The sequence below is a fragment of the Proteiniphilum sp. genome (genome assembly GCF_034331125.1).
In the GTDB taxonomy this organism is placed as follows: domain Bacteria; phylum Bacteroidota; class Bacteroidia; order Bacteroidales; family Dysgonomonadaceae; genus Proteiniphilum; species Proteiniphilum saccharofermentans.
Map to the genome: position 1 here is coordinate 1 of NZ_JAXQGC010000035.1, position 57671 is coordinate 57671.

37 protein-coding genes and 1 tRNA gene (1 of these 38 running past the window's edge) are annotated in these 57671 nt (G+C 44.4%); 18 read left to right on the forward strand and 20 right to left on the reverse strand.

From position 1 onward, the window contains the following. The first annotated feature begins 67 nt into the window (after positions 1 to 67). The 7 genes from U2P89_RS07485 to U2P89_RS07515 all read left to right on the forward strand — a co-directional run bounded on the left by U2P89_RS07485 (position 68) and on the right by U2P89_RS07515 (position 16670). On the forward strand, positions 68 to 1726 hold the full coding sequence (locus tag U2P89_RS07485) for a ribulokinase (RefSeq protein ID WP_313381040.1): 1659 nt from the start codon (positions 68 to 70) through the stop codon (positions 1724 to 1726). A 40-nt stretch (positions 1727 to 1766) separates the two neighbouring features. After that, entirely contained in the window at positions 1767 to 3512 is a 1746-nt protein-coding gene (locus tag U2P89_RS07490; protein ID WP_076929206.1) for a sodium:solute symporter, read from the forward strand. A gap of 356 nt (positions 3513 to 3868) precedes the next feature. Then, the gene (locus U2P89_RS07495; RefSeq protein WP_322191094.1) at positions 3869 to 6469 is read left to right on the forward strand and encodes an alpha-L-arabinofuranosidase C-terminal domain-containing protein; all 2601 of its coding nucleotides are present in this window, start codon (positions 3869 to 3871) and stop codon (positions 6467 to 6469) included. Positions 6470 to 6658: 189 nt separating this feature from the next. Beyond that, a complete protein-coding gene (locus U2P89_RS07500; RefSeq protein ID WP_416188625.1) occupies positions 6659 to 7714 on the forward strand; it encodes a glycoside hydrolase family 43 protein in 1056 nt (351 codons plus the stop codon). 164 nt (positions 7715 to 7878) lie between these two features. Beyond that, on the forward strand, positions 7879 to 12072 hold the full coding sequence (locus tag U2P89_RS07505) for a beta-L-arabinofuranosidase domain-containing protein (RefSeq protein ID WP_322191095.1): 4194 nt from the start codon (positions 7879 to 7881) through the stop codon (positions 12070 to 12072). A 110-nt stretch (positions 12073 to 12182) separates the two neighbouring features. Continuing rightward, the gene (locus U2P89_RS07510; RefSeq protein ID WP_322191096.1) at positions 12183 to 14525 is read left to right on the forward strand and encodes a beta-galactosidase; all 2343 of its coding nucleotides are present in this window, start codon (positions 12183 to 12185) and stop codon (positions 14523 to 14525) included. A 183-nt stretch (positions 14526 to 14708) separates the two neighbouring features. Beyond that, entirely contained in the window at positions 14709 to 16670 is a 1962-nt protein-coding gene (locus tag U2P89_RS07515) for an alpha-L-arabinofuranosidase C-terminal domain-containing protein (RefSeq protein ID WP_091906253.1), read from the forward strand. Between the two features lie 118 nt (positions 16671 to 16788). Here U2P89_RS07515 and U2P89_RS07520 read toward each other — a convergent pair whose 3' ends face one another. The 4 genes from U2P89_RS07520 to U2P89_RS07535 form a co-directional block, all read right to left on the reverse strand. Further along, complete coding sequence (locus U2P89_RS07520; RefSeq protein ID WP_322191097.1) at positions 16789 to 18030, reverse strand: NADP-dependent isocitrate dehydrogenase; 1242 nt, start codon at positions 18028 to 18030, stop codon at positions 16789 to 16791. A 4-nt stretch (positions 18031 to 18034) separates the two neighbouring features. Further along, a complete protein-coding gene (locus tag U2P89_RS07525) occupies positions 18035 to 19390 on the reverse strand; it encodes a citrate synthase (RefSeq protein ID WP_322191098.1) in 1356 nt (451 codons plus the stop codon). A 228-nt stretch (positions 19391 to 19618) separates the two neighbouring features. Continuing rightward, entirely contained in the window at positions 19619 to 20878 is a 1260-nt protein-coding gene (icd, locus tag U2P89_RS07530) for an NADP-dependent isocitrate dehydrogenase (protein ID WP_322191099.1), read from the reverse strand. A gap of 8 nt (positions 20879 to 20886) precedes the next feature. After that, entirely contained in the window at positions 20887 to 23139 is a 2253-nt protein-coding gene (locus tag U2P89_RS07535) for an aconitate hydratase (RefSeq protein ID WP_322191100.1), read from the reverse strand. Positions 23140 to 23462: 323 nt separating this feature from the next. On the opposite strand from U2P89_RS07535, the gene U2P89_RS07540 reads away from it, so the two are divergent. The 8 genes from U2P89_RS07540 (at position 23463) to U2P89_RS07575 (ending at position 30726) form a co-directional block, all read left to right on the forward strand. After that, positions 23463 to 23879 (forward strand): SoxR reducing system RseC family protein, encoded by a 417-nt coding sequence (locus U2P89_RS07540; protein WP_076929190.1) that lies wholly within the window; start codon positions 23463 to 23465, stop codon positions 23877 to 23879. 103 nt (positions 23880 to 23982) lie between these two features. Next, positions 23983 to 24846 carry a Fe-S cluster domain-containing protein gene (locus U2P89_RS07545; RefSeq protein ID WP_076929188.1) on the forward strand — a complete coding sequence of 288 codons (864 nt, stop codon included), beginning with the start codon at positions 23983 to 23985 and terminating at the stop codon, positions 24844 to 24846. 18 nt (positions 24847 to 24864) lie between these two features. Further along, entirely contained in the window at positions 24865 to 26202 is a 1338-nt protein-coding gene (gene rsxC / locus U2P89_RS07550; RefSeq protein WP_322191101.1) for an electron transport complex subunit RsxC, read from the forward strand. Between the two features lie 13 nt (positions 26203 to 26215). Further along, positions 26216 to 27181 (forward strand): RnfABCDGE type electron transport complex subunit D, encoded by a 966-nt coding sequence (locus U2P89_RS07555; protein ID WP_313381030.1) that lies wholly within the window; start codon positions 26216 to 26218, stop codon positions 27179 to 27181. Then, positions 27174 to 27779 carry an RnfABCDGE type electron transport complex subunit G gene (locus U2P89_RS07560; RefSeq protein ID WP_322191102.1) on the forward strand — a complete coding sequence of 202 codons (606 nt, stop codon included), beginning with the start codon at positions 27174 to 27176 and terminating at the stop codon, positions 27777 to 27779. The genes U2P89_RS07555 and U2P89_RS07560 overlap by 8 nt, the downstream gene beginning before the upstream one ends. After that, positions 27772 to 28383 (forward strand): electron transport complex subunit E, encoded by a 612-nt coding sequence (locus U2P89_RS07565; protein ID WP_322191138.1) that lies wholly within the window; start codon positions 27772 to 27774, stop codon positions 28381 to 28383. Before U2P89_RS07560 ends, U2P89_RS07565 begins: the two co-directional genes overlap by 8 nt. Before the next feature lie 74 nt (positions 28384 to 28457). Then, positions 28458 to 29042 carry an electron transport complex subunit RsxA gene (gene rsxA / locus U2P89_RS07570; protein ID WP_322191103.1) on the forward strand — a complete coding sequence of 195 codons (585 nt, stop codon included), beginning with the start codon at positions 28458 to 28460 and terminating at the stop codon, positions 29040 to 29042. A gap of 265 nt (positions 29043 to 29307) precedes the next feature. Next, on the forward strand, positions 29308 to 30726 hold the full coding sequence (locus tag U2P89_RS07575) for a DUF6600 domain-containing protein (protein WP_322191104.1): 1419 nt from the start codon (positions 29308 to 29310) through the stop codon (positions 30724 to 30726). Positions 30727 to 30854: 128 nt separating this feature from the next. Here U2P89_RS07575 and U2P89_RS07580 read toward each other — a convergent pair whose 3' ends face one another. From U2P89_RS07580 to U2P89_RS07625, 10 genes are all read right to left on the reverse strand, one after another. Further along, on the reverse strand, positions 30855 to 31598 hold the full coding sequence (locus U2P89_RS07580; protein WP_322191105.1) for an RraA family protein: 744 nt from the start codon (positions 31596 to 31598) through the stop codon (positions 30855 to 30857). Between the two features lie 41 nt (positions 31599 to 31639). Further along, on the reverse strand, positions 31640 to 32407 hold the full coding sequence (locus U2P89_RS07585; RefSeq protein ID WP_322191106.1) for an SDR family oxidoreductase: 768 nt from the start codon (positions 32405 to 32407) through the stop codon (positions 31640 to 31642). Between the two features lie 14 nt (positions 32408 to 32421). Beyond that, positions 32422 to 35208 (reverse strand): glycoside hydrolase family 2 protein, encoded by a 2787-nt coding sequence (locus U2P89_RS07590; protein WP_322191107.1) that lies wholly within the window; start codon positions 35206 to 35208, stop codon positions 32422 to 32424. Between the two features lie 18 nt (positions 35209 to 35226). After that, positions 35227 to 36417 (reverse strand): enolase C-terminal domain-like protein, encoded by a 1191-nt coding sequence (locus tag U2P89_RS07595; RefSeq protein WP_322191108.1) that lies wholly within the window; start codon positions 36415 to 36417, stop codon positions 35227 to 35229. 4 nt (positions 36418 to 36421) lie between these two features. Next, positions 36422 to 37972, reverse strand: coding sequence for an endo-1,4-beta-xylanase (locus U2P89_RS07600; RefSeq protein WP_322191109.1), 1551 nt, complete (start codon positions 37970 to 37972; stop codon positions 36422 to 36424). 12 nt (positions 37973 to 37984) lie between these two features. Next, positions 37985 to 39391: an endo-1,4-beta-xylanase gene (locus tag U2P89_RS07605; RefSeq protein ID WP_322191110.1), complete on the reverse strand. Its 1407-nt coding sequence runs from the start codon at positions 39389 to 39391 to the stop codon at positions 37985 to 37987. A 49-nt stretch (positions 39392 to 39440) separates the two neighbouring features. Continuing rightward, positions 39441 to 40685, reverse strand: a complete 1245-nt coding sequence (locus U2P89_RS07610) for an MFS transporter (RefSeq protein WP_322191111.1) — start codon at positions 40683 to 40685, stop codon at positions 39441 to 39443. Positions 40686 to 40692: 7 nt separating this feature from the next. After that, positions 40693 to 42036: an endo-1,4-beta-xylanase gene (locus U2P89_RS07615; protein WP_322191112.1), complete on the reverse strand. Its 1344-nt coding sequence runs from the start codon at positions 42034 to 42036 to the stop codon at positions 40693 to 40695. A 66-nt stretch (positions 42037 to 42102) separates the two neighbouring features. Then, positions 42103 to 43569 (reverse strand): RagB/SusD family nutrient uptake outer membrane protein, encoded by a 1467-nt coding sequence (locus U2P89_RS07620; protein WP_322191113.1) that lies wholly within the window; start codon positions 43567 to 43569, stop codon positions 42103 to 42105. Between the two features lie 20 nt (positions 43570 to 43589). Then, complete coding sequence (locus U2P89_RS07625; protein WP_322191114.1) at positions 43590 to 46580, reverse strand: TonB-dependent receptor; 2991 nt, start codon at positions 46578 to 46580, stop codon at positions 43590 to 43592. A gap of 206 nt (positions 46581 to 46786) precedes the next feature. Between U2P89_RS07625 and U2P89_RS07630 the strand changes: the two genes are divergently transcribed. Then, the gene (locus tag U2P89_RS07630; protein ID WP_322191115.1) at positions 46787 to 47533 is read left to right on the forward strand and encodes an IclR family transcriptional regulator; all 747 of its coding nucleotides are present in this window, start codon (positions 46787 to 46789) and stop codon (positions 47531 to 47533) included. 21 nt (positions 47534 to 47554) lie between these two features. On the opposite strand, the gene U2P89_RS07635 is transcribed toward U2P89_RS07630, so the two are convergent. The 5 genes from U2P89_RS07635 to lpxD form a co-directional block, all read right to left on the reverse strand. Then, entirely contained in the window at positions 47555 to 48427 is an 873-nt protein-coding gene (locus U2P89_RS07635) for a carbon-nitrogen hydrolase (protein ID WP_322191116.1), read from the reverse strand. A gap of 108 nt (positions 48428 to 48535) precedes the next feature. Continuing rightward, a complete protein-coding gene (locus U2P89_RS07640; protein WP_322191139.1) occupies positions 48536 to 49558 on the reverse strand; it encodes an agmatine deiminase family protein in 1023 nt (340 codons plus the stop codon). A gap of 4 nt (positions 49559 to 49562) precedes the next feature. After that, complete coding sequence (gene lpxA / locus U2P89_RS07645; protein ID WP_076931083.1) at positions 49563 to 50351, reverse strand: acyl-ACP--UDP-N-acetylglucosamine O-acyltransferase; 789 nt, start codon at positions 50349 to 50351, stop codon at positions 49563 to 49565. A gap of 18 nt (positions 50352 to 50369) precedes the next feature. Next, entirely contained in the window at positions 50370 to 51752 is a 1383-nt protein-coding gene (locus U2P89_RS07650; RefSeq protein WP_076931084.1) for a bifunctional UDP-3-O-[3-hydroxymyristoyl] N-acetylglucosamine deacetylase/3-hydroxyacyl-ACP dehydratase, read from the reverse strand. 224 nt (positions 51753 to 51976) lie between these two features. After that, a complete protein-coding gene (gene lpxD / locus U2P89_RS07655; RefSeq protein WP_076931085.1) occupies positions 51977 to 53023 on the reverse strand; it encodes a UDP-3-O-(3-hydroxymyristoyl)glucosamine N-acyltransferase in 1047 nt (348 codons plus the stop codon). A gap of 250 nt (positions 53024 to 53273) precedes the next feature. Here lpxD and U2P89_RS07660 point away from each other — a divergent pair. Together U2P89_RS07660 and acnA are read left to right on the forward strand one after the other, a co-directional pair. Further along, positions 53274 to 53352: transfer RNA gene (locus tag U2P89_RS07660), tRNA-Pro, on the forward strand. A gap of 268 nt (positions 53353 to 53620) precedes the next feature. Further along, complete coding sequence (gene acnA, locus U2P89_RS07665; protein WP_026326989.1) at positions 53621 to 56392, forward strand: aconitate hydratase AcnA; 2772 nt, start codon at positions 53621 to 53623, stop codon at positions 56390 to 56392. Between the two features lie 128 nt (positions 56393 to 56520). Here the strand turns inward: acnA and U2P89_RS07670 are convergent, their stop codons facing one another. Further along, positions 56521 to 57671, reverse strand: the 3' portion of a protein-coding gene (locus tag U2P89_RS07670) for a succinate CoA transferase (RefSeq protein ID WP_019537865.1). It continues 346 nt past the right edge of the window; only the last 1151 of its 1497 coding nucleotides appear in the window; its start codon lies off the right edge, out of view — the gene reads right to left on this strand; its stop codon occupies positions 56521 to 56523.

Sequence of the window (57671 nt, forward strand, 5' to 3'; positions counted from 1 at the left end):
TAAAGCCTTGCACTAAAAGTGCATAGTTTTAACTAACGAACTTAAAAAATAAAAAGGATAAGAAGAGATGAGTAAATACGTCATAGGATTAGATTACGGCACGGACTCATGTCGTGCCATCATTGCCGATGCCTTGAGCGGTAAGGAAATATCTACCGCGGTGAAATATTATCCGCGTTGGAAACAGGGGAAGTATTGTGATCCCAAAACCAACCGTTACCGCCAGCATCCGCTTGATTATATAGAAGTACTGGAAGGATGCATCCGGGAAGCATTGTCAAAAGCTCCTGCGGGCATTGCCGAAAATGTGACAGGTATGGCATTCGATACTACAGGATCGACTCCTGTGCTGATCGACGAAGAAGGTACTCCTCTGGCTTTACGGCCTGAGTTCGCCGAAAACCCCAATGCGATGTTCGTTCTCTGGAAGGACCATACCTCGGTGAAAGAGGCGGCCGAAATCAATGCGCTGGCAAAGAGATGGGAAATCGATTATACCGCTTATGAAGGGGGTATTTATTCCTCCGAATGGGTATGGGCCAAGATGCTGCATCTCCTGCGCGAAGATGGGCAGGTACGGGGAGCAGCTTATTCGTGGGCGGAACACTGTGACTGGATGCCCGCATTAATCACCGGGAATTCCAAACCGGAAACGATGCCGAGAAGCCGTTGTGCTGCAGGACACAAAGCAATGTGGCATGCTTCGTGGGACGGACTGCCTTCCGAAGAATTCCTGACAGCGCTGGATCCGCTGCTTGCCGGCTTCCGTTCACGTTTGTATCAAGAGACCTACCCTAGCAATGTAAAAGTGGGGTACCTGACTTCCGAGTGGGCCGAACGGCTGGGATTGACTACCAACGTGGCCGTGGCCGTGGGAGCGTTCGACTGCCACATGGGAGCTGTAGGAGCACAGATCAAGCCGGGAGATTTCGTGCGTGTGATCGGTACGTCTACCTGCGATATCATGGCGGTGCCTTATGAGGAGATCGGCGACAAATTGATCCCGGGTATCTGCGGACAAGTAGACGGATCGGTGATCCCCGGAATGGTCGGGCTGGAGGCCGGACAATCGGGCTTCGGAGATATTTATGCCTGGTTCAAACAGGTATTGGAATGGCCACTCAAACAGCTCGTCACCAAATCGAATCTGCTGGATATGGAAACAAAAGAAAAACTGATTACAGAAATTACAGATGCGATCATCCCCGAACTGACTAAGGAAGCTGAAAAAGTGCCGGTGGGCGAAAGCACCCTTATCGCTACCGACTGGATGAACGGACGCCGTACACCTGATGCCAATCAACTGTTGACAGGTTCTATTTGCGGATTGACGTTGGGAAGCACCGCACCCCTGATCTTCAGGGCACTGGTAGAAGCAACTGCCTACGGTTCCAAGGCGATCGTCGATCGTTTTCTGGAAAACGGAATTGAGATCAAAGAAGTGATCGGTATAGGCGGTATTTCTTTAAAATCACCTTTCGTGATGCAAACCTTATCCGATGTGTTGGGCATGCCGATCAAAGTGGCAAAGACCGAGCAGGCATGCGCCTTCGGAGCCGCTATGTTCGCAGCCGTTGCAGCAGGTGTATATGAGAAAGTGGAGGATGCCCAGGATGCGATGGGACAAGGATTTGCTTTCGAATACCATCCGAACGCTGAAAATCACGCCGTATATATGGAGTTGTATAAGAAATACCAACAAATCGGTAAGTTCACTGAAAACTAACTGTTTCGTTAATCGAATATATACTTTTAAAAAACATCTTATGAATTGGAATTCACATGAATTTATTTGGCTGGATTGGGCAATTATCATTATTGGAATTTTAGCTGTAACCTGGGCTGTATGGCGTTCTATACAGAAAGATAAACGTTCGCAACAAGGTCCTGACAGTGAAGATTACCTGTTTGGTAAAGGTGAGCCATGGTATATTATTGGTGCGGCTATCTTTGCCGCCAATATCGGTTCGGAACACCTGGTGGGCCTTGCCGGTACCGGTGCAAAGGCAGGAGTGGGTATGGCACACTGGGAAATGCAGGGATGGATGATACTCATCTTAGGGTGGCTTTTTGTACCCTTCTATCAACTGTTGAATATTAAGATGGGAAAGATCATCACAATGCCCGATTTCCTTAAATACCGCTACACACCTACAACCGGTTCGTGGCTCTCTATCATTACACTTATAGCCTATGTGCTGACAAAAGTGAGTGTCACGGCATTCACCGGTGGTATCTTTATGCAAAGCCTTCTTGGCTTGCCTTTCTGGTTCGGGGCTATCGGCCTGATCGTTTTAACAGGGATCTTTACCGTCCTGGGTGGGATGAAAGGGGTGATGACGCTGTCGGCAATTCAAACACCTATACTGATCCTCGGTTCGTTCCTTGTGTTGTTCCTCGGATTGTCGGCACTTGGAGGCGGCAATATTGCTGAAGGTTGGACTGCAATGATTGAACATGCCAAAACTCTGAACGTAGGAGAAGATGGCGTCGCATACGGTACCAACCGTATGTTCCATTTCAATACAGGCGACCCGTTATATGATGATTATCCCGGTTTTTGGGTATTTATCGGGGCATCGATTATCGGATTCTGGTATTGGTGTACCGATCAGCACATCGTTCAACGTGTCCTTGGACAACGTAAGGGCGAACCTGCTGACGTAGTGATGAAACGTGCACGCAGAGGAACCATTGCTGCGGGTTATTTCAAATTGTTGCCTGTATTTATGTTTTTGATACCGGGGATGGTAGCCGCTGCATTGGCAGCACGTCCCGATAGCGGTTTCTCGTTAAGCGACCCTGATACCGCTTTTGGTTCCATGGTCAAGTTTGTATTGCCGGCCGGTGTAAAAGGGATTGTTACCATAGGCTTTATATCTGCGTTGGTTGCCTCTTTGGCGGCTTTCTTCAATTCTTGTGCCACGCTGTTTACGGAAGACTTTTACAAGCCGATGTTCAAAAACAAAAGCGAAGCTACCTACGTTCTGGTAGGCCGCATCGCCACAGTCGTCGTTGTGATACTGGGTATTGTATGGATACCTATCATGATGAGTCTCGGCAGCCTTTACGATTATCTGCAAGGCATCCAGTCGCTGCTCGCTCCCGCGATGGTGGCTGTATTCGCGTTGGGTATATTTTCCAAGCGAATTACACCAAAAGCTGGTGAGGCCGGGATGATCGTGGGCTTTATTATCGGAATGGTACGCCTGCTGACCAATATCTTTACCAATACAGGGAAAGACGTGATGACAGGCTGGTTCTGGGAAAACACTACCTGGTTCTGGCAAACCAACTGGCTTATCTTTGAGGTGTGGTTGCTCGTCTTTATCATGGGCATGATGGTTGTAGTATCATTTTTCACCCCGAAACCAACTGCTAAGCAAATTGAAGCGATCACTTTCACAGGCGATTACAAAGCACTTATCAGAAAAAGCTGGAATAAGTGGGATGTGATTGCTTCCCTCGGGGTAGTGGCTCTTTGTGCGTTATTTTATATTTATTTCTGGTAAAAACTCTTTTATCGACAAGCGGATATCCTATCCGGATTCCGCTTGTTTTTCTCAACTTTTGCATGTGAATCTGAAACATGAGCAACTGAAGCATTCGGCTTGCAAAAATCAAATTATTCAAGTTTCGCAAGTCTTATGATTGTAACTAAAACATCCGTCTGACGATATTTTGTGACCCATTATAGTTCTCATTTACTGAAAGAGTAGAACTCACTTCGTTCAAACAACTACTCTTTCTTACGTTCATCTCGAACTATGGGTCCCCACAAAATATCTAAAGGTCTCCGTTTTAGTTGTATACATTCTCAATTTACATGCGAAAGTTGAATCAAATTATTTATAAAAACCGTTCTGTAATGATAGTAATCGAGAAAAAAAGTAAAGCTTTAAAGATATTTTTTTCCCTGAGCATATTGCTATTCAATATTCTCTTTTTAAGAGCCAATGAACCCGATTCAGCATATATTTTTGCTTATGGTGATGAGAACGGAGAGGGATTGTATTTCGCATGGAGTATCGATCAGGATAACTGGCATACTATCGGCAACAAATACCCCTTTCTGAGATCTGACTACGGCAGATGGGGTTCTCAGAAAAGGATGTACGACCCGTTCCTGTTTCAGGCATCTGATGGGCAATGGCACTCCGTCTGGAGTCTGAATGATACGGATGGAGCCGTCGCTCATGCCGTCTCTTCCGATCTGGTATATTGGAAACCACAATCTTATCCGGTATTGATGCCCCATGGGAACTGCCTGAGACCTGAAATTTCCTGCGATGTGCAAAGAAAAGAATTTCATATTCTCTGGCATAGCGATAAACCCGAACAAGGAGTGTTTCACAGTTTTACCGGCGATTTCAAGCATTACTCGCCCGCCGCAAGAAACGACCAATTCGAAAGTGCCAGAAGGAATGTTTCCATCGCAGGCAGACAGCAGACCGGCACGCTCCATCACGTTTCATGGGCGGTGATCGACAGACTTATCCAGGCTCAGAGGCTGTCTGCTTATAAGCAGATTTTAAATGAGGAAAGAGTAGAGATGGATCACGGTCAGTTCAAGGAACCGGTCACTATTTCCATTTCACCGGATATCCGGAAAAAGAAATCGATCAGCGATTTATTGATCGGTATATTTTACGAGGATATCAACTATGCCGCCGACGGAGGGCTGTATGCCGAATTGGTTCAAAACCGCGGTTTCGAATATGCCTTGAGTGATAAGGAAGGTAGGGATAAGAACTGGAACAACCGTACCGCCTGGTCGGTAATCAATGCAGACACTTTTCTGATCGATACGGTCTCCCCTATTCACGTCAACAATAAACATTATGCCGTCTTACAGATTGAGAAAACAGGGGTTGCACTCGTCAATGAAGGATTTAACGGTATTCCGGTGAAAGCGGGTGAAAAATATGATCTCTCCCTGTTTGCCCGTAGCCCCGGGAAAACAAGAGGCCGTATTTTAGTACGGCTCACCGGAAAAGACGGTGAAATATACGGAGAAACTACTACACGTACAATCAGTACCGACTGGCAGAAACTGGAAGCTGTTATTACGGCAACCCGTACTGCCAACGACGCCCGTATCGAAGTGATACCGCAACAAACGGGCCGGGTAAACCTGGATATGGTCTCCCTTTTTCCGCAGAAAACATTCAAAGGGCGCAAAAACGGGTTAAGAGCCGATCTGGCGCAAGCATTGGCCGACCTGAAACCCCGCTTCATGCGTTTTCCGGGCGGGTGCGTGGCGCATGGCGACGGGATCGGAAATATCTATCGCTGGGAGAATACCATCGGGCCGCTTGAAACGCGTAAGCCGCAACGTAATCTCTGGGGGTATCACCAGTCGTTCGGACTGGGCTATTTTGAATATTTCCAGTTCTGTGAAGATATCGGTGCCGAACCTATCCCCGTTGTGGCGGCAGGTGTTCCCTGCCAGAACTCCGCACACCATGGATGTGTGATCGGTGGACAGCAAGGGGGTATTCCCATGGAAGAGATGGATGAATATATCCAGTCCGTTTTAAATCTGATCGAGTACGCCAACGGCGATGCAAAATCCGAATGGGGCAGAAAAAGAGCGGAGGCGGGCCATCCGAAACCTTTCAACCTGAAATATATCGGAGTCGGTAATGAAGACCTGATCTCCGATGTTTTTGTGGAGAGGTTTACGATGATATATAATGCCATTAAGGCTAAGTACCCCGAAATAACGGTGATCGGAACAGCCGGTCCTTTCAGCGAAGGATCCGACTATGTGGAAGGTTGGGATCTGGCAACCGAACTGGGACTTGCCCTGGTCGACGAACATTATTACCAGCCGCCCGGATGGTATCTCAACAACCAGGATTATTACGACAGGTACGACCGCTCAAAAGCCAAAGTATATCTGGGTGAATACGCAGCCCATGTCCCGGGCCGCCATAACAATCTTGAAACAGCGCTCTGCGAAGCATTGCACCTGATCAATATCGAACGGAACGGGGATATTGTGGAGATGACGTCTTATGCTCCATTGCTGGCAAAAGAAGGATTCACGCAGTGGAACCCCGACCTGATCTATTTCAATAATACCGAAGTGAAGCCGACCGTTGGATATTATGTCCAGAAACTATTCGGACACCATTCCGGAAATGAATACATTTCCGGCAATATCATTCGTTCGGATAACCGGGAAGATATCGGAAAACGAGTTGCGTCCTCTTTTGTAATAGATAGCCAGACCAATGATCTGATCATTAAACTGGTTAATCTATTGCCTGTCCCCGTTTCTTCGTCGATTGATTTGTCGGACATAAAGATAGCCGACAGCCAGTCAGACTTAACAGTAATGAAAGGTAAACCGGACGATAAAACTGTCAGACCTGAAGAATCAAAACTGACCGTTTCCGGGCAACTCGAATATGAATTGCCGGCTTATTCTTTTTCGATAATTCGTATAAAAACGAATATATAGATTATTCAAGTTCCGCATGTGATTTTGAACTGTATGCAACTAAAGCGGAGACCTATAGCTGTTTTACGGGATACCCATAGCAGGCAGGGAACGTAAGGATAAATCATTTAATGATTAATTTGTTACTCATATCTGCAAGATTTTTCTATGGTCTCCGCCCGCAATTAATTATAATTTTGTAAATAGAATATGGATAAACAGAAATTAACACTACTGCTCTCTTTCGTATGTTTACTCGCAACATCGGCTTCCTGTAAATCCGGGCCAAAAGAAAAAGAGATGGCTGCCTACCTGCTTGTCTATTTCACCGATCCTACCCACAGCCTTTTTATGGCATTAAGTTCCGACGGATACACATTTACGGATGTGAATAACGGCCAGCCGGTGATTGGAGGCGACACTATCGCTACACAAAAGGGCATTCGCGATCCGCATATCACACGCGGCCCCGATGATGCATTTTACCTGGCAATGACCGACCTGCATATTTTCGCTCAACGTGAAGGATACCGCACAACCGAATGGGAACGCGACGGGGATATCCATGGATGGGGCAATAACCGTGGTTTTGTACTGATGAAATCATACGACCTTATCAACTGGACACGGAGTAATGTATTGGTAGAGGAACAGTTTCCCCATCTTAATGTCTCCTGCGCATGGGCGCCACAAACTATCTACGACGCAGTAGAAGGAAAGATGATGCTCTATTTTACCATGCGGCTTGATGGTGGTAAGACAAAAATGTATTACGCTTATACTGATGATGATTTTACAAAACTAGTTTCGGAACCCACATTGATTTTCGAATATCCCAACCCTGAAGTACAGGTGCTGGACGCCGATATAACCACCTTGCCTGACGGACGGTTCGTCATGACCTATGTCGCCCAGGAAGGGCCGGCAGGAATTAAAATGGCCGTTTCGGATAAAATCAACAGCGGCTACGAGTATCAACCCGACCAGATCGATTTTGAACCAGCCTCCTGCGAGGCTCCGAATGTATGGAAACGTATCGGCGAAGATAAATGGGTGTTGATGTATGATATATTCAGCATCAACCCGCATAATTTCGGTTTTGCCGAAACATCCGACTTTGTAAATTTTACTCACTTGGGACATTTTAATGAAGGGCAAATGAAAACGACCAACTTCAGTTCGCCCAAGCATGGGGCAGTGATCCAGGTCTCCAAAGAGGAAGCACAGAAGTTAGCCGGACATTGGGGTTTACAAATGGAGTTCTGATAAAAATATTAATTTAAGTTTCGCAAGTCGTATGATTGCAACTAAAGCTTCCGTCTGACGATATTTTGTGACCCATTACAGTTCTTGTTCACTCGCTTTAGTTACATACATTTCAAATTTAAATGCAAAACTTGAGATATTAACTATAACAATAGAAAAACAGGATGAATAGAAAAAAGCTCAACTGGATACTACTTTGTTTTATCTGCTTCTCTTTTGCGAATGCTCAGGTAAATCCGCAGATAGAATATTTCAGGTTACAGGATATCAGACTTTTGGAAAGCCCTTTCAAACACGCGGAAGAATTAAACAAGCAATATCTGCTGGAGATGGATGCCGATCGGCTCCTTGCACCTTTTCTAAGGGAGGCAGGTCTGCCACAGAAAACCGAGAGTTATACCAACTGGGAGAATACGGGGCTCGACGGGCATATCGGAGGACATTACCTCTCCGGACTGTCGCTGATGGTTGCATCTACGGGAGATGCGCAGATCAAAAGCCGGCTGGATTACATGCTCGCTGAACTAAAACGGTGCCAGGACGCCAACGGTAACGGCTATATCGGAGGCGTACCCGGTGGAAAAGCGATATGGGAAGAGGTTGCCGCAGGAAATATCCGCGCCGGCGGGTTCGACCTGAACGGTAAATGGGTGCCGCTCTACAATATCCATAAGACCTACGCAGGACTGAGAGATGCCTGGCTGGTGGCAGGGAATGAAGAAGCGAAGGAGATGTTGATAAAAATGACCGATTGGGCAATCACGCTTGTTTCCAGATTATCGGAAGAGCAATTACAGGATATGCTTCGCAGCGAACACGGTGGATTGAACGAAACCTTTGCCGACGTGGCAGCCATTACGGGTGACGAAAAATACCTCGAACTGGCACACAAATTCTCTCATCAACTGATATTGGAACCTTTGCTTCATCATCAGGATAAACTGACCGGAATGCATGCCAATACCCAGATACCAAAGGTATTGGGGTTCAAGCGTATTGCAGACCTCGAAGGCAACAAATCGTGGGAAGCGGCAGCCCGTTTCTTCTGGCAAACCGTAGTGGAAAACCGGTCGGTATCCATCGGGGGAAACAGTGTTTCCGAACATTTCAACTCGGTGGACGATTTCTCACGGATGATCAGCAGCATCGAAGGCCCCGAAACATGCAACACCTATAACATGTTGCGGTTAACTAAAATGCTATATCAGACCTCGAAAGATAAGAAATATGTAGACTATTACGAACGTGCTCTTTACAATCATATCCTCTCTACCCAACATCCACATACGGGCGGTTATGTCTATTTCACGCAAATGCGTCCCGGACATTACAGAGTCTATTCGCAACCGCATACCAGCATGTGGTGTTGCGTGGGATCGGGGATGGAGAATCATTCGAAATACGGTGAGATGATCTATGCCCATACGGACAACGAGCTATATATCAATCTTTTTATTCCATCCTCGTTACAGTGGAAGCAGCAGGATACGGAGATCATTCAGGAAAACAACTTTCCCTATGAAGCCTCCACGCAGATTAGCCTGAATCCCCGTAAACAGAAGCAGTTTACACTGTTATTGCGTTATCCTGAATGGGTAAATGAAGGAACTATAAAAATTAAAGTGAACGGGAAATCATATCCCGTAGAGAATAAAAACGGATATATTCCTGTCGACAGAAAATGGAAAAAAGGCGATAAAGTGGTGATGGAGATGCCGATGACGCTGAAAGCTGAACAACTACCGGACGGATCCGGCTACTATTCGTTCCTGTATGGTCCGATAGTACTTGCTGCAAAAACCGGCACTGAAGACCTGGCAGGTTTGTTTGCCGATGACAGCAGAGGCGGGCATATCGCACACGGAAAACAAATTCCGATGAAAAATATGCCACTGTTAGTGGGAGAGCCCGATAAGTTGACCTCTTACCTCTCTCCTGTGCCCGGTAAGCCGCTGACCTTTCATCTGAGTAACCTTTACCCGGAAAAGTATGCAGAGGGTATGGAGCTGGTTCCCTTCTTCAGCCTGCATGAGTCCCGCTATATCATGTACTGGCCGCAGGCGACCGAAGAAGAAGCAGATAATATCCGGCTTGAGCAGGAAAAGCAGGAAGCCGAACGATTGAAACTGGATGCAGTAACGATAGACAGAGTAGTATGCGGGGAACAGCAACCCGAATCGGATCATTTTATCGCATCTGAGAATTCTGGAGCGGGCGTTTTTGAAGATACCCGCTGGCGTGAAGCAAACGGATGGTTCAGTTATAAACTAAAAAACAACGATCGGAAAGCCCGTCACCTCTATGTGGCATATTTCGACAAGGATCGATCCCGTAATTTTGAGATCCTTGTCAATGATGTACGGGTAAAAGGTTTTTCATTAACGGGAAATAAGGGAGATGAGGTACAGAAGCTGATTATTCCCATTCCGGAGAGTATTTCCCAAAGTGAGACCCTTACGGTAAAATTCCTGGCAATGCCGGGAAGCATGACCGGAAAGATAGCAGAGGTCCGTGCACTCTCTCAATCTGTCGGAGAGCCTGAATATGTTGCCTACCTGTTTGCCTATTTTACCGGTAACAAGGTGGAAGAAGAAGCGGTGAGGTATGCCATCAGCAGCAACGGCTATAACTATTATACGCTGAACAACAACCAGCCGGTGATCGACTCGAAAAAGATCAGTTCGACCGGAGGCGTGCGTGATCCCCATATTCTGCGGGGTGAAGATGGAAAAACATTTTACATGGTGTTGACCGATATGACCTCCTCGAAAGGATGGGATTCGAATCGCGCCATGGTGATGCTCACATCGACCGACCTGGTTAACTGGACATCGAACATTATCAACATCCAGGAGAAGTACGAAGGGCAGGAAGACCTGAAACGGGTATGGGCGCCGCAAACCATTTACGATCCGGAAGCCGGGAAATACATGGTATACTGGTCGATGAAACACGGAGACGGCGCTGATATCATTTACTATGCTTACGCCAATGACGATTTCACCGACCTGGAGGGAGAACCCCGTCCGTTGTTCCTGCCTGAAAACGGAAAATCGTGTATCGATGGGGATATTATCCTCAAAGACGGACTGTTCTATATGTTCTACAAGACCGAAGGGCATGGCAACGGCATCAAACTGGCAACTACCCGTTCGCTGACCTCCGGGCAATGGACAGAGCATGAGGATTACAAGCAGCAGACGCCGGAAGCCGTCGAAGGATCAAGTGTATTCAAACTGATCGATTCCGACAAATATATATTGATGTATGACGTCTATATGAAAGGAGCCTATCAGTTCACCGAAAGTACCGACCTGATGAATTTCCGGGTGATCGACCATGAGATTTCCATGGATTTCCATCCCCGGCATGGATCCATTATTCCTATCACACAAAAAGAGCTGGATGCCCTGATCGCAAAATGGGGTAAACCTGAAAAATTCTCTGTAAATATCCCCAACCCTGTACTGAAAGGATTTTTTGCCGACCCGTATGCCCTTTATTCCAACAAAACGAACAAATACTACATCTATCCCACAAGCGATGGGTATAACGGGTGGTCAGGTACCTATTTTAAAACCTTCTCGTCGGAAAACCTTTCCGAATGGAAAGACGAAGGCATCATCCTTGATCTGAAAAAAGATGTCTCCTGGGCCGACAGGAACGCCTGGGCACCCTGCGCCATCGAAAAAAAGACGAAAGATGGATATAAGTATTATTACTATTTTACGGCAGCACAGAAAATAGGTGTAGCGGTCGCCAATGATCCCGCCGGTCCGTTTGTCGATTCCGGTAAACCACTGATCGACTTCAAACCCGAAGGTGTGAGAGGTGGACAGGAAATCGATCCTGATGTATTCTGTGATCCGGTAACAGGCAAAAATTATCTTTATTGGGGCAACGGCTATATGGCCGTGGCGGAACTGAATGACGATATGGTATCCATTAAAAGGAACACCATCAAAGTGATGACGCCCGACAATACATTCCGTGAAGCGATCCATCTCTTTTACCGCAACGGCATCTATTATTTCCTCTGGTCGGAAGATGATACCCGAAGTGAGAATTACAGGGTACGCTATGCTACCTCAAAATCTCCATTGGGGCCACTTACCATTCCTGAGAATAACCTGATCCTGTCGAAGTCCCCTGACGAAGGGATTTGGGGTACAGGTCATAATTCAACATTAAAAATAAAAGATAAGGACGAATGGTATATTGTGTATCACCGCTTTTTCCGTCCCGAAGGAATCAAGTGGGGCGATGCAGCCGGTTATCACCGGGAAGTATGTATCGACCGCATGGAGTTCAACGAGGATGGGAGCATCAGGCCGGTGGTGCCGACGTCAAGAAGATAGTGTGCTTCGCACAGATTGAATGAGATTGAAAAAGATTGAATGAGATTGAGAATCAGCAATTTTTAATCTTGAATCTTGAATCTTGAATTCTGAATCTAACAATAAAACATATGAAGAAAATAATTTTACTAATCGGCCTCCTGGCCATATTGACAAGCAGTTGTAATAACAACGCGAAGGGAACGTTCGAAGTAGGGCAGAATACCTTCCTCCTGAATGGTGAACCTTTCGTGGTGAAAGCGGCAGAACTCCATTATCCGCGTATTCCGCGGGAATATTGGGAACACCGTATTCAAATGACCAAAGCGTTAGGAATGAATACGATTTGCCTTTATATTTTCTGGAATATCCATGAACCGGAAGAAGGACAATTCGATTTCACCGGAAATAACGACGTGGCCGCCTTCTGCCGGTTGGCCCGGAAGCACGGAATGCATGTGATCGTCCGTCCGGGACCCTATGTCTGCGCCGAATGGGAGATGGGGGGATTACCCTGGTGGTTATTGAAGAAAAGCGATATCAAGCTTCGGGACAACGATCCCTATTTTCTCGAACGCACCCGGCTGTTTATGAACGAGGTGAGCAAACAGCTCGCAGACCTGCAAATCACAAGAGGAGGTAATATCATCATGTTCCAGGTGGAAAACGAGTACGGTGCATACGGCACCAATAAGGAGTATGTAGCCAATATCCGCGATATTGTAAGAGATGCAGGATTGGATGAAGTGCCTCTTTTTCAGTGTGACTGGAACTCCAACTTCGAGAACAATGCACTCGACGACCTGTTATGGACGATCAATTTCGGTACCGGAGCAAATATAGAAGACCAGTTCCGCCGCCTGAAAGAACTGCGTCCCGAAAGTCCGCTGATGTGCAGCGAATTCTGGTCGGGCTGGTTCGACCACTGGGGTGCCAAGCACGAAACACGCAGTGCGGAAGCGCTGGTAGCGGGATTGAAGGAGATGCTGGATCAGAATATTTCGTTCAGCCTATATATGACGCACGGTGGGACAAGTTTCGGACACTGGGGTGGAGCCAATTTCCCCAATTTTTCGCCTACCACCACCTCTTACGACTATGATGCTCCCATCAACGAATATGGCAGGGCAACAGAGAAATATTACCAGGTACGCAAACTGCTGGAACAATATCTTCCCGAAGGAGAACAGTTGCCTCCTGTTCCGGATTCGATACCCACTATTTCGATTCCTGAATTCGAATTGACCGAAAATGCAGTGCTATTCGACAATCTCCCGGAACCGGTACGCAGTGAAGAGGTAAAATCGATGGAATATTTCGAGCAGGGATGGGGAAGTATACTTTACCGCACCAAACTGAAAGAATCGGCGGCACGTCAGACACTGGTGATCACGGAAGCCAATGACTGGACACAGGTATTTATAAACGGTGAACGGATAGCTGCTCTCAGCCGCCTGAAAGGAGAAGGGACTGCCGTACTGCCACCCGTAAAGGAAGGTGATGTACTGGATATTCTTGTGGAAGCGATGGGACGTATGAATTTCGGTAAGGGGATATACGACTGGAAAGGGATTACCGAAAAAGTGGAACTTGTTACTGAGGACGGAACAACCGAACTGAAGGGCTGGGAAGTATACAACATCCCGGTAGATTATGCATTTGCAAAAAATAAAACTTATCGTGAAGAGGCCAATACTGCCGGGCATCCCGCCTATTACCGGGGCACCTTTACGCTGGATGAAACCGGCGACACCTTCCTCGATATGAGGAATTGGAGTAAAGGAATGATCTGGGTGAACGGTTATGCTATCGGACGTTACTGGCATATCGGTCCCCAGCAAGCGTTATATGTGCCGGGATGCTGGCTGAAGAAGGGTAAGAACGAAGTGATCGTGCTGGATATGGCTTCTCCGGAGAAGCCAGCACTGAACGGATTACGTGAACCTATTCTCGATCAGCTTTCACTGCAAGGTTCCGCCTATGCGCACCGGAAAGCGGGAGAAGAGTTGAATCTCAGCGGCGAGCAGGCCTACTATACCGGATCGTTTAAACCGGGGAACGGGTGGCAGCATGTGAAATTCGGGAAACAGGAGCAGATCCGTTATTTCTGCCTTGAATCACTCAATTCACACGAAGGAGACAATTATGCCGCCATCGCGGAACTGGAATTGCTGGGAGAAGACGGAAAACCCGTTTCACGTCAACACTGGAAAGTGGTGTATGCAGATAGTGAGGAGACCAACAGCGCCAATAATATTGCCTCCAATGTATTCGACCTGCAGGAATCGACCTTCTGGCATACCGATTATTCTACCCTTAATCCCGGCCATCCGCACCATATCGTCATCGATCTGGGTGAAGATAAAGTCATCAGCGGATTTTCATACCTGCCACGTCCCGAATCGGGAAAACCGGGTATGATTAAAGATTACAGGGTATATGTAAAGAAAACACCTTTTAAATTAACCCCATAACATATTGAATATGAAACGAGCATGAACATCATTACACCCAAGATGATGATTATTGCGAGTTCCATACACCAAAATGAAAAAATATAATAATCGTATGAAACGAGCATGAAAATGATTTCACACAAGATCATGACTAAAAGCGAGTTCCATATGATACCTTTGAAAATAAATAATTTTAATCATATGAAAAAATATTTTTTAATTATTCTCTTATCGTGCATATACATTAGTAGTATATCCGCACAACAAACCTACGAATTGGTTGTCAATGCCAGGAAACCGGGAGCAGAAATACAGCCCACCATGTACGGGTTGTTCTTCGAGGATATCAATTTCGGAGCCGATGGCGGTTTGTACGCCGAGCTGGTCAAAAACCGCTCTTTCGAATTTCCACAATCGTTGATGGGTTGGAACAGTTTCGGCAAAGTGGAAGTACGCAACGACGGCGCTCCCTTTGAGCGCAATCCTCACTATGTACGCCTGAACAACGCAGGACACGGGCATAAGCATACCGGACTGGAAAACGAGGGTTTCCGTGGGATTGGTGTGAAGAAAGATGCCACATACCGTTTCTCGGTCTGGGCACGATCCGGTAGTGCTGCCGGACAAAAGATCAGGATCGAATTGATCGACGCCAATAACGATCCTTTTGAACGAAAAGAACTGGCAATCGATTCTAAGGAATGGAAGAAATACGAAATTGTTCTTATCTCTCCAAAAGAGGAGCCAAAAGCTTCACTGCGTATATTCCTTACATCGGAAGGGCCGGTGGATCTGGAACATATTTCCCTTTTTCCCACCGATACATGGAAAGGCAGGGAGAATGGTTTGCGCAAGGATCTGGTGGAAGCGCTCAATGAACTCAATCCCGGTTTGTTTCGTTTCCCTGGTGGATGTATTGTGGAGGGAACCGACCTGGAAACGCGCTACGACTGGAAAAAATCTGTCGGACCGGTGGAAAACCGTCCGTTGAACGAAAACCGCTGGCACTACACGTTTGCCCACCGGTTATTCCCGGATTATTTCCAGACCTACGGAATGGGATTTTATGAACTGTTCCTGCTTTCCGAAGATATGGGTGCTGAACCGCTGCCCGTAGTGAACGTGGGATTATCCTGCCAGTACCAGAACGAAGGGGAACATTGCCATATACCGGTAGGAGAACTGCAGGATTATATCCAGGATGCGTTAGACCTTATTGAGTTTGCCAATGGTTCTACTTCGACTACCTGGGGTAAAGTCAGGGCGGAAATGGGACATCCCGAACCGTTTAACCTGAAGTTTATCGGTATCGGTAATGAACAATGGGGACCCGAATACCCTGCCCGACTGGAAAAATTTATCGAAGCTATCCGTGCACAATATCCCGAAATAAAGATCATCGGAAGCTCCGGGCCACAAGCCGAGGGTGAGGATTTCGATTATCTGTGGCCGGAGATGAAACGGTTGAAAGTGGACCTGGTGGATGAACATTATTACCGTTCGCCGGAATGGTTCCTGAAACAAGCTGCACGTTACGACTCCTATGACCGTAAAGGCCCAAAAGTATTTGCTGGTGAGTATGCCTGCCATCCTCAGAACAGAAAGAACAATTTTGAATCGGCATTGTGCGAGTCAGCATTTATGACGGGACTGGAACGGAATGCCGACATTGTCCACATGGCGACTTATGCCCCTCTGCTGGCACATGTGGATGCATGGCAGTGGCGTCCCGACCTGATCTGGTTCGATAACCTGCGTTGTGTGCGTACGCCCAATTATTATGTACAGAAGCTATACGCACACCATGCGGGTACCAATGTATTACCGCTTACATGGAATAAGAAAGCCCTTACAGGACAAGACGGATTGTATGCCTCTGCCGTGATCGATACCAATAAGAAAGAAATCATCGTGAAGTTAAGCAACGTATCGGAAGAAAACAAAGAGATACGGATCAGCTTAGAGGGTTTAAACCGCAGGATGAAGATACAACCGGAAGCACAGGCGATTCTGTTGAAGGGGGAAGCGGACAAAGAAAATACGCTGGACAATCCTGATGCCATTGTACCTGTCGACTCTTCCGTTTCTGTCAACGGAACGGTATTGCAAACGACAGCAGAAGCCGGATCATTCAATGTGTATAGGATTGCCTATACAGACTAGACTAACAGGTGTATGAAAAACTGCAGGGGCGACCGTTTTGATCGCTCCTGCTTTTTATCTTATTATATAATCATCAAATCGATAAATTATCACATCAAGAAACACCCTTTCCACCTTTTCACCTTTCCACCTTTTCACCTTCCCACTTCTTTTCCAGATTCCGCTTCAACGCCTGCAGGAATTCCTGCGTAGTGAGATATGTATCACGTGATGCATCGTTCCCGTAGACGAGGAGTGCCAGGTCTTTGGTCATCTCCCCACCTTCTACGGTTTCAATACACACCTGTTCCAACTTCTCACAGAAGTCGATAAGCGGTTGATTGCCGTCGAGCCGTCCCCGGTGCGCTAATCCACGTGTCCAGGCAAAAATAGAAGCAATAGGATTGGTACTGGTCTCCTTACCCTGCTGATGCTGGCGATAGTGCCGCGTCACCGTACCATGTGCCGCTTCGGCTTCCACCGTTTTACCGTCGGGTGTCACCAATACGGAGGACATCATCCCCAGCGAACCGAAACCCTGCGCTACCGTATCGGATTGCACATCTCCGTCGTAGTTCTTACATGCCCATACAAATCCACCACTCCACTTCATGGCCGCTGCCACCATATCATCGATCAACCGATGTTCGTAAGTGATACCGGCCTTCTCAAATTCAGCTTTGAATTCATTCTCATACACCTCCTCAAAAATATCCTTAAATCTACCATCATAGGCTTTCAGGATAGTATTCTTGGTAGACATGTAGAGCGGGTATTTTTTGGTCAGCGCCATCTGGAAGGACGAACGGGCAAATCCGTAGATAGATTCATCGGTATTGTACATCGCCATAGCTACCCCGTCACCCTTGAAATCATACACTTCCCAGCTCTGTGTCTCACCCTCTTCGTTGGTAAACGTCAGGCGAAGTGTTCCTTTGCCTTTGATTACTTTATCCGTGGCACGGTACTGGTCTCCAAAGGCATGACGCCCGATAATGATGGGTTCAGTCCATCCCTCTACATAACGGGGGATATTGCTACAGATGATCGGTTCCCGGAATACGGTTCCACCCACAATATTACGGATGGTTCCATTAGGCGATTTCCACATCTGCTTCAGTCCGAATTCCTTCACACGCGCCTCGTCGGGCGTGATGGTGGCGCACTTGATACCTACATTGTATTTTTTGATGGCCTCGGCGGCTTCTACCGTCACCTGGTCATCCGTAGCATCACGATGCTGTATGCCGAGGTCGAAATATTTAATCTCCAGATCGAGATAGGGTAAGATCAGTTGTTCTTTGATAAATGACCAGATGATACGGGTCATCTCATCGCCGTCCAACTCAACAACAGGATTGTTTACTTTTATTTTTTGCATGGATTTATCGTTCATTCATCGGGATAAAGGGCTGTTTCTCACGCACGTTTTTGTATGCCGGACGGATCAGGCGTTTACTGGTGAAATTCATCTCCTCGATCCGGTGAGCCGACCAACCTACGATACGTGCCATGGCAAAAAGCGGCGTGAATACCTCGGGGGGTAATCCGAGGGCATCGTACACAAATCCCGAATAGAAGTCCACATTGATACATGTCCGCGCCTTGGCCGTACTCTTCTTGAAGCCAAGAAATACCTCTACGGCACGTTCTTCTATCAACTCCATAAAGGCGAACTCCTCTTCACGCCCTTTTTCCTTAGCCAGATCACGCGCCATCTCTTTCAATAGTATGGCACGCGGATCACTGATCGTATAGACGGCATGGCCGATACCATAGATAAGACCGGTACGGTCGTATGCCTCTTTATTCAATATTTTTGTCAGATACTCGTCTATCTGTGACTGGTTTGTCCAGTCTTTTACTTTTTTCTTCATGTCTTCCAACATGCCTTGTACCTTGATATTGGCTCCTCCATGGAGCGGCCCCTTCAATGAACCGATACCTGCAGCAATGGCTGAATAGGTATCTGTTTCGGTCGAGCTGGTGACACGTACCGAGAAAGTGGAGTTGTTTCCTCCGCCATGTTCCGCATGAAGTACCAGCGCCAGGTCAAGAATTTTCACATCAAGTTCCGTATAACTGTCACGCCCCTTCATCATATACAAGAAGTTCTCAGCTACCGACCGGTCTTCATAAGGATGACGGATATGCAGGGAACGTCCCATTTGGTCATGCCGAAGCACCTGGTATGCATAGGCGATAATGGTAGGGAATTTAGCAATCAGGTTAATTGACTGGTTGATAAGATTTTCAGGAGAGATATCATCCGGATTTTCATCATAGGTATAAAGTTCCAGCACGCTCCTGGCCAGGATATTCATAATATTCCCACCTTTCAAAGCCATAATATTCATCGTCGCCCTGTGATTCAATGGCATCGTCCGGGCAATCAGGTGTTCTACAGCTTTGAGTTCTTCACTGTTGGGCAGTCGACCCGAAAGAAGCAAAAAAGTGGTTTCCTCAAATCCCAAACGATTTTCCTGTTGTATCCCTTTCACCAACTCTTCCACATCCATTCCCCGATAAAAAAGCTTACCGGGAACAGGGCTCAAGGTGCCGTCAGGCTGACGTTCATAACCCACTACATCTCCTACACGTGTAAGTCCGGCGAGTACTCCTGAGTGATCTTCATTGCGAAGGCCGCGCTTCACACCCATCTTAGTAAAAAGGTCTTTGTCGATATTGCTTGTGAAGGCAACGGAGTCCGACAATGTTTTTCTCAATTGTTCATTATCCATAGTGACATATTTTGTTTAATTATATTGCTTACGTTCAATTACATTTCACTATTTGAGCATATACTCTTTAATTTCTAATTCTCGCTATTGCATAATCTAAACAAGTTTAGTCTCTACTCATTTAGCTCACCTAGCTTTAGGAAATAGTTTTCAAAGGATGATAAAGCTGAAGCGCTCCTGTCTTTTTAACACTCTTTTGACCGGCTTTGTTTACAAGAGTAAACATTTTTATAAATTTTCAATCACTTTGCGGGAGAATTCAGAAGTTGACAAAGGTTTTCCGTTTTCCATAAACCGCGCCAGGTCAGAGGTTCCGTAACCATTTTCAAAAAGAGTCTCCAAAGCGGAAGTAATCAGATCGCCCGCCTCCTGCCATCCCATATATTCCAGCATCATTACTGCCGATAACAACATGGAACAGGGATTTGCCTTGTCTTTCCCTACAATATCGGGAGCGGTGCCATGTGTCGCCTCAAAAATAGCATGCCCTGTATGGTAGTTGATATTGGCGCCCGGGGCAATGCCGATACCACCCACCATGGCCGCCAACTGATCGGAAATATAATCTCCGTTCAGGTTAAGCGTCGCAATCACCGAATACTCTTCAGGTTTGAGAAGGGTATTCTGTAAAAAAGCATCAGCTATTACATCCTTGATAAAGACCTTTCCGGATTCAATGGCATGATTATAAACTTCCACCGCCTTCTCCAAACCCTGTTCTGCTTTTATTTTATTGAAAATATGCTCTGTAAAGGTCTGATCGGGAAACTCACGTTCGGCAAGGGCATAACCCCATTTCTTGAAGCCACCTTCGGTAAATTTCATGATATTCCCTTTGTGCACCAGGGTCACTGAAGGTAACCGATGTTTCAGCGCATACTCGATGGCAGCTCTCACTAACCGTTCCGTTCCTTCCACAGAGACCGGTTTTACCCCCAGCGAAGTAGTTTCCGGAAAACGGATCTTTCCTACTCCCATTTCTTCCTGCAGGAATTTCAATACCTTTTCCAGTTCCGGTGTACCGGCAGCCCATTCGATCCCGGCATAAATATCTTCCGTATTTTCACGGAAAATAGTAACATGTACCTTCTCCGGATGCAACAACGGTGTAGACACCCCTTTGAACCATCGCACGGGCCGGAGGCATACATAAAGATCCAACTCCTGACGTAGTGCCACATTGAGGGAGCGTATCCCCTCACCTACCGGTGTAGTGAGCGGACCCTTTATCCCTACCAGGCAACTACGGAATGCATCCATGGTTTCATCCGGCAGCCAGCTTCCCACTTTATTGAAAGCTTTTTCGCCGGCCAGGACTTCCTTCCATTCAATTTTTCGCTTTCCCTGGAATACCTTGTCGACAGCATTGTCAACAATCCTCTGCACATGGAGTGAAATCTCTTTTCCTATCCCATCCCCTTCAATAAAGGGGATGACCGGATGATCCGGCACCACAAGCTGACCATTTTCTCTGGTTATATATTGCATATTTTCATTTATTTCATAGCATTCAACGCACTCCCTGCCTTAAACCACTCAATTTGCTGTTCATTATAGGTATGGGCCACCTCAAAACTCTCTTTCGTTCCATCGGCATGAAGCAATTCCACGGTCAGGTTTTTACCGGGAGTAAACTCTTTTAATCCTTTCACGCTGATCTTGTCCCTCTCCCGAACCCTATCATAGTCTTCTTTATTAACAAAAGTAAGCGCCAACATGCCCTGTTTCTTCAGGTTGGTCTCATGAATACGGGCAAACGATTTGACCAGTATCACCTTCACATTGAGATGGCGCGGTTCCATGGCAGCATGCTCACGACTAGAGCCTTCCCCGTAGTTCTCTTCCGCCACAACTACAGAACCGACTCCTTCGGATTTGAATTTCCGGGCTAACGCCGGTACAGGGGAATATTCCATGGTTCCGGGGTCAAGTACCGAGTTGGTACTATCATTAAAAGCGTTCACCGCTCCAATCAGCATATTATCCGAGATATTATCGAGGTGTCCACGGAAACGGAGCCATGGTCCGGCCATGGAAATATGATCGGTAGTGCATTTTCCTTTTACTTTGATAAGCAACGGTAATCCGATATAGTCCCCACCGTTCCATGCAGGAAAAGGTTCCAGTTTTTGCAAGCGGTTCGAATTGGGATCAATCGAGACCTGCACGCTGCTTCCATCTTCCGATGGTGCCAGGTATCCCGCATCTTTCACATCATATCCTGCGGGCGGCATTTCAAAACCGGTCGGTTCGGCCAGTTTCACCCACTCCCCCCTTTCATTCTGAAGGGTGTCGGTCAGCGGATTGAAACAGAGGTCTCCGGCAATGGTCAATGCAGCCACTAATTCGGGAGACGTTACAAATGCATGGGTATTGGGATTACCGTCGTTCCGTTTCGCGAAATTACGGTTAAACGAAGTTACGATAGAATTGGGACGGTCTTTTACCTCATCTTCTCGTTTCCACTGTCCGATACAGGGACCGCAGGCGTTGGCAATAATGGTGGCACCTGCTTCTTCAAACACCTCTAAAACGCCATCGCGCTCAGCAGTGTAACGAACCAGTTCCGAGCCGGGATTGATCAGGAACTGTGCTCTGACAGGCACACTTTCATCACGCGCCTGCTTGACTATCGAAACCGCACGGGTGAGGTCTTCATACGATGAGTTGGTACATGAACCTATCAATCCTACTTCCATTTTCTGCGGATAGTTATTCTCTTTCACTGCCTTGCCGAATTCAGAAATGGTATATGCCGCATCAGGCGTAAATGGCCCATTGATATGGGGCTCGAGCGTTGAAAGGTTTATTTCGATCAATTGGTCATAATATTTTACAGGGTCGGCGACTACCTCCGGATCCGGTTGAAGGTGTTCCATGATCCTACGGGCTTCGTCGGCCACCTCTTTCCTTCCGGTACTTTCAAGATAGGCTGCCGATTTTTCGTCGAACGGGAAGATAGAAGTGGTCGCTCCCACTTCGGCACCCATATTACAAATAGTCCCCTTTCCCGTGGCGGAGAGCGATGCTGCTCCTTCGCCGAAATATTCGATAATGGCATTGGTTCCTCCTTTCACGGTGAGAATGTCTGCTACTTTCAATATCACATCTTTCGGTGCGGTCCAACCCGATAACTTCCCTGTCAGTTTCACACCGATCAGTTTCGGCATTTTCAACTCCCACGGCAAGCCGGCCATCACATCCACTGCATCGGCACCGCCTACGCCAATGGCTATCATGCCCAACCCGCCTGCATTAGGGGTATGCGAGTCGGTACCCACCATCATTCCACCCGGGAAAGCATAGTTTTCGAGTACCACCTGGTGGATAATCCCTGCACCGGGTTTCCAGAAGCCAATTCCGTATTTGTTGGAGACATCGCGAAGGAACTCATATACCTCCTTGTTAGTCATATTGGCTGTCTCCAAGTCGGTTTCAGCATTCTTATATGCCTGTATCAAATGGTCACAGTGTACAGTGGAAGGAACCGCTACATTGGTACGTCCGGAATTCATCAACTGAAGCAGTGCCATCTGTGCGGTAGCATCCTGCATAGCCACACGGTCAGGGGCAAAATCCACATAATCACCGGCACGCTGATAATTTTTTACCGGAACACCGGGCCAGAGATGGGAAAAAAGGATTTTTTCAGTTAAAGTCAAAGGCCGTTGTAAAATATCTTTTGCCTGTTTGATCTTCTCAGGAAGATGTTCGTAGACCTTTCGGATCATGTCAATGTCAAAAACCATAAAGATAGAGTAATTAAATACATTATTTTTAAAATTCAATAAAAGCAAGATTAGCTATTTTGCACCGCTATTCAACTTTTTAACAAATACCCTTCTCTAAATGTTCGGCTAATTTAGAGAAACTTATCGCGGCTACCTCATAAATAAAATCTATATTTAAAACGGAGGTATCAGAATGAAAAATTGAATATCGAATACTTTGGTCGTTTAATAACATATAAGTCATGAGTAAGTTCAAAAAAACTTTTACTTATCTCGAAAATAATCTTAACTTTGTCCTCTAATTTGGATGTAAGGGATAAGGATCATTTTACCATTGTTTCATGATCGAACACGAAGGAATTATTGAGAAAATCAACGACAATCAAGTGACCGTACGTATCCTGCAACAATCGGCCTGCAGTGCGTGTCATGCCAAGGGTGTATGCATGGCCGCCGACTCGAAAGAGAAGCTGGTTGAAGTAGTCGACTTTTCCGGCCGGTTTCGTGAAAACGAACGGGTCATTATCGAGGGAAAAGAGTCAATGGGATACAAGGCTGTTTTCTGGGCATTTGTTCTTCCGCTGGTTATACTCATCTTAACGCTTATCCTCACCCTATCATTATGGAACTTTAGTGAAACAGAAGCAGCGATTAGCGCCATGACCGCTCTTATTCCCTATTACCTGATCCTTTATTTTCTGAGAAAAAAAATGGCAAATTCGTTTCAATTCAACATAAAGAAAATGAATAGTGAATAGTGAAAAATTAGATTGTTCATGTGAGACACCGGATATCTTAATTAAACTTTTCACTTTTAATTTTTCACTTTTAATTTTTAATTCTTAGTTTTTAGTTTAAAATATGAGTGTATTACTTACTGCTGTAGTAACTTTGGGTGTAATCGGCGCCGGTAGTGCCGCCATATTATACCTGATAGGGCAAAAATTCAAGGTAGAAGAAGATCCTCGCATACAGGAGGTTCAGGATGCCCTACCCGCTGCCAATTGTGGAGGTTGCGGATTTCCCGGATGTGCATCATTCGCATCTGCCTGTGTAAAAGCCGAAACCCTGGACGGCCTCAACTGTCCCGTAGGAGGCCAACCCACTATGGACAAAGTAGCCCAGATCCTAGGGCAAACCGCCCCGGTGGCTGTAAAAAAGATAGCCGTGGTACGTTGTAGCGGTAGTTGCGACCAACGTCCACGCACCAACCTCTACGATGGAGTCTCTAACTGTACTATTGCCGCAGCACTTTACGGTGGCGACACCGGATGTTCTTTCGGCTGTCTGGGCCTGGGAGACTGCGAGGAGTCATGTACATTCGATGCCATACACATCAATCCGGAGACCATGCTCCCCGAAGTGGTGGAAGACAAATGTACCGCCTGTGGTGCTTGCGTAAAAGCCTGTCCGAAAGATATCATCGAACTACGTAAACAGGGGCCTAAATCAAGAAGGATCTATGTCAGCTGCGTGAATGAGGAAAAAGGAGGCGTAGCCCGCAAGTCGTGCGAAGTAGCATGCATCGGGTGTAGCAAATGCCAACAGGTTTGTCCTTTCGAGGCTATCACCATTACAAACAACCTGGCTTATATCATTGACGATAAATGCCGGCTCTGCCGCAAGTGCGTACCGGTTTGTCCAACCAATTCCATCCTGGAGTTGAATTTCCCGCCAAGGAAAGACAAATCACCCAAAGAAGAAGCAGCTACAGTTGACGCATAAGATTTAAGTATATTATATATGTTAAAAACTTTCAGAATTGGCGGTATTCACCCGAAAGAGCAGAAAGTCTCTGCCGGAAACGCAATACAACCCATTGCTATTCCCAATCAGGTGATTATTCCGCTGGGCCAGCACATCGGCGCTCCCTGCCAACCTGTGGTAAAAAAAGGCGATACCGTGAAGGTGGGGACTCTTATCGGCAAGATTGTAGGGTTCGTTTCAGCCAATATCCACTCATCCGTATCGGGTACCGTGTTAAAACTCGACAAAGCGATCGATGCAAGCGGGTACAGGCGCGATGCCATATTCATCAAAGTAGAAGGTGATGAGTGGGAAGAATCGATCGACCGCTCATCGGACCTGAAAAAAGAGTGCAACCTCTCATCCAGGGAGATCCTCGACAAGATTGCCGCTGCCGGCATTGTCGGTATGGGTGGCGCAACCTTTCCCACACACGTAAAGTTAACCCCTCCACCGGGATCGAAACCCGAAATACTGATCATCAACGGAGTGGAGTGCGAACCATGGCTCACCTCCGACCATCGTGTGATGATGGAGAAAACGGAAGAGATCATGGTGGGGATCACCATCGTGATGAAAGCATTGAACGTGGACAAGGCCATCATAGGTATTGAAAACAATAAGAAAGACGCTCTCGAAAAATTCGGGAAATGTGCAGAGGCATATCCCGGTATCAGTGTGGAAGCGCTGAAGGTACAGTATCCGCAGGGAGGTGAAAAGCAACTGATCGACGCACTGATCGGACGACAGGTTCCAAGCGGTGCCCTACCTATTTCAGTGGGTGCGGTAGTACAAAACGCAGGAACTGTTTTGGCTATCTATGAGGCGGTACAGAAAAACAAGCCTTTGATTGAACGGGTGGTAACCGTCACCGGAAAAGATATAAAACAACCATGCAATATCCTCTCACGTGTGGGTATCCCGGTAACTAACCTGATCAATGCAGCCGGCGGATTACCGGAAACCACCGGCAAGATCGTCAGTGGCGGCCCTATGATGGGGAAAGCACTGGCGAGCACAGATGTGCCGGTAACCAAGGGAACTTCGGGTATATTGGTCATTCCTACACTGGAGGCCAAGCGGAAGGCGATGAAGGATTGTATCCGTTGTGCCAAATGTGTGAGTGTATGCCCCATGGGATTAAACCCTACCCTGCTGATGAACCTGACAGAGTTCGAGGTATGGGACGGAGCAGAGAAACACCGTATCACCGATTGCATTGAATGCGGCTCGTGCAGTTACACCTGTCCCGCAGACCGCCCGCTGCTTGATTATATCAGGTTGGGTAAAGGCAGAGTAAACACAATCATCAGGAATAGAAAAACTAACGCTTAGAGTAACTTTAGATATGGAGAACAAACTGGTTGTTTCCCCTTCACCTCATATACACAGCGGGGACACGATTGAAAAAAACATGTACGGGGTGCTTATCGCACTTGTTCCGGCGTTCCTGGTCGCTTTGTACGTCTTCCGGCTCGATGCACTGATCATTACCGCTTTGGCGGTACTGTTTTGCGTGGGATTTGAATATCTCATCGTAAAGTATATTATGAAAAAAACGCCCACCGTGCTCGATGGCTCGGCTATCATCACAGGTGTGCTGCTGGCATTCAACGTACCATCTAATCTGCCAATATGGATACTGGCATTGGGATGCCTGTTCGCCATCGGCGTGGTTAAGCTCTCTTTTGGTGGACTGGGTAATAATATCTTTAACCCCGCCATCGCGGGACGTATATTCCTGTTGATTTCGTTCCCGGCACAGATGACCGTCTGGCCGGCACCCGATATTGCCGGTACAGTCGATGCCGTCACTTCGGCGACCGTATTGGGCAATCTAAAGTCGAATCCGGAACTGCTACCATCTTTACAAACGATGTTTTTTGGTACCGAAGCCGGCTCCATCGGTGAGATGAGTGCCCTGGCACTGCTTCTCGGCTTAGGCTGGTTGCTCTGGAAGAAGGTCATCACATGGCATATCCCGGTCTCTATTATGGCTACAGTAGCCATTTTTACCGGGATAATCTATATTTTTAATCCCATCCCGCTCTACAACCCCCTGATCCATCTCTTTTCGGGAGGATTGATGCTGGGTGCGGTCTTCATGGCGACCGACTATGTAACGTCGCCGATGACCAGAAAAGGAATGCTTATTTACGGTGCCGGCATCGGCTTTATCACCGTCGCCATACGACTTTGGGGGGCCTATCCGGAAGGGGTTTCATTCGCAATCCTGCTGATGAATGCCTTTACACCGCTGATCAACAATTACACAACGCCAAAACGATTCGGGGAGGTAGTGAAACATGGCTAAATTAAAATCATCATTCAAAAATATGTTCCTGTCGCTGTCGCTGATATGCCTTACGGTGGCTGTACTTCTGGCACAGGTGAATAAAATGACGGCAAAACCGATTGCAGACGCCAAAGCGATGAAACTGCAGAATGCCATCAGTGAAGTAGTTCCGGAATTTGACAACGACCCGACTGCAGAAGCATTCACGATGCCTGACGGACAAGGCGACTCTCTACTGGTTTATCCGGCAAAAAAAGGGGATCAGATTGTGGGATATGCACTGAATAGCTTTTCCAACAATGGGTTCAGCGGAAATATACAGATCATGGTAGGCTTTGATATGGAACACAAGATCGTGAACTATTCGGTCTTGCAACACGCCGAGACACCGGGATTGGGATCCAAGATGACGGAGTGGTTCAGGGATGCTGCGAAACCGTCACAGTCGGTCATCGGACGAGACCTGTCTAAAGGTGCACTAGCCGTTTCGAAAGACGGAGGAGATGTGGATGCCATCACCGCATCGACCATCACTTCAAGGGCATTCCTGGAAGCGGTCAACAGAGCTTATTCTGCATATCTGGAAAGTAAAGAAGGAGGAAATGACAATGAATAATAACCTGAAAGTGCTGGTCAACGGCATTATTAAAGAAAATCCCATTTTCGTGCTGCTACTGGGGATGTGCCCTACCTTGGCAACCACCAGTTCGGCTATTAACGGGATGAGCATGGGATTGGCAACTATGTTCGTGCTGGTCTGTTCCAACGCAGCAATCTCAATGCTGAAAAACGTGATCCCCGATATGGTACGTATCCCTGCCTATATCGTAGTGATCGCCACTTTCGTAACGATCATTGAGATGTTGATGAATGCCTATGTACCGGCATTGGCCGATAGTTTGGGAATATTTATCCCGCTGATTGTGGTGAACTGTATCGTACTGGGACGTGCAGAGTCATTTGCTTCAAAGAACGGCGTGATCTCATCGGTTTTCGACGGAGTAGGAATCGGACTGGGATTTACGTTTGCACTCTCATTATTGGGAGCTGTACGTGAACTACTGGGTACCGGAAAAATATTCTCACTGAATATCTATCCTGAACAATTCGGCTCGTTGATATTTGTACTGGCACCAGGAGCTTTTATTGTACTGGGATTTCTGATCGCTGTTTTCAATAAACTTCAAAAGAAGCAACAACTATCTCTAAAAGCTAAATGAGCAGAGCCAAACTTGTTTGAGCTATGACATAGCGAGAGATAGTCTAATTTTATAGAAATTAACGCTTAAGCATTATGGAAATTATTGGAATCATCATTGTTGCTATATTTGTAAACAATGTAGTACTAGCCCAGTTCCTGGGCATATGTCCATTTCTGGGTGTATCAAAGAAAGTGGATACAGCCATCGGTATGGGGCTGGCCGTTACGTTTGTACTGACTATCGCTACCATCGTCACATTCCTTCTGCAAAAAGGTGTTCTGGAACCCTCAGGATTGGGATATCTCCAGACCATCTCTTTTATCTTAGTGATTGCCGCACTGGTACAGATGGTGGAGATCGTGCTCAAGAAAATATCTCCGTCACTCTATCAGGCGCTGGGCGTATTCCTGCCACTGATCACCACTAACTGCGTGATTCTTGGTGTGGCGATCCTGGTGATACAGAAAGACTATAACCTTCTGGAATCGGTTATCTACGCAGTAGCTACCGCTATAGGATATGCCATGGCACTGATCATCTTTTCAAGTATCCGTGAGCAACTGGCGCTGACCAGAGTTCCCAAGGCAATGGAAGGGATTCCCCTTGCGCTGATCACCGCCGGCATCATGGCCATGGCGTTTATGGGATTCTCCGGCATCGACCAGGTATTTAAGTAGTGAAAAGTGAAGAGTGAAGAGTAAAAAATGGGGAAGGTAGTGAAAATTCACTGAATCATGAATTATAAATCGACGTAGTCAATTAACAATCGGTGTAAGCCAAATTGTGAAATTGTGGAATGAAACAATGTTCGGTGAAGCCAAAACGACTCCCGTTAAATCTTGAATATTGAATTTTGAATCTTGAATTGTTAAACCATTCCGTAAAAAGGATGTCATACTGCTAAAGAAAGAAATGAAGTTACACCCTTTAATAACTACGGATATGAAAGCTTTAAGACATCCCCTCATCCTCGCGGTAATCGCACTGGCAGTATGGTCATGCGGAACCTCTCAGAATTATGTCTATTCACAGGGATACGACGAGTATTATTACGAAGAGGGATATTATGATGACGGCTATCAAGGAGGCGGTATATCGTTCAACGTATTCTACAACGAATTGAGACCCCACGGTCGATGGATCAACGACCGTAACTACGGCCGCATCTGGATACCCAATGTAGGAAGGGACTTTCATCCGTATGCTACCAACGGCTACTGGGTGATGACCGATTACGGAAATACTTGGGTATCGAGTTTCTCATGGGGATGGGCTCCTTTCCATTACGGGCGATGGTATTATGACGATTTCTACGGTTGGGCATGGGTTCCCGGCTACGAATGGGCACCTGCCTGGGTGAGCTGGAGAAGCGGAGGCGGCTATTACGGATGGGCACCTATGGGTCCCGGTGTCAATATTTACTTGCATGTTAATATCCCCACCAGCTACTGGACTTTCCTGCCCACCAGATACATGTATGACCGTCGCATGCACAGGCACTATAACAGGTATAGCCCGACTATCTATAACAGGACGACTGTCATCAACAATACTTACATATATAACGATAACCGTTACTATAGCGGACCGAGTGCCAGGGACTACGAACGTGAAACAGGTAGAAAAGCCACGGTACGCCGACTTGAAAGCAACAACAACCGTTCCGGCAGGGCAACAAGAGTTAGTGGTAATTCGGTAAGTGTGTATCGTCCCGATGCAAACAGCGGCAGAACGACCAATACACGATCTTCTGTAAGCGGCAGAAGTACAACCACAGACAGGAGTAACAGCAGTGGAACCGTCAGAAGCAGCGGAAACAGTAATACAAGAGTCACTGAAGGAACAAATTCACGGAGCGGAACATCCACGAATCGTAGCTCTACAGTAAGGTCATCGGAGAGTTCTACAAGAAACAGCTCACCCAACACCCGGAGCAGCACTGTTACACCGGAACGTTCCACCAGAAACAATAGCGGTACAACGGTCAGATCGCAAGATCCATCCGGCAGCAATGACAGAAGTACCACTGTTAGATCTCAGGAGAATTCTTCCGGCAGGAACAACAGCAGTTCGGTAACCAATACGCGAAGCAACTCATCCAACAGCCGGAGTACCACAGTTACACCGCAAAGTTCCACCAGAAGTAATAGCAATACTACTGTAAGGTCAGAAAGTTCTTCGGGTAATAGAAACGCTACTACGACACGCTCGAATTCAAGTTCCACGGGGAGCAACAACCAAAGTTCTACGGTAAGATCCAGCTCCAGTTCGTCAAGTAGAAACAGCAGTGCTACAAGCACTTCATCAACAAGGAGCAGCAGTGAAAGCAACAGATCCGGCAGATCTTCCGGACGGAGGTAAATATATAGAAAGTATCGTTAATAAATAAATGATAAAGGTAACCCCGAAAGTCAGATAAAAACTTCCGGGGTTTCTCTTTATCCTGAAGCGACTTCTCCTTTTTATGATCCTATAAGTCGCTTCTGCTTTTAGAAATAACCGCCTTTTTCCTTAATCTGTTGAATCGTTTGCCCTTCTTTCACCCAACCGAAGATTATTTTCTCATTCTCCTTTATCTCTTCTGCACGAAGCAGTATCTCATACGCAATATCCCGAGGAACAACAAGCACACCATCTATATCCCCCAAAACCACGTCTCCCGGGCGAATCAGTACATCTCCTATGAGAATCGGAATCTGATAATGTGTTATCAAGCAACGTCCCAGACTTCCGTTGGAAATACGATACTTATAAAACACAGGAAATTCAGCTTCTAAAATCTGCCGGGTATCTCGGATACCTCCATCAATACAAGCTGCCTTCACTTTTTTTGCTTTTGCAGTTGCAGACATTACCCCTCCCCACAATGTTGCTTTTTCATCGTGGCTGGTATCCCATAAAACAAATGAATCCTCCTGCATATCATCCATCATTTGTGAGCGAAAATCCATTTCCCCTCGTATCATTACGTTGGGAGCACTCTTCACTGTAAAAGCAAAACCGGCAATCGTATTATATTCCCTTAAGGGAAGAATGTGGCCCGGCAATGCCTGATTTAGATAACAAAACTCACGCAGGACATCATTCACTGCTCCGGTATAAAGTTGTTCAAAACGTTGTAACAACTCTTTTTCTGGTATAGGGAACCTGGTATGGGGTATATATTCTCTGGTCTCTATCAGTTGTTCCAGATTCATCATTCCCACCTCTTTTTTGTACTGATCTACACTCATACTATTTATTTTCCAATTATTATATTATTCTATTTATTCACTCAAAATGAAAGTCCCATGCCACCATCCACATAATAGTCGACTCCCGTTATATAACGGCCGGATTCGGAACATAAAAGCAACGCCAGCTGGCCACAATCTTCTGGTGTTCCTACATAGCCTAACGGGATTTTACTTTCGGTCAACTTACGGTACTCAGGATTGGCTAAGACCGCCTCATTACGTCCTGTACCAATTGCTCCGGGGGATAAGGTATTTATTGTAACTCCCCAGGGTGCTAATTGAGGAGCCAGGTTTGAAACAAGATTGACCAATGCCATCTTCGAGGCTGCATATACACACATTTCCCGGTGTGGGCGTTTTTGTTGTACCGAGCCGATATTTAAAATCCGTCCCCATCCCTTTTCTTTCATATAGGGAGCAACGCCTTGTATCAAAAACAAGGTGGATCGAACATTCACATTCATTTGATCGGCAAAATCTTTTCCGGTCACTTGATCCCAAGGTTTTCTTATCTGATAGGAAGCGTTCGTGACAAGAATATCGACCGGACACTGATGTTCGGCGACAAAAGCAAGGTAACTCTCCTTTACTTCCTCCTGTACCAGATCATAAGGCCATAACCAGATCTTATTACCAAATTGTCCGGCAAGTTCAGCAGTTTCTTCGGCTAACGATGTATTGCTCCTATAATTGATAATCACATTTGCTCCGGCTTCGGCCAAAGCAAGCACGATAGACTTTCCGATACCTTGTCCTCCTCCTGTTACCAATGCTGTCTTTCCCGTTAAATCATACCTGTTCTGCATATCCTTCTATGTTACTAATCAATTATTTTTTCTTGTATTTTTGCGTTCCATGACTTTACGACGAGTTTTAATCTCCCTTCTTTCGGTAAATCCCTAAGAAGCAATTCTATCTTGATTTGCTTTGAATCACCCGGATTCAACGAGAAAAAATTATCATTTGCATAAAATGAACGGCTGGCTCCTTCAATATCCATTGTCGTCATAAAGGATGGAATTTTCCCGGTATTCCGGATAGTAAAAGAGATACTCTTCCTGTTATCATCGAGTGATTCTGTTTTTACGTCCGATACAGCCAATGACGTTTTTGTCCTACCTACTGAGGGTTTTAGCCAGGGTCCTTTATCCAATGTGGGCCAAACAACCGGTTCTGAAATAAATTTGTCATAGTATGACTTATCTTCCATCGCCCTTATTGTTCTGGGCCAATAATTAGCCTGTGAAACAAGTCCATTATTATTATCGTAAAGAGATACTGTTACAAAAAAATATTTTTCTTTATACCGTTCCGGAATAACGAAAGTTCCTATTTCCAAAGACGAAACGGAAGTTCCTTCGGCAACATCTATCGTTTTACGCTCCTTATATATTTCCTTAAACTGACTATCCCATATCTTTACCTCTACATTTCCATTAATAGAATGCTGATTTACACCATTGAGTACCTTAACTTTCATTGGAAATTCCTCTCCGGGAGCCCATAACAAACGTTCAATGTCAAGCATGACGCGCGTGGGATCATAGGTCCTTTTCAAAAAGTAGTAGGTTGCCGATGGTTGTCCATATCCGTCTACCAGGTGAATGGCTGCCACTACCGGCCATGGACGTTTATACACCCAAGGCATCAATCCTGTCGTAACGGGATAATTAGCCTGAAAACTTTCCGACATCACCTGATAAAATTCTCCTGCACCCACTTGTGTTGCTTCTGCAATTGCTTCTATGTTAGGCTTACTCATATCACCGATATGTGAAGCACGGCTTAACATACGAGGAACACGTGCGGGATTATACTCTGCAAAATGTTCCACAAATTCCGGATGGGCAGCGGCAAAATCCTGATTGTACATACCACTCAGATCATCTAATTCCGAGGCAGATACCACCTCCCTGATATTGCGGGGATCTGTAATGCTGTGAATACCGGTTTCTGCGACGAAAGGGATTAAGTCGAATCCTTTGTACCATACAGGATCGAAATCGGGATATAAATGCATTGAACCGGCATCGGGCGAAGTTCTCAGAAATGGGCGTGTAGGATCGAAGATGGCCAGATTTCGTTCCAGAATGCCAACAGATGCTGCATTCCCATCGGAATAGGGGTTGAACTCGTTACCACCGCACCAGACTGCTAATGAGGGTTCATTCCTTAAACGAAAAATATTCTGGCAAACCTGTGCTTCCCAAACATGCTGAGGCCATTCAGGCGTATCAAAATTAGCAATACAAAAGTCCTGCCATACCATAATACCGTGTCTATTGCAGGCATCATAAAATTCCCTGCTTTCCAGTAAACCGCTTCCCCAAATACGAAACATCTGTATACCGGCTTCCTTAGCCATTCCTATCGCCCAATCATATTTGTCCGCAGTCAAATCATATAAAGCATCAACCGGCATCCAGTTAACTCCTTTGATGAAGATGCTCTGACCGTTCACAATAAATTGCCAGTCATGCCATCGATCATTGGTACGGATACCGGCACTTCGTCTTTGCTCGATTTTACGAACCCCGAAATCAAACTCAATACAATCGGTTTTCCTTTCGTTTACCAATAATGTAACTCTTGCCTTATAATAATCTGGAGCTCCCATTCCGTTCGGATACCAAAGTTTCGGTTTATCCAAAGTAAAAGATTCTTCCAGCCAGCAACGGCCTTCAATGGCATAGGGCGTAAATTCACGGTTATATGCAACTCCTTCCTGGTCAATCAACTCCAAAACCACTTTCAATTTATCATTGACCGGTCGGTTAAGCGGTGCCGTTTTTGGATTGCTATAATCTATCAATTGTTTATTTTCTCTAGGACGCAGTATGTAATCTTTCGAATTTGTTCCGGCAAAAAGTTCTACACTAAAACCAATTTCAGCTTGGTCACCGTTCAATTCTTTGGTAAAAAGAAATGGGCGTTCCAAATGATAACGGGGGATCATCTCGATACGGACACCTCGCCACATTCCCAGATTAAAGTAGGGTTCCATTGCACTACCTCCGGTCAGGAACCATCCCTTGACAATCTTCCCTGGCTTCCTACTCTCATAATCCGGACGATTGTAGTTAGCGGAAATAACCTCTACAATCAGGTCATTCTTTTTCCCGAAAATAACCTCCTTGGTTATATCAACCACAGGACCACCAAAAATACCCTCATGGGTACCTAAAAGTTTGCCGTTCAACCATATTTTGGCAAAGTAATCTATCCCGTCAAAATGCAACAACAGACTATTCTCTTTCGCAGAAGTGGGTAAAACAAATTCTTTCTTATAGTACCACACTTTCTGTTCGAGCTTCTCGTGTTCTCTCGCATTGAGAAACTTATAAGGATCGCCTAACAAGCCAGCCTTAAAATGAGCCATCTGTACGGAAGTAGGATACCCGACGTTAAACCAGTCATTATCCTGCAACTCGGTTAAATTCATAACCGGTTTATCCTTCCCACTCAGTGACCAATCCCCGGAGAGATCCAGATGTTGTTCCCCGGTTCTTGGAAATAGATAATAGGGCGATTCTAATCCTTTCTCCTGTGCATAAAGCCCTACTCCAAAGCAAAGCATTATGAATAAAAAATAATATTCTGTTTTCATCTTTCCTTTTTTTAATTATCAGATACCTCCTACATTAGGATACCAATCCGGACGGCGGGGATCCTGATGGAAACGTGCATAATAGTCACCATGCTCCTCATAATACCGCTCGTATTTCTCCATCTTTTCTTCATCCAAAGAAACTCCCAATCCCGGACCTTCCGGCACCTTGATAGCTCCATCCACGTATTGCATTTTCCCTCCCTGGATGATATCATCCTCCAGATAATGATAATGCGCATCGCCGGGCATTGTCATGGAAGGAATAGTGGAAGCAGTATGTAACATCGCCGCCAACTCGATACCGAATTCAGCGCCTGAATGCATAGCCACACCCAGATTAAAGGTACGGCAAACGGCAGTCAGGTCTTTTACCCCTTTCGGGCCTTCCCAATAATGGAGATCGGTCAGGATAATATCGATAGAACGCATATGAATGGATGGTCCCAGATCATCAAATTTATTCGGATACATATTGGTCGCCAAAGGAATACGCACCTGATCCCTGACAGCCTTCATCCCTTCTATTCCCCAGGAGGGATCTTCGTAATATTGCAGTTCCAGGTCTTCCATACGGCGACCCGCTTTCACGGCGGTAGCCACACTCCAAACACCGTTGGGATCGATACGTAATCCGAAGTCATCTCCTAATTGCTTACGGCAAAGTTCCAGCACTCTCACCTCTTCCATCGGGTCCATTACGCCCGCTTTCAATTTCATGGCGGTCACACCCAGTTCTTCCTTCAACTCTACACAAAGGTCAGCCATATCCTCCGCACAACTATCGTCTCCACCTCCCGGACGGTCATAGCGCCAGAAAAGATAAGCGATCATCGGGATGGAATCCCGCAACTTACCACCCAATAACTGGTGCATGGGAACATTGCATGCCTTGCCCATGATATCCAGACAGGCAATTTCAATAGCTCCGTAAAGGCGGGCATTGGATAGATAATAAATACTCCTTAGCACTTTCAATTTGATTGCTTCTAGATCGAATGGATTCATACCGACAATACGCGGTTTCAATTTCAATAGGGCTGCCCTGGAGTCTCCGCCTCCCACTTCACCCAAACCTACAATCCCTTCGTCGGTGATCAATTCCAGCACTGTCCTCAGCAGATAGCCGGGATGAACTCCAGTATTATGCCGCAACATGCAATTCATAGGAATCGCCACGCAGCGGACTTTCATATCTACAATCTTCATATTGTTATTTCAAGTAATATTCTTTCGTTTGTTTGTTTCCATTCTTGTCTTTCCACGTGATACGGTAATTCCCTTTAAATCCACGGAACTGTATCCGACCGTCTTTATCAGGTTTTGCAGTAATCCTTGTCTTCCATTCATTATTGATGAGATTATCAAGCGCATAGTATGCCGGTTTTGCCACCATTTCTCGTGTAAATATCCCGGACACGGAAGGTTCTCCAGGAGCTCCGCAATCATCCACCACATTCCACCAGGTGATACCCATCATGGGTTCTAAACTAAACCACAAACGATATAAATTTTGCGTAATGATCGCCTGTATTTTTCTCCCGTAAGTATCATTTCCGGGAGCAGTGATCGTTATTTCACTGAGATGGATTGGGAGTCCTGCCTCACCCAAACGTTTTGCCCAATCCCAGATATGTGTAGGAGTTTGAATTTCTTTTCCTGCCGCTATATCGAGACACTGTTGAGGATTGAATAAGTGCATCTGAGACCCCATAATATCTACTTTACACCCTCTTGCCATCAAATCTTTTGCCTGGTCGGTATAAGCCTGACTAAGATTGTAATCATTAATATTCAGTTTGACATTTTCCGGAAATACTTCAGTCGCTACTTTGAACGCCTCATATGTATAATCACCGGGCATGATCCCATAATGACTTTTCGCCAATGCACTGCCGGGGATCAACAAACCTCTCTCATGATCGGTAGCACTTTCATTGACTATATCCCAACTGTGAATACGGTCTCCGTAATAATCAGCCACTTCTACAATCCGTTTTTTGAATAATCTTTTGAGTTCCTTCGAAAAAACAGGGAACATTTGTTCAAGTCGGGATGCGGTCATCTGTTTGTATTCTTCTGTATATTTTTCACTATCCAGATAATTTTCAAGATTTCCGTATTCAACAATTAGTTTATCCATCTCGGCTTTTTCTTCATTGGGCATATTGTTTATCAGCCAATTTGGATTTTGCCACTTCCTATTTCCCCAAATTAAGGTATGTCCGTGCAGACGGATACCTTTACTTTCACAAAACTCCACCACCGGATCTGTAGCCGGACGGCGCCAATGCGGCTCTCTTTTCGGTTCGGCAACATTATTCCAATACTTCTCCTTATCCCAGTATTCTTCTTTGAACCGTGGACGATTTTGCTGCATTTCAAAGGTCTTCCAATAAAAAGCAATGGTCGCAGAGTTAAATAAAGTTCCATACAAGCTCTTGTATTTTTCATTGTACTCCGTTTTTCCTAACTGGTTAAAGTTGAAAATGTGGGCACCAAAGATAAAATCGTGCGAGACCTGTTCTATTTCTACTTCGGAGCCGGGAAGAAAATCGACCAACGAAATTACACCATCTGCTTTCCGGTTTTTCTCAATATCGTTATCGATTTGCAACTGCACCTGAGGATTCCATATCTTCCAATATTCCTCACTCATAATTTTTTCCTTGTCTTCTTTCACACTCTTTGGGAAAGAATAATACTGTGCCTGTAAAGATAAACATAGCAACAATCCGGCTAATGTAAATAATTTTTTTTTCATATTTCAATCATTTTATTTTACATAATATTCTTTTGTTTGAGTATTACCTGAAGTATCTTTCCATGTGATACGATAGTTTCCTTTGAACCCGCGGAATTTAATACTCTTTTCTTTATCTGCTTTAACTATCATATTTGTTTTCCATTCGGAATTGATCAAATTATTTAAAGCATGGAATGAAGGCTTAGGGTCCATTTGCCTTGTAAACAATCCTGACGTCAATGGTTCACCTGCAGCTCCACAATCATCTACAAAATTCCACCAGGTAATTCTGAATATAGTTGGCCATGAAAACCAAAGTCGATACATATTCTGAGCCATTATTGCTTGTATCATATTGGCTCTATCGTCACGTCCCGGAGCAGGGATAGTTATTTCGCTCAAGTGGATGGGACGACCACACTCATCCAACTCTTCTAAGTACCTGATAACATCCACCGGTTTCCAAGATGTCCCATTGGCAATTACATTTTCTCCTTCCGCAATTCCTTTACATTCATCATTTGAAAAGATATGCATTTGAAGTCCGACAACATCAATCTTTGCTCCCCGTTGGATTAAATCTTTGATAAACGGTGGATATACTTCTCTCCATGAATCATTTATATTCAATAAAACAGAAGAAGGAAATTTATTCTCCGCCAACTTGAATGATTTATAGGTGTAATCTTCCGGCATAACTCCGTACCGGGGCTTACCAGGTATCGGATCTACACTTTCATTCACAATATCCCAACTCGGGAGTTCATCTCCATAATATTCAGCCATTTCATTAATTCTTTTTTCAAACAACCTTTCCATTTCACCGACTTTATTCGGCTCTTTTGAAATCCAATCCGGATGGTTCCATTTTGTGTTTCCCCATATCAACGGATGTGCATGCATATGAATATCTCTTTCTTTGCAAAATTCAATAATTTTTTCCGGAGCCGGACGTCTCCAGTGAAATTCTTTCCATGGTTCGGAAAGGGAATTCCAATAAGAGGATTCATCAATCTCTGAGGCGCTATAACGAGGTCCCTCCGGTCTCGGCTCGAAGGTTTTCCAATAAAAAGCAATAGTCGCCGAATTAAATAATGTACCGAATAAATCTTTGTATTTCCGGTTCAAATCATCTGAGCCTAACTGGTCAAAATTGAAAATATGAGACCCAAAAATAAAATCATGTGATAGTTGTTCTATCTGAACATCACTTTCTGGAACTACATCAATTAGTAATATCTCTCCCTCTGCTTTTCTATATCTTTCAATATTCGCATCTATTTGAGACTGCAGTTGAGGATTCCATAAGTTCCAATAAGCATCACCCATAATTTTGTTCTTGTCTTCTTCTGCACTTTTTGGAAAAGAATAGTGCTGTCCATCTAAAGATAAACAGAGCAATAATCCTGCTAATGCGAACAATACTTTCTTCATCATTTAGTTATTTAAGTAATAAATTTCGTCTATTTCAGAGATAAATACAATATCAGTTTATGACTTCCTCCTTGTAATAATTCTTGTGAAAGAATAATTTCAATCCTATGAATATCAGGATAGCCCCCAGCAGATAGAATACAGACAACAGGGTTATTCCTGTTTCAAGCCCTGCAACGGTTTTAACCCAACCCAATACGACAGGAGCCAATGCACCGATGATGAATCCAAAGGCCAACATAATTCCCATGGAGGAAGCACGGTAACGCGGCTCTATCACATCAAATAATGCTGCAAATAAATTGGAATCATACATACCTCTGAATACCCCGAACAAACCCATTGCTACATAGCACCAAAGTCTACTGTCGGCTATACCTATCCAGTAAATAAAAGGCGCTCCCAGTAACAAACCGATGATTTCAACCTCCATGCGGATTTGCTTGCGTTTGAGAGCCAGTTTGTCTGAAATACGTGCTCCAAGCATCACTCCAAAAAAAGCAAAAAGAAAATGATACAGTGTGGAATGTAGTCCCGCCGACGAAAGCGACATATCGAATTTTTCATGCAGGTATGTAGGCATCCACGTAAGGTAACCGACATTGACAAAGCACATGCACCCAAAGGCCAGACTTAAGAAAAACACGGTTTTTCGCGAAAAAACAGCTCTGGTAATTTCGCAGAAACCAGGCACTTTCACTTTTTCATTGCTATCATCTTCTGGCATGGGTGTATCTTCTACCCTAAACCATACCACTAAAGCCCATAATATACCTATCAATCCAAAAGAGAAAAATGCCATCCGCCATCCATAATTCTCACCAATATAACCGGCTATAAATCCACTGGCGACAATACCTGCATACAAAGAGGTCTGGTGTATGGACATGGCCATGGCCCGTGTTTTTTGATGGAATTGACCGAGAAGTGAAGTCGCCGCCGGATAATAGAAGGCTTCTCCTCCGCCGGTAGCAATACTGCGAAAAAGAATCAACAGTATGATGCCATTGCTAAATCCTGTGAATAAGGTTCCAACACTGAAAATCAATAGACTAAAGAATATAATCCATTTCCGCCGTAATATATCTCCGACAAAACCGGCTATCGGCACCATGATACCATATACCAGCGTAAACATGGTTGCTACAAGACCGATCTGGACATCGTTTATCTGAAGATCTTCTTTTATGAGGGGTATGACAACATTGAAAATCTGCCGGTCACCCTGATTAAGGAAATAGGCAACCCAAAGAATGATGACTAATTGCCACTTATATGATATTTTGAATCTTTTCATTGTCTCACTATTCAATATTTAACTCTAAAGATTGTTTTCTTCCTGATTTATCTTTCCAATCAACCCGGTACTTACCCCTAAATCCACGGAATTTCAATAAGCCATCTTTATCCGTTTTTATAATCAATTTAGTTTTCCACTCATGGTTGATCAGTTGATCAAGTGTGTCATAAACGATTTTCGGCTGCATCTCCTTGTTATAAATTCCTGATAAAGAAGGCTCTCCTGGTGCTGCACCTCCGTCAACAATATTCCACCATGTTATTCCCATGACTGTAGGGTAACTGAACCATAACCTATAGAGATTACGTGTAATTTCAGCTTGTATGGCCTCTCCTTTCTCCGTTTCGTCCGGAGCACTTACGGTTACTTCGCTTACATGAATCGGTCTAGCCGCATCAGACATATAATCCAATCTCTCATAAATCTTCTCAGGTGTTAAGATATCTGCACCTTGAGCTATTCTACGGGACTCATCCGGGTTAAATATATGCATTTGTAAACCCACCTGATCAATTCTGACACCTCTATCGATCAGATTACGAACAATTTCCAAATATCTTCGGTAAAGGGTCATTTCCCAATGCATATCGGAATCATTGATATTAAGGAAAACAGAACTTGGAAAATACTTCATCGCCCATATAAAACTTTTATAAGTATAATCATCTGGCATTATCCCCCTGTTTGCCTGGTCAGTGGGTTCATTTACCACATCCCATCGTTGGATTTTATCCCGATAACGTCCTGCCAATTCCTTAATATGCGCTTCAAAGTATTTTTCCATTTTCTTTCGGTTTTCAGGTATCCATTCGGGATGACCCCACCTCCGCATACCATAAATAATAGCGTGTCCGTTCATATTGATACCCCTCGATTCGCAAAAATCAACTATCGGATCAATGGGAGGACGTCGGTATTCATACGAACTACCCGCTTCATACCGGGGTTTTCCTTGCACTGGTTCAAGCGTCTTCCAGTAAAATGGAACAGTGGCTGCGTTGAACAAAGTTCCAAAAGTATTTTCATACTTCTCATTTTGTTCAGGAGTTTTGAAATCACCAAATAAAAAGATATTTCCTCCAAAAAGGAAAGAGTGGCTAATTTGTTCTATTTGGATGTTGGTTCCAGGAGGTATTTGATCCAATTTAATAGTCACATCCGTTTTTCGGTGTTTTTCGATATTCTCATCAATCTCCGCTTGTGCCTTGTCATTCCAAAATTCCCAATATGCCGAACTCATTACATTCTCTTTATTTCCTTTTTCACTTTCGAAAAAGGCTTTCTGAGCCTGTAAATTAGAACAGAAAAGAACAAAGATAGTATATCCTACAAAAAAACTCTTTCTCATCTCTTCTTCTTTTTAGAGAAAGTTATCCTCGCGAACTAATCTATACGAGGATAACTTACACTTCAATTAATAACCCGGATTTTGGTCCTTACTGGCATCTAATCCTTTATTATAGTCAAATTCCGACGTGGGTATCGGGAATAATAAATGTTTATCGGCTACATCTATATTTTTCACATCTTTAATGACCTTTTTTGCTATACCCAAACGAACTAAAAATGGCCAACGCTTCCCTTCATTAAAGGTTTCATAAGCTTGTTCCCGAACCAATATGTCCATAAACTTTTCCTTTGTATTATAGTCCTCTAACTTAAGGTCAACGGGAGAAGCTTCTGTTGGTGGATATCCATACCCTCTGCGATGCACCATATTCAACTTTTCCATAGCGTCGGCTGAAGGAGCTCCGGAAGCTTGAACTGCCGCTTCGGCGTAGAGAAGTAATATATCCGCATACCGGATAAGTGGGGCAGAAATATTGGCTCCACTACCACCTGTCGCATCAGGATCATAGAATTTGGATGCCAGATAAGTGTTATCTCCCAGTCCAATATTAAAATGCAACAGATTATACGCTTTCCTGAGATCACTCTCATCCCACTCAGAGATCATTTTATTAGTAGATGTTGTATATAAGCCATACCATCCACCGGCTCCATGCATTTTCTTACCATCTATTGTAGCTCCAGGATGAGCACACATCATAGGATGTTCCCATCCCAAATTGTTCGTCCGGGAAGTTTTCAGATAGAATATTTCTTCCGTAGTATTTACAACATTTGCTCCGAAAATTTTCTCAAATTCCCTGAAAGTAGAGACAGGAACCAATGCATAATTGCCGCTATTGATCACTTCTTCAGTCAATCGCTTTGCTTCCGCATAATTACCCAATTCAGCATGCACCTGTGCCAATAAACACTTTGCCGCATTTTTATCCGGTGTTCCAAGCAGACGTGCTTTGTCGGGCGCATTGGCGATAGCATATTCCAAATCTTGTTTGATAAGTGCATATACCTCTTCAGAAGAATTCTTTCCCATATCCCATTCCGACATATTTTCTTCAGTCCTCAAAGGGATATCATCCCAAAATCGAACTAAATGATAATAACTAAAAGCCCGAAAGAATTTTAATTCTCCAATAAAGGCCGCCTTTTGTTGTTCATTTAATCCGGTAGCTTCCGGAAGCCTTGCGATAGGAATATTGCAGTCACGAATAACACCATAGAATGATCTCCACATTCCATCTGTACGATCCACATTGGTGGCATTTAATCCTGCATATCGGCTATTATCTTCCCAACTACCTCTTCCATATTGATAGTCGGCAAAAGTTTCCATCATTGAAATAAAATCCCGTCCTAGACAAGTAGTAGTTCTCAACTTGGCTATAGGTGCCATTACTGCAGCAGCAGCTTCTTCAGCAGTATTGTAAAACGTTTCCGCAGCAATAGCTTTCGGTTTTTCATCCAACCAATCTTGGCAGGATCCAAAATAACACATCCCTGCCATCATTATAATAAATATATATTTTTTCATATGATTAAAACTATTTATTTTTAAAACGATATCCTCGCACCAAACGATACGGTTTTATTATTCGGATAAGTCAAATAATCCAATCCAAGATTCACCGAATTACCTCCACCCCAGGAACTGACTTCAGGATCCATTCCCGAATATTTGGTAATGGTAAGTATATTTTGTGCACTTACGTACAATTGCACTGCCCTCAGCCAAAAATCAGGTTTCCATTTCTGTACAGGAAGATTATACGCCAATGATATGTTTTTTAAACGTAAGTAAGATCCGTCTTCTATAAAACGATCCGAATGGATCAAATTCTGGTTTGCTGTGAGTTTGGGATATTTCACAACAGCGTTTTGTTCAGCAGTATTGGAAGTAGACCAATGGCTATAGAGCACATCTTTTTTCAGATTTAACCCCATTCCATAATCATAATTGGCTGTCTCTCCTACGTTATAAATATCGTTTCCCTGGCTCCCTTGCAAAAAGAAAGAAAACTCAAAATCCTTGTATTGAATAGAAGAATTCAATCCATACGTGAAATCCGGATTAGGGTCTCCCAGGATAAAGCGGTCTTCAGTTGTCATATTTCCATCACCATTCACATCGACGTATTTAAGTTGACCGTTTTCATCATACCCATCATTCTTAAAGACATAGAAGACGCCTAAAGGTTCTCCTTCACGTATTAAATTTACAATACCACTTATATATTGTAAGTTAACATTTGATCCATATAGATCAGCTCCTTCATACAATTTATCGACCCTATTCTTATTCTTGGCGAAATTAACAGAAGCAGTCCATAGAAAATTTCGACTTCGAATTAAATCAACATCGACTAACAATTCCACTCCACGATTACTCATTTCTCCAATGTTTTGTATCGTATTGCTGTATCCGGTAGAAGCAGGTAACGAAACAGAATTCAACAGATTGGTCGTTTTCTTGGTGTAATAATCGGCTGTGATACGTAAACGCTGATCAAATAAACTCAAATCAAGACCATAGTTCCACTGGGAAGTGGTTTCCCATTTTAAGTTAGCCGGAAAAGTCGTACTTGCGGCATAGTAGGTATAGACATCCCCTCCTGCTGGAGCTTTCCCCTGACTTAACATATTCATGGTTGTATATGGGCTGATTGCCGTAGAACCGGTAGCTCCCCATCCAAGTCTCAATTTCATGTCAGAAATGGATGAAACATCCTTTAAAAATTTTTCGTCAGATATACGCCAGGCTAAAGCTGCCGACGGAAAATAACCCCATTTATCCCCTTTGCTGTAACGGGAAGAGCCATCAGCACGAATACTTGCTGTTGCAAGGTATTTTCCTTTATAGGAATAGTTTGCCCTACCTAAATAAGACATCAGCACCCAGTTGGTATATCCTGTTGAGGGTGTACCAAAGTTTGCAGCGCCTCCTAATTGATGAGATTCGGGAGCATCGCTCAAGAATCCATTTCCACTGGCGCCTAATGATGTACCCGTATATTCCTGATACGTAAATCCCCCCATTAAATTTAACCGATGATTATTGGCAATAGAAACATCATAGTTAGCTATATTTTCATTGATAATGGTTGTCTGTTGGTTTGTAGATACAGACGCACTGGAAGCACTATACAGATATTTTGAGGTAGTATAGCTATCTGTCCGATAATTAAGATTTTCCATTCCAAGAGAAGACTTAAGTGACAATCCTTTTACCGGTTTCCAGGTTAATGCAGCATTTATTTCTGAAAGGTCTGCCTTTGTTTTATTACTGGTTTCATTAATCAAATTAACCGGATTAAGAAGAGCATTGGACATAAAAGGATAAGCCAACATAAGATGTTGATAAGAACCATCTTCATTATAAGGTGTTAACGTTGGGGGAGAGGATATTGCCCCACCAATAAGTGATCCTCCACGATTACCACCTGCTGAATTCTGGTTATGTCTGTCTGTTCTTGTATAGGAAGTAATCAAAGAAACATCGAAATAATCATTGATAACATGGTCTATACTGGAGCGCACATTGTATTTGTTATACATACTACCTGGGATCAATCCATCCCTCATCATCACTGAGCCGCTACCCAAAATTTTTGTCTTCTCTGTTCCGCCACTTATGGTAATATTATGATTCTGGACAGGAGCATCCTTAAAAATCAGGGATTGCCAATCGGTACCTTTACCAAAGGCAGCTACTTCAGCGGCAGTAAAGTACTCTTTTCCGGTAGCAATTAACCGTTGCTCATTATACAAGGTCGCCCATTCCGTGCCATCCATCATATCCATTTTCTTAATTTGTGATTGTACACCATATTCAAAATTATAATCGACACTTGTTCTTCCCGCCTGCCCCTTCTTTGTCGTGATCAGAATTACACCGTTAGCGCCACGCGATCCGTAAATAGCAGTTGCCGAAGCATCTTTTAGCACCTCAACCGATGCTATATCATAATTATTGATAGAAGATACATTTGCCGGCATCCCGTCAATCACATATAAAGGTGTATTATCTCCACGAATAGAATTCGTTCCCCGGATACGGATACTAAAATTTCCTTCCGGAGCTCCGGTATTGGAAGTAATTACCATGCCAGGCACACGACCTTGTAAAGCCTGAATAGGGTTTGCAACCGTAAAAGCCGTCATATCTTTCGCTTTTACGGAACTTAGAGATCCAGTCAAATCACTTTTCCGCATGGTTCCATAACCAACAACTACTAATTCATCTAAAATTTCCGTATCCTCCACCATTTCCACATTAATAACCGATTGGTTCCCAACCGAGACTTCCTGATTCTGGTATCCGATAAAAGAAAAAACTAAAACTGAACCTCCTGGTATTTCCAACCGATAGTTACCGTTCACATCAGATACTGTTCCGATCGAACCCGAACCTTTCACTATGACATTGACACCTACTAGCGGTTCAGATGTCTTTGAATCCTGGATTCTTCCACTTACGACTGTTTGAGAATAAGCCTGGAAAGAAAAGAGACAAGAAGTAAAAAAGATTAATACAAAATTTTTCATGAAATAATAATTTAATTTTATATTATAAAATATACTTTTACAATGCAATATTATGTAGAAAAAAAAGAATCACAAAATATTTTTGATAAAAATTAAAGAAATATGTTTTTAAACATAAAATACTCTTTATTTTAATATATTAAATAAGATATATGGGATTATATAAAAAAATGATTTTAATTTTGTATTATAAAACTAAACACATAATGATACAAGTTATAAATCGCGCTTTGAGTATTCTCGAATTAATTGCAAAAGAGCCGGAAAAGGAGGTTAGGTTATCGGAGATTGCAGATACCCTGGAATTAAATCACAGCACTTGTGCCAATATTTTAAAGACGCTTATCAATAGGGATTATGTAGAGCAAGCTGTTGTGAAAGGGGGATATAAATTGGGACCAATGGCTTTTCAGCTTACCAATTCCAATTTTTATAATATGGAGTTATTAAATGCGGCTAAAAGGCCTATGCAAAACCTTATTGAAGAGATTAACGAAACGGTTATTTTATCGGTAATAAAGAACTATAAACGTGTTTTACTGAAAGAAATTCCCTGTTCACATGAAATACAGGTGCGCACAACAAATCAGTCATCGGTTTATAAAGCGACAACGGGAAGGGTTATATTGTCTTATTACTCTCCAAAAGAAATAGAGGACTTTATTTCGAAAGTAGGTCTTCCATCTGAAGAAGACTGGCCGGAAGTAAAAACGAAAGAGGAGTTATTTCAAAAACTCAATGAAATTAAAAATAATCAGTTTGAACTATCACATAATAAAAACCATGTAGTAGGACTTGCTACTCCTATTTTTAAAAATAAAAAAGTAGAGGCAAGTTTAGGTGTTTACCTACCGGACATACGATTTGGAAAAGGTGAAAAGAATAAAATTATTAATGCGCTAAAAGTGGCTACGACACAGATTAATAGAAATCTATCCCGTAATAATTCATAAAGATAGAGGAAACAAACTTCTTCAATCGATCCATCGTTTGGTCAATTGGCCGTATTCGTCGATACGGCGATCGCGGAAGAAAGGCCACCAGCGGCGTACATTTTCGGTACGTTGCCTGTCGATCTCAATAATACTGGCAATCTCCTCACTGTCGGTACGATATAAAAATTCCCCTTGGGGACCACAAACAAAACTGTTTCCCCAGAAATGAATGCCATTGGTAAGTCCGGAAGGATCCGGTTCAAAGCCGGTGCGATTCACTGCGATAACGGGCAAACCGTTGGCTACGGCATGTCCCCGCTGCAGCGTAACCCAGGCATCAAGTTGCCGTTGTCTTTCCTTTTCAGGATCGGTAGACTCCCAACCGATAGCAGTAGGATAGATCAGCACTTCCGCTCCCGCGAGTGCCATCAGGCGCGCCGCTTCGGGATACCACTGATCCCAACAGACCAGCACACCCAGCTTTGCAACAGATGTCTCAATAGGGTGAAATCCTAAATCACCAGGAGTAAAGTAAAATTTCTCGTAATAGGCAGGATCATCAGGAATATGCATTTTTCGGTACTTACCGGCAATTGTTCCATCCTTCTCGATCACTACCGAAGTATTATGATAAAGCCCTGCAGCACGCTTTTCAAACAAAGAAAGGACAATAACCACCTCCAGCTCTTTAGCCAGGCTGCCAAATAAATCGGTGGACGGGCCGGGAATAGTCTCCGCCTGGTCAAACACAGCCGTATCCTCGGATTGACAAAAATAGAGACCGTTATGCAACTCCTGCATCACAATCAACTCTACCCCATCCTGAGCCAGCTGTCTGATTTTTTTCTGTAAACGGCTTATATTATCTTCCCTATCGGCCGTATTAGCCTGCTGAATAATTCCGACTCGCATACAAAATTACCAATTACAAATTACTAATTACCAATTTATTACAGAGTACTAAAAATAAAACATCATTTTCAATTGTCATTCTCCACCTTCCCACTGTCCCACTTTAGGTCACAGAAACCCGATGGGAAACTGCATGGTCACACAGTGTAACGAACCGTGTTGCCGGATAAGCGGCCTGCAATCGACACCAATTATCTCCCTGCCGGGAAAGGCCCTCCGTAGTTGTTCTTTTGCGACCTGATCTTTCTCAGTACCGTAGAACGGAACCAATACCGCCCCATTGACAATAAGAAAATTGGCATACGTAGCGGGCAAACGCTCCCCATCGTGATATACCGCATCTGCCATTGGGAGATCAATCAGCCGGTAGGGCCGCCCATCGTATGCAACAAATGACTCCAGTTCTTTCTCCATCGCACTCAACTCTTCATAATGCTCGTCTTGCGGATCGTCGCATTTCACATAGGCAATGGTATGTTCATCACAGAAACGAACCAGCGTATCGATATGGCAGTCAGTATCATCACCTGCCAGATAACCGTGGTGGAGCCATAAGATACGCTTTGCACCGAGGGATTGTTTCAGATAACCGCCAATTTCATCTTGTGTCATTGGCTGATTACGGTTGGGAGCCAGAAGGCACTGTACAGTAGTAAGGAGTGTTCCTTTTCCGTCCGACTCTATTGATCCTCCTTCCAGAATAAAATCTAAATTATTCCGATAAGCAACTCCGGGTAAAAAAAGATTTTTTTCAAAAAGCCGGCTTGTAATCAGGTTATCCCGGTTGGCTACAAATTTCAGTCCCCATCCATTGAACCCAAAATCGGATATCGCAGGTTTATCATCAATGAATAAGGAAATGGCACCGTGATCCCTCGCCCAAGTATCGTTACTCCCTATTTCAGCACAAATAAGGTTTTTCTGTTCATCCCGGGAAAAATATTTCTCAACCTCACCGGTATCATTGCAGACCACCAATAGCTTTTCCCGTTTGAGTATCTCTCTTGATAATGCGACATAGCAGGCGGTAACCTCTTCCAAATCATCTGCCCAGTCAGTATTAACATGTGGCCAGGTAACCTGTACAGCGCTCTGCGGATACCATTCCGCCGGAAAAAAGATCTCCGGCATATCCTTACCCTTCCATATTTCCACGGACAATACCGCGACTTGACGAACGGATGAATTCCAGGACATGATCACGATCGTCACTGACAGGCAGTTCCTTCTCTATCCTCTCTGCAGCCTGGGTAATATTGAACCCGGACTGGTAAAGATAACGATATATCTCCTGAATAGAATTAATGCGTTCACTGATGAAACCCCGACGCCGCAATCCTACGACGTTTAAACCCACGAATGTAATCGGTTCACGTCCCACCATGACGTAAGGAGGAATGTCCTTACCCACTTTAGATCCGCCCTGTATCATCACATGAGCACCTATTTTAGTGAACTGATGCACTAAAGCACCCCCACTGATGATAGCATAATCTTCAATTTCCACTTCACCGGCCAATTGGGTAGCGTTCCCCAGGATTATATGGTCGTTGAGCACACAATCGTGTGCGATATGGCTATACGCCATAACCAAACAATTAGCACCCACTTTCGTAAATCCTTTCGAGGCGGTTCCTCTGTTCACAGTAGCGCATTCTCTTATAATAGTATTGTCTCCGATAATCGCTTCCGTATCTTCACCGCGGAACTTAAGATCTTGCGGGATACCGGCTACTGTGGCATGCGGAAAAATGGTACAATCTTTTCCAATACGGGCTCCCGACAGCACCGTCGCATGCGTCATCACCCGGGTACCATCTCCTATCTCAGTATTTTGATCGACATAGGCAAAAGGTTCTACAATCACATTCTCCCCTAGTTTAGCCTCCGGGTGCACATAAGCTAAAGATGAAACACTGTTCATATATACCGTTAGTTTATCTTATTTATTTTTGATGATTTGAGCCGTGAAGTCGGCTTCGGAAACTACTTTATCTCCAAGGAATGCCAATCCCCTCATAGTGGCAATACCTCTACGCATTTCGCTGGTAAGCTCTACCCTGAAGATAATGGTATCACCCGGTACGACTTTATGACGGAACTTTACATTATCGATCTTGAGAAAATAAGTAGAATATCTTTCCGGTTCATCCAATCCTGAAAGTACGAGCAATCCGCCTGTCTGAGCCATGGCTTCTACCTGTAATACCCCGGGCATTACCGGTTCCTGGGGAAAATGACCTACAAAAAAAGGTTCATTGGTCGTAATATTTTTCACCCCCACAATAAATTTATCTGTCATCTGTATAATTTTATCCACCATCAGAAAAGGATAACGGTGAGGCAACAATTCCCGGATTCGGTTATTATCCATAACCGGTTCCTGTGTCACATCATATACAGGCGGCTGCACTTCATTGAGTTTAATATCTTTACGGATAATCCTCGCCAATTGATTATTGATCTTGTGTCCGGGGCGTGTGGCTATAAGCCGACCTTTAATAGGTTTACCGATCAGCGCCATATCCCCGATAATATCGAGCAGTTTATGGCGGGCGGGCTCATTGGGAAACATCAATTTACGGCTGTTCAGATAGCCCAACTCATCTGCATTATGGTGAGGCACATTCAGTTCATCGGCTATATCATCTAACTCTTTCTGTGATAATTTCCTTTCATAAATTACGATTGCATTATCCAGATTGCCTCCTTTGATAAGACCAGCCTGACGTAATTGTTGGATTTCGCGTACAAATACAAAAGTACGCGCAGGTGCAATTTCAGTCTCATAATCGGTAACGGTATCCATCGACGCCGATTGGTTAGGAATATATTTCGAATCGAACTCTATAAAGGAGTTAATACAGAATGCATCGTCGGGCAAGAGTGTCAGTTTTGAACCGGTCTCCGGATCAGATACCTCAATCTTCTTGCGTACCACGTAGAAATCTTTGTCTTTATCTTGCTCCTGAATACCTGCCTTTCGGATTTCTTTTACATATTCAATCGCACTTCCGTCAAGTATAGGGAATTCAGATGCATTAACCTCTATCAGACAGTTGTCAATACCCAGGGCGAACAATGCCGAAAGTCCGTGTTCGATGGTACTTACGGTTACATCACCTTTACCGATTACTGTCCCGCGCTGCGTATTCACTACATTTTCCGCCAACACCTCAATCACCGGCTGATTTTCCAGGTCAATTCTTTTTATCTTATATCCGTGGTCTACAGGCGCAGGATTGAAAGTAACTACAATATCCAATCCGGTATGAAGACCTACACCGCTTAACGTGAAGCTGTTTTGTAATGTTTTCTGTTTCATATAATAAAACTATCTACCTTAAAAGGCACCTATGGAACATAATTTATTTCTCATTTTTCCTATTTATGTGCAAAGATAACATCAACTAAACAATTTCACCCCATTACGGTTCAATAAAATGCATATTTCCTATTGCAAATGATCAGTTGCACAGATTCTTTTTAAATTTGTGAGAAGTATGGTATATTTCTTAATAGAGCAATGGTTCTTAACAGGATAGTAACTTAATCACCGGATTCAAGCTTTTTTTTCAGCTCTGACAACTCTTTTTCCAGGGCATTCAGTTGCCGGTACATATCAGGCAGCTTGGGCATGATTATACTTGATTTGAAGAAACTCTTCACAGGCATAGCAGGGGAACCTATGATTTCCGACCCCTCTTTGGTATTACTGATAATCCCGGACTGCGCACCGATCTGGCTGTTCTTCCCGATAGTAATATGACCGCCAATACCTGCTTGTCCGCCAAACACACAGTTTTCTCCGATTTTGGTAGAACCGGCAATACCTACCTGTGCAGCCATGGCAGTATGTTCTCCAATTTCACAATTGTGCGCGATCTGTATGAGATTATCGAGTTTTACACCTCTACGGATGATGGTAGATCCCATTACCGCGCGGTCAATGGCTGTATTGGCTCCAATCTCCACGTCATCTTCGATAATCACATTTCCCAATTGCGGTATCTTATGATACATCTCCCCCTCTTTGGAAAAGCCAAATCCATCCGCACCAACCACGGCGCCGGAATGTAATATACAATTATCCCCTATGACGCAATTATGATATATCCTCACGCCAGGGTAAATAACCGTATTTTTCCCGATCTTCACATTATCTCCTATATAAGACTGCGGATAAATTTTACAGCTATCACCGATCTCTGCATGATCTCCGATATAAGCGAATGCTCCCACGTAAACCTCTCCTCCGAGATTCGCCGTAGGTGAGATAAAACTCATTGTGTCAATACCGGTCTTACCGGGGATACTTTTATTTACCATCTCCATCAATGAGGCCAATGCAGCATAAGCATTGGGCACCTTTATAAGGGTGGCCCTGACTGGCTTCTCCGGCTCAAAACCACTGTTTACCAATACAATATCGGCTTCTGTATTATAAATATAGTGGGTATATTTGGGATTGGCCAGGAAAGTGATGGTACCTGCTTTCCCCTCTTCTATCTTTGAAAAATTGGAAACTGTTACTTCCGGGTTGCCGACTATCTCTCCTTTCAGAAAATCGGCTATTTGCTTTGCAGTGAAAGTCATTGAATATAACTATTTCGTTTTAAATATGTTGAAGCCTTACAGAGGTAATCTATTCATTATTTTCTCTATCCATATACCACAGTTATGGATGGGTAAAAAGGCACCAACGATCTCTCTATTTATATTTTAAACCGCAAATTAACAACTATTTTTTTATCCGATCATAAATAAATTCATAATATACATTAAACAAAGCAGAATCTAAATTTGTGGAATTAAAAATAATGTGGTACTTTTGCACTCACTTTTTCGGGATGTAGCTCAGTCCGGTTTAGAGTACTCGTCTGGGGGGCGAGTGGTCGCTGGTTCGAATCCAGTCATCCCGACCAACATTCATAATAGGCGATTACGATTAAAAACCGTAATCGCTTTTGTTTATTTATACCCTCAAATATCGATATATTTCGATATAAATTCGCTCTATTTATAAGATAAAATTACAAAGTTATAGCAGCAATTTGATACGTTCACTTTCTTGTTTGACAATAAATCGATTCCTCCGGGAATGGGCATAAGATCAGCGCACCCACAAGAAATATTTAAACCTTTTTCTTAACTTCGTTGTTAGTTAAGTTTAGAATATTATACAGATGTGCTATGGAAACAACTAAATCAAAATCATTTCGGGAACTTACAGTGAAAGGAAAAAACTACTTTTACAGTTCTCTCAAAGACCTTCCTTATGGTCAGGTTGAACATCTCCCATTCAGTATCCGCATTCTATTGGAAAATGTATTACGGAATTATGACGGGTTTAGCATCACAGATGACCATATCAATACGTTGGTTAACTGGTCACCTGCCCCGGTTGATAAGGATATCCCTTTTAAACCGGCGCGTATTCTAATGCAAGACTTTACCGGAGTACCTGCTGTTGTTGACATGGCTTCACTTCGCGCTGAATATATCCGGCATGGCAAAGATGGCCAGAAAATTAATCCTGCCATTCCTGTCGATTTAGTGATCGATCACTCGGTACAGGTTGACTATTACGGCACGGACTATTCATACGACAAAAACGTACAAGTAGAGTATGAAAGAAACAAGGAACGGTACGAATTATTAAAATGGGCCCAGAACGGGCTTCGTAATTTCACAGTAGTTCCTCCCGGATTGGGCATTTGTCATCAGGTTAACCTGGAATACTTAGCAAAGGGGATTATAAGCCGTGATGGTTGGCTATTCCCTGACTCATTGGTTGGCACCGATTCTCATACCCCTATGGTGAATGGCATAGGAGTAATTGGATGGGGAGTTGGCGGGATTGAGGCAGAAGCAGCCATGCTTGGACAACCTATTTTCTTTACCTGTCCCGAAGTAATAGGGTTGAAGTTAACAGGAAAGATCCCGGAACAATGTACCGCTACCGATATGGTATTGTCGATCACGAAAGTGTTAAGGGACAAAGGTGTTGTCGGGAAATTTGTTGAAGTGTTTGGTGATGGTTTGGACACTTTAACAGTTACCGACAGAGCTACTATTTCCAACATGTCGCCCGAATTCGGATGTACGGTAACCTATTTCCCGATTGATGAACTCACCTTGCAATACATGCGTCAAACCAATCGTACGGAAGAAGAGGTAGAGATTGTCGAAACATATTGTAAAGAGAATCTGTTATGGCGGACAGGAAATGAAAATATTCAGTATTCCTCACTGGTGGAATTTGATCTGTCTACACTTCAACCCACTGTTTCAGGACCTAAACGTCCTCAGGACAAAATCCTGGTCAAAGAGTTGGGTAAGCAATTCCAGATTCTGCTGGAAAAAGAATATGCCAGGTCTTATTATCCTGTACATGACAGACGTGAATCCGCCTGGCTTGCCGACGGGGGCTCGGGAACAGAATTTACTTTTGGTAAGGTTCCGGTCAATGCACCCACCACCTATGAGGTAGAAAGGGAATCTATCCGATCAGTAAGAATTAAACACAAGAATAAAGAGTTTGTATTAAGTGACGGAAGTATAGTTATTGCTGCCATCACAAGTTGTACCAATACATCTAATCCGGCTGTAATGGTAGGAGCCGGATTATTGGCAAGAAATGCGGTGAAGAGGGGATTACGCACGAAATCGTGGGTTAAAACCTCTCTGGCTCCGGGATCTAAAGTTGTAACACAGTATCTGGAGCGCTCCGGACTAAATGCCGATCTGGAAGCTTTGCGTTTTCATACGGTAGGATATGGTTGTACATCCTGCATCGGAAATTCCGGACCGCTTCCTCCCCAAATAGCCGAAGCTGTGGAAAAGGGCGAATTGATTGTATCGTCAGTATTGTCCGGTAACAGGAATTTTGAGGCTCGTGTCCATCCACAGGTAAAGATGAATTTTCTGATGTCTCCGATGCTTGTTGTTGCTTATGCATTGGTAGGCAGAATAGATATCAATCTCATGGAAGATCCCCTGGACTATGATCCGAATGGTGATCCCGTGTATCTTAAAGATATCTGGCCCAACAGGGATGAAATAACAGAAACAATTAAAGCCTGCATGAGGGTCGAAGATTTTAAGCAGGTCTACGATGTGATCTTTGACGGTTCTACTGATTGGCAAAATCTGAAAGTCAACCTGGATCAGAATTACGAATGGGACAGAAATTCAACATACATTAAAGAGTCTCCATTTTTCGAAGGGTTGAGTGAAGAATTGCCCCCATTAAAGGATATACATAATGCCCGGGTGTTATTATATCTGGGTGATTCTGTAACTACCGATCATATCTCTCCTGCAGGTTCATTCAGAGAAGATAGTGCTGCAGGTAAATATCTGCTGGAGCACGGGGTCATCCGGGCAGACTTCAATTCTTACGGTTCTCGCAGGGGTAATCATGAAGTGATGATGCGCGGTACTTTTGCCAATGTCCGCATCAAAAATAAAATTACAAATAGAGAAGGTGGATATAGTACTTATTTCCCGGCAAATGAAGTGAAAACCGTTTACGAAACGGCAATGTCCTATAAAAACGACGGAACAGCCCTGATCGTCCTGGCCGGTAAAGAATACGGTTCCGGTTCATCAAGAGACTGGGCGGCAAAAGGGACATTCCTGTTAGGAATAAAAGCTGTGATTGCCGAGAGTTTCGAACGAATCCATAGAAGTAATTTAGTGGGTATGGGCGTTGCACCATTGGTATTTATGAATGGACAGAATGCTGAGTCACTGGGATTAGATGGGACTGAAACCTTTTCTATAACCGGTTTAGCGAATGATCTGATTCCCCATAAAATACTTGACGTCAATGCGGTGCATCCATCGGGAAAAGTTACTGGTTTTCAGGTTGAAGCACGTTTAGATTCCAATATTGAGATAGAGTATTACAAAAATGAAGGTATTCTGCAATATGTATTACGTGAGTATCTCAGGAGATAACGGCAACAAGCCGCTCCGTTGTCAAGGTATCCGAAAAAGAAAAGTTATCCTGACATGAAAGCTTTTCTGTCAGGATAACTCCATTTATTTTTAATTTACAAACTCCTGAGAGTTATTTCTAAACGACGTCAACCTATCTGATATTTCGAGAAGTCGGTATTGAGCATGCTTCGGGTTTCTTTCAAGGCATGATGGAAAGCGTAGCAAGCGTAAATATCCTGAGGAAGATGCCCCTTTACGCCACGGTTAAGATATTCATACAGAAGCGGACGATAATCGGGATGGGCACACTTCTCGATGATCTCTTCGGCGCGTTTCCTTGGCCCTTTGCCCCGCAGGTCGGCTACACCAAATTCCGACACCACAATCTTCACAGAATGCTCATTGTGATCTTCATGCGTCACTTTGGGCACGATGCAGCTTATAGCACCATTCTTGGCGGTAGAAGGAGTAAGGAAAATAGAAAGGTAAGAGTTGCGGGTAAAATCACCCGACCCACCGATCCCGTTCATCATATGGGTACCATTCACATGGGTGGAGTTCACGCTGCCGAAGATATCCACTTCGATGGCGGTATTCAGGGCGATGATACCGAGTCGACGCGCCATCCCCGGATTATTGGAGACCTCCGACGGGCGTAATACCAGTTTATTTTTAAAGAAATCGAGATCGTTATAGAACTGATGAAGCGCATCATTGCTTACAGTAAGCGAACAGCCGCTGGCGAACGAGATGAAACCTTTCTGCATCATGTCGAGGACAGCGTCCTGTATCACTTCCGTATATACTTCGAAACGAGGGATATCGGGATTGCTTCCCATCGAGGCCAACACAGCGTTGGCAATATTTCCCACTCCCGACTGGATAGGCAGAAAATGGGCGGGAATACGTCCTGCTTTCATCTCCGACACGAAAAAGTCGGCCACATTGTTTCCTATCTGCCGGGTAACCTCATCCACCGGAGCGAAACCGCTTCCTTCGCCGTCCCTGTCGGTTTCCACCACAAATATCTTTTTCGGATCCACCTTCACATAATCGAGCCCTACACGTGCCTGTACTTCGAATATAGGTATTTCCCGCCGCTTGGGAGGATCCTGCAGTTCGTATATATCGTGAATACCACGTAATTTCGAGGGGACTTGCTTGTTAAGCTCCACGATCACGATATCTGCCAGCCGACAGATGGTGGGTGTAATCCCCACGGCGGTCGTCGGAACGATCTCCCCTTTCTCGGTCACTTCACAAGCCTCTATAACAGCCACATTGACCTTGCCGAGAA

Coding starts and splice junctions, on each gene's coding strand:
- U2P89_RS07520 (WP_322191097.1), bottom strand. CDS start 18,030: ATGCAAAAAATAAAAGTAAACAATCCTGTTGTTGAGTTGGACGGCGAT.
- U2P89_RS07580 (WP_322191105.1), bottom strand. CDS start 31,598: ATGAGTGTAGATCAGTACAAAAAAGAGGTGGGAATGATGAATCTGGAA.
- U2P89_RS07575 (WP_322191104.1), top strand. CDS start 29,308: ATGAAAGCTTTAAGACATCCCCTCATCCTCGCGGTAATCGCACTGGCA.
- U2P89_RS07515 (WP_091906253.1), top strand. CDS start 14,709: ATGAAAAAATATTTTTTAATTATTCTCTTATCGTGCATATACATTAGT.
- U2P89_RS07595 (WP_322191108.1), bottom strand. CDS start 36,417: ATGAAGATTGTAGATATGAAAGTCCGCTGCGTGGCGATTCCTATGAAT.
- U2P89_RS07600 (WP_322191109.1), bottom strand. CDS start 37,972: ATGAAAAAAAAATTATTTACATTAGCCGGATTGTTGCTATGTTTATCT.
- lpxD (WP_076931085.1), bottom strand. CDS start 53,023: ATGACTTTCACTGCAAAGCAAATAGCCGATTTTCTGAAAGGAGAGATA.
- U2P89_RS07535 (WP_322191100.1), bottom strand. CDS start 23,139: ATGGTTTTTGACATTGACATGATCCGAAAGGTCTACGAACATCTTCCT.
- U2P89_RS07620 (WP_322191113.1), bottom strand. CDS start 43,569: ATGAAAAAATATATATTTATTATAATGATGGCAGGGATGTGTTATTTT.
- U2P89_RS07485 (WP_313381040.1), top strand. CDS start 68: ATGAGTAAATACGTCATAGGATTAGATTACGGCACGGACTCATGTCGT.
- U2P89_RS07605 (WP_322191110.1), bottom strand. CDS start 39,391: ATGATGAAGAAAGTATTGTTCGCATTAGCAGGATTATTGCTCTGTTTA.
- U2P89_RS07610 (WP_322191111.1), bottom strand. CDS start 40,685: ATGAAAAGATTCAAAATATCATATAAGTGGCAATTAGTCATCATTCTT.
- U2P89_RS07540 (WP_076929190.1), top strand. CDS start 23,463: ATGATCGAACACGAAGGAATTATTGAGAAAATCAACGACAATCAAGTG.
- U2P89_RS07590 (WP_322191107.1), bottom strand. CDS start 35,208: ATGAAAACAGAATATTATTTTTTATTCATAATGCTTTGCTTTGGAGTA.
- U2P89_RS07560 (WP_322191102.1), top strand. CDS start 27,174: ATGGCTAAATTAAAATCATCATTCAAAAATATGTTCCTGTCGCTGTCG.
- U2P89_RS07565 (WP_322191138.1), top strand. CDS start 27,772: ATGAATAATAACCTGAAAGTGCTGGTCAACGGCATTATTAAAGAAAAT.
- U2P89_RS07510 (WP_322191096.1), top strand. CDS start 12,183: ATGAAGAAAATAATTTTACTAATCGGCCTCCTGGCCATATTGACAAGC.
- U2P89_RS07500 (WP_416188625.1), top strand. CDS start 6,659: ATGGATAAACAGAAATTAACACTACTGCTCTCTTTCGTATGTTTACTC.
- acnA (WP_026326989.1), top strand. CDS start 53,621: ATGGAAACAACTAAATCAAAATCATTTCGGGAACTTACAGTGAAAGGA.
- U2P89_RS07505 (WP_322191095.1), top strand. CDS start 7,879: ATGAATAGAAAAAAGCTCAACTGGATACTACTTTGTTTTATCTGCTTC.
- U2P89_RS07615 (WP_322191112.1), bottom strand. CDS start 42,036: ATGAGAAAGAGTTTTTTTGTAGGATATACTATCTTTGTTCTTTTCTGT.
- icd (WP_322191099.1), bottom strand. CDS start 20,878: ATGCAATATATAACCAGAGAAAATGGTCAGCTTGTGGTGCCGGATCAT.
- lpxA (WP_076931083.1), bottom strand. CDS start 50,351: ATGAACAGTGTTTCATCTTTAGCTTATGTGCACCCGGAGGCTAAACTA.
- U2P89_RS07635 (WP_322191116.1), bottom strand. CDS start 48,427: ATGCGAGTCGGAATTATTCAGCAGGCTAATACGGCCGATAGGGAAGAT.
- U2P89_RS07555 (WP_313381030.1), top strand. CDS start 26,216: ATGGAGAACAAACTGGTTGTTTCCCCTTCACCTCATATACACAGCGGG.
- rsxA (WP_322191103.1), top strand. CDS start 28,458: ATGGAAATTATTGGAATCATCATTGTTGCTATATTTGTAAACAATGTA.
- U2P89_RS07490 (WP_076929206.1), top strand. CDS start 1,767: ATGAATTGGAATTCACATGAATTTATTTGGCTGGATTGGGCAATTATC.
- U2P89_RS07625 (WP_322191114.1), bottom strand. CDS start 46,580: ATGAAAAATTTTGTATTAATCTTTTTTACTTCTTGTCTCTTTTCTTTC.
- rsxC (WP_322191101.1), top strand. CDS start 24,865: ATGTTAAAAACTTTCAGAATTGGCGGTATTCACCCGAAAGAGCAGAAA.
- U2P89_RS07630 (WP_322191115.1), top strand. CDS start 46,787: ATGATACAAGTTATAAATCGCGCTTTGAGTATTCTCGAATTAATTGCA.
- U2P89_RS07640 (WP_322191139.1), bottom strand. CDS start 49,558: ATGCCGGAGATCTTTTTTCCGGCGGAATGGTATCCGCAGAGCGCTGTA.
- U2P89_RS07585 (WP_322191106.1), bottom strand. CDS start 32,407: ATGCAGAACAGGTATGATTTAACGGGAAAGACAGCATTGGTAACAGGA.
- U2P89_RS07525 (WP_322191098.1), bottom strand. CDS start 19,390: ATGGATAATGAACAATTGAGAAAAACATTGTCGGACTCCGTTGCCTTC.
- U2P89_RS07545 (WP_076929188.1), top strand. CDS start 23,983: ATGAGTGTATTACTTACTGCTGTAGTAACTTTGGGTGTAATCGGCGCC.
- U2P89_RS07650 (WP_076931084.1), bottom strand. CDS start 51,752: ATGAAACAGAAAACATTACAAAACAGCTTCACGTTAAGCGGTGTAGGT.
- U2P89_RS07495 (WP_322191094.1), top strand. CDS start 3,869: ATGATAGTAATCGAGAAAAAAAGTAAAGCTTTAAAGATATTTTTTTCC.